Source organism: Spirosoma gilvum, assembly GCF_054776815.1.
This window is the reverse complement of the sequence record NZ_BAAHBH010000006.1, coordinates 345,431-403,101: the sequence shown is the minus strand read 5'-3', so window position 1 is coordinate 403,101 and position 57,671 is coordinate 345,431. Positions and strand designations below refer to the sequence as shown.

Here is a 57,671-nt window from a genome sequence, read left to right as displayed (position 1 = left end):
CAACTGCTCGACGATATGGATCTGGAACGAGAACGCGGCATTACCATCAAGAGCCACGCCATCCAGATGGAGTATATGCACAAGGGTGAGCTATATACCCTAAACCTGATTGATACACCAGGACACGTTGACTTTTCCTACGAGGTTTCGCGGTCCATTGCCGCCTGTGAAGGAGCCTTACTGCTGGTCGATGCGTCGCAGGGAACCGAAGCCCAGACGATTTCCAATCTGTATCTGGCTCTGAACAATGACCTGGTGATTATACCGGTCCTCAACAAGATCGACCTGCCGGGCGCTATGCCTGAAGAGATTAAGGACGAGATGGTTGACCTGCTGGGCTGCGATCGGGACGACATTATTCCAGCATCGGGAAAAGAAGGGATTGGCGTTCCTGAAATTCTGGCGGCCATTGTCGAGCGAATTCCGGCTCCAACCGGCGATCCTGATGGAGCGTTACAGGCCCTTATCTTCGATTCGCATTTTAACTCTTATCGCGGTATAGAAGTTATTTTCCGGGTTAAGAACGGACGAATTCGGAAAGGTGACCGGGTTAAGTTCATGAACACCGGCAAAGAATATATCGCCGATGAGGTAGGTACACTCGGCCTAGATCAGGTGCCTAAGCCCGTGATCGAATGTGGCGATGTAGGCTACCTGATTTCGGGCATTAAAATCGCGAAAGAAGTAAAAGTGGGTGACACCGTTACTACGGTCGAAAATCCCGCCAGTTCGGCTATTCAGGGTTTCTCGGAAGTAAAACCAATGGTGTTTGCGGGGATTTATCCGGTAGAAACCAGCGAATTCGAAGACCTCCGCGATGCGATGGAGAAACTCCAGCTCAACGATGCCGCACTGGTTTGGGAACCCGAAACATCGGCGGCTTTGGGCTTTGGTTTCCGATGCGGCTTCCTGGGCATGCTCCATATGGAAATTGTACAGGAACGCCTGGAGCGCGAATTCGACATGACGGTTATTACCACGGTGCCCTCGGTACGCTTCGAGGTGATGACCACCAAAGGCCAGGAAATTCAGGTATCGGCTCCTGCCGAAATGCCCGACCCCAACTTGATCGACTATATTGAGGAACCGTTTATCCGGGCACAGATCATCACAAAGGCTGAGTATGTCGGTGGCATCATGAGTCTGTGTATGGACAAGCGGAGTATACTGAAAAACCAGGTATATCTGACCGCCGAGCGCGTTGAACTTCAGTTTGAGATGCCATTGGCCGAAGTTGTATTCGACTTCTTCGATAAACTCAAGACGATCTCGCGCGGCTATGCCTCCCTCGACTACGAGTTTATGGACAACCGCGAATCGGACATGGTCAAGCTCGACGTTATGCTCAATGGCGATAAAGTCGATGCGCTCTCGGCCATCGTTCACCGCTCGAAATCGTATGAATGGGGTAAAAAACTGTGCGAAAAACTCAGAGAACTAATCCCTCGTCAACAGTTCGAAATCGCCATTCAGGCGGCTATCGGGCAGAAAATCATTGCCCGCGAAACCCTGAGTGCCCTGCGCAAAGACGTTTTGGCCAAGTGTTATGGTGGCGATATTTCCCGAAAACGTAAACTGCTTGAGAAGCAGAAAAAAGGGAAGAAACGCATGCGCCAGGTCGGCAACGTCGAAATCCCACAGGAAGCGTTTATGGCCGTTCTGAAGATCAACTAAACGAAAAGCCAGTTCAGTAATGAGCTGGCTTTTTCATTTGTTAGCTGTCTAAGGCATATTTTTTATATACCAATCCGCTTACATCTCATACTTGACAAAAGCGGCATTTTTTTTGTAATATAGTTACGCATAGACCATGACTAACCGTAACCCATATGCGTGCTTTAACCTTTTTAATTTGTTTTCTGGCGGTATTTTCAACAGCCTACAGCCAGAATATTGCCGTTGCCCGAACGCAGAAAACGCTGTTTACTATTTCTGCTGTCGATGACAAAACGTCACTAGAAATTCCAGCCCAGTTCACGATTCAGGCAAAAATGGCCAATAAAAAGTTTGTGGGAAAGAGTTATGCCAACGGCAAACCCTTCGCATTTGTGCTCACTCGTACCGATACACTGAATGTCATCGCCAGTTCACCCGGCTATTTTGAGGCAGAAGAACTCATGGCCGTTTCGTGCGATACCTGTGCAGATTATGGATACGTGATCCGTCTCGAAAAAGAAGAACCCAAGGCCGATACGGTGTTTCGAAACCTACAGCTCAATCAGGCATTTCGGCTCGACAATGTGTACTTCGATCAGAGTAGTTACGTGCTGCGGGCCGAGTCCTATCCGCAATTAAACAAACTCGTCAAAACCCTGGTCTCGATGCCAAAACTGGTAATTGAAATTGCCGGGCATACCGATAATGTCGGTGACCGTCGATTGAATCAGGCGCTTTCGGAGAACAGGGCTAAAATTATTACCAACTACCTCATTCGAAACGGTATTGCCGAAACCCGTCTCCGCCACAACGGGTATGGCGATACGCACCCGGCTGCTCCCAACGATACCGAAGAGAATAAACGAAAGAACCGGCGCGTCGAATTTGTTGTATTAGCTATGTAAGTAGGTCATTCATTGGTATATATTGCTACTGAATTGTGGGCAGCGATCAAAACGATCCGTACTACTGAATGACCACAAAATGGCTTTTCAATGAAATACTTCGTTAAACCCGGCTCTATTGTTCGCCAGATCTGGGGCGACGCCGATGTAATCCTGTTAGTCTTTGCCGGATCGGCGGCTGAGTTTGCCCTCAACCGAGCTGTTGACTGGTTATTTTATACGGGAAAATTACCTGCCGACCCGATTGGGCGCTTGTTTTCGACCGTTCGGTATGCGCAGGAAATAGTGTTCACCCCTGACGAGAAAGCCCGCCAGGCCATAAGCCGAATGGGAGCTATTCATCAGGGCATCGAGCAAAAGCGAGGGTACCAAATCCCCGACTGGGCTTATCGCGATGTACTTTACATGCTCATCGACTACTCGCAACGCGCTTTTGAATTGCTAAAACGTCCGCTCACCGATAGCGAGCGCAACGAGCTATTTGCTACCTTTCGTGAAGTAGGGGCTGGGATGGGGGTGCCTGACTTACCGACTACGTATACCGATTGGCAGACCGATCGGGAGCTTCATCTTAACCGCGATTTGGTCCGCAGCGAGTTCACAGACCGACTCTTTCAACGATACCGTGACGAGTTAGGCAACTGGCGATACGATCTGCTCCGACAGGTACAGGGAATGCTGGTCCCTAAACAGGTTCGTCACTTACTCGAATTACCACAGAAACCACTGCTCAACTATTCACTGGGCTTGTATGGCCTCCTGAATGCCATTGGACTACGTTCATTTGTCCAGCGGGTCCTGCTGCCAACCGAATATCTGGCGCAGATCCGAGCGTTGGATAAGTAGTTTACGGCTCCCTTAAAACCTTCATCAACAATGATTTCCTCGCCTATTACTACATCGGTTTTCGATCTGTTTAAAGTCGGGCCGGGGCCATCCAGTTCGCATACCATTGGCCCCATGAAAGCCGCGTTCGATTTCCGACAGCGACTCGCCCAACTCCCTCCCGATGCACAACAACGGGCCAGTGCCATTCAGATACACCTGTATGGTTCATTGAGTGCTACTGGTAAAGGGCACGGTACCGATCGGGCTATTGTGGCTGGCCTACTCGGCTGGCAACCCGAAACCACCGATCCCGATGCCTTGCTAAAACTGTTGCGGGATGAGTCAGTAATCTATCCGGTTCCGGTAGGCTCTCAAACGATTGGTATAGGCCCGAAGCAGATTTTCTTCCATAAAAAACGGTACGATTCGCCCTATGCCAACACGATGGTGCTGACGCTAATGGCGGACGACGAAACACTGGCCGAAGAAGAGTATTACTCCATTGGAGGTGGTTTTATCCTTCGAAAAGGTGAGGCCGAAGTGGCGGCCAGCCCACAGTCAGTTCCGTATCCATACAGTACAATGGCCGAGCTGAAAGGCCAGCTTACCGACCATAACCTTACTCTGGATGAGCTGTTGATGGCCAACGAAATGGCTATCACGGGTCGGAGCCGGGCCGAAATTAACCAGCGAATCGACCAGATTCTGGACTTTATGCATAAAGCCGTTCGGCGTGGACTACGACATAAAGGTACGCTGCCGGGTTCGATAAAACTGAGTCGAAAAGCACCGATTCTATTTCAACAGGCCAGGGAAATGAGCCATTCGTCGGATAGCTTCCTGATTTTCCTGAATGCATACTGCTTAGCGGCTTCAGAAGAAAATGCGGCTGGTGGCATCGTGGTCACAGCCCCCACTTCGGGGGCATCGGGCGTAATTCCTGGGCTTACGTACTTAGCAAAACATCATTTTCATCACGACAAAGCTACCTTGCGAGTGGGTATGCTGGCAGCAGCCGCTATTGGCTTTCTGGTCAAACACAACGCTAGTATTTCGGGAGCCGAGATGGGGTGCATGGGCGAAATCGGTACGGCTTCGGCAATGGGAGCGGCTTTTCTGACCCGCTGCGCTCAGGATCAAGTCAATATTGGCCCGATTGAAGCTGCCGCCGAAATTGCCATCGAACATCACCTCGGCATGACCTGCGATCCAATAGGTGGCTACGTACAGATTCCGTGTATCGAACGCAATGCGATGGGAGCCGTAAAAGCCTATAATGCTTATCTGCTGGCCACTTCAGGAGCCGCTTCGTTCCAGAAAATCTCGCTCGATGCCGTTATCAAAGTGATGAAAGCCACCGGCCGTGATATGTCGACCAAATACAAAGAAACCTCCGAAGCCGGATTAGCCCTCAGTGCGACGGAGTGCTAAAATGAGGAGAAAGGAGGACGGGAAGAAAGGAGAAAAGAATTGAAATATCTATCTTTTCTCCTTTCTTCCCTTCCTCCTTTTTTGCTTCCAAAACATTTCCGCACCTTTAACATGTTCTTTAATAGCATACCGTGTACGTATACGGTACCGTTTACACGATGAATTCGATTTATACCCCTCAACAACAACGCATTTTACTCATTGCAAGCCTACTCATTATTGCCGGCTTCATCCTGTTTGGCTTAAGCGGTTATATGACGGCATTTCTGGGAGCAGGCATATTGTATGTCGTCTTCCGTCCCTGGTTTACGGCGCTGGCTATTAAACGAAAATGGAATCGATCGTTGGTATCATCGCTGCTGATCGTTTTTTCGCTGGTGGTGATTATCATGCCCTTCTTAACCCTCAGCCTATTGCTGATCGACCGCATTCAATACTATAGTCAGCATACGGAAGTTATCCTGAATCTGGTTAAAAAACTGGAGGAACTAACGGGTTATAAGATCACCAGTCAGCAAAATATTCAGGCTGTACTCCGACAGGGTGGTACGTATGCGAGTCGATTATTGCCTTCCATAGCGGGTGGCGCACTGGACTTCATCGTGATCATTGGCCTGATGCTCTTCACCTTGTACTTCATGTTTGTGCAGCAGGAGTCGTTCCAGAAGGGGCTTCAAAAATACTTGCCTTTCAAACGGGACACGCAGAAAGAACTGGCTGAATCACTTAAGAATAACGTAAATGCTAACGTATTAGGGCAGGCTCTGGTGAGTCTGGTACAGGGTGTTCTGACGGGATTAACCCTCTGGATTTTTGGCGTACCCGATTCGCCGTTTTGGGGGACCGTTGCCTTTTTTCTGGCGTTTATTCCCGTTTTAGGTACACCTCTGGTTTGGGCACCAGCCGGACTCATTCAGCTCTCACAGGGCAATACCGGTGAGGGAACTGGTATTCTGTTGGTCGGAGTCATTGTCATTATCAATATCGATAACCTCCTCCGCATCATGCTGGCCAAACGCATGGGCGATATTCATCCACTCATTACGCTGGCAGGTATTGTGCTGGGTGTTCCTATCTTTGGGATTATTGGCCTGGTAATCGGCCCTTTGCTCCTCTCCTATTTCATTGTGCTGATTCACGTATTCGAACGGGAAAACAAACAGCAGGAAAAAGAAGCCGCTCTGGCAGAAGAAAAAGTTGAGGAAGCCGCCGAAAAGAAGGCTAAATGATTGAATAATAGAATTTTGAATGACTGAATAAGCGAAGTAATCTATTCAATCATTCAAAATTCTATCATTCAATCATTAAACTACTGCCGCGTCACCTTGCTGGCTCCTGAGGTTTCGGAATCGAGTGTACCCACCTGACCCAGGTCTGCATGGCTGGCTCCATTTGCATCGACTTTAGCTCGTTGTATGCTCATACTGGTTGCTTCCAGTTTGCAGGCACCGCTCAGTTCGGCATCCAGTTGGTCCGCATGGCCATGCAACACCGTATTGGAAGCGCCCGACATGTCCAAATCCAGCTTGCCGACTTCTCCGTCGAATACAGTACGGCAGGCACCACTCATACCGATGGTTAGGTGGTCGTACCGCTCGAAACCAGTCAGGCTGGCTTTAGAGGCCCCAGTTAATTGCAGTTCGTCAATGGCTTTTGGTACTGTAATGGTCAGACCTATGCGCTTCCGATTGCTCCAGTCGAAGATTCCACGACGATCAATGAATACTTTCAAGGTACCTCCTTCCACTTTCACATTGACATCGTCCAGATCTTTTTCACGTCCATCGGCCACCACTTTGTAAGTGTCGCCTTTGCGGAAGCGAACAACAAAAGCACCGCCTACATCGACTTTCGAGAAGTCAGTAGCGTTGAACTGGCGGGTATGGTCGCCAATATGATCGAAATCGTCGCCCAATTCGCTGGCAACGGCATTCTGTACATCTTCGGTAAGATCCGTTACGTCATTGTCTTCATCATCGTACCCCCGGTCTTTTTCCCGTGGATAGTTGATGCACACCAGACCATCGACCTTGGTAAATTTCCAGATACTCGATTCCATCCGGTCAAATTCTTTCTCGCCAAACTCATTCCGAATAAACCGGGCAAACTCGCGGGTCATGCGGAACGGTTTTTCGTACGGGATCATCAGATCCATATCCAAATCCTGACCTCGGAAACGAGATTTAGGCGCCAGTTCGAGCGTTTCGTCGAAGCGAACGGTCGAATCTTTGATGGTATACACATAGCGGATCTGGCGGGCGTTGGCCTGGGCATCGGCCCGAGTACGGCCCTGCGAGCGGAAATACTGAACCAGATTTAACGCACTTCCTTCGTAACCTTTCAGTTCGATCGATGGCCGCCAATTGTCGTCGTTCTCCACGTTATTCATGGCGAAGGTGGGAATGGCAGCAGGAACGTTAAGCACTTTGGTTTCTTCAACTGTACCCCGGCGCTGGAAGCTGCTGATTACGGGCGTTACTGTGCCGCCAAAAATCACCAGACTCACGAGCCAAACACCAGCCAGTGTCAGAGCAGTACGGCTACTCAACACACTCCGCATTACAATCAGCATAATACCCAGTATGGCCAGGCCAAAAGCAGGAATAAACCCAACCAAAAACGCTGACAAGACCATTGGTAACGTTAGCTCGGACCGGATAAACTCAATAGGCATGAAATCAGAACCTGGTCCAATGTGGGTGCCGATTCCAATGGATGCGCCCAGAACAGCCAGACAGGCAACCATCAGCGCAAAGGCAAGGACGAGCATCAGTACTCCGGCAAAAATCCGAATGACGGCGACCACAGCGTTCAGAAACGGCCCCAGCGCACTACCCAACCCACCGATGATGGTGGCAATGGCCCGAAACGGAAACAGCAGAACACGGGTAAGTGTGCTTTCGTTGTTCGGCGATTCGTTGATATTCAGGTTCTGCTTAATGCTGTGCTCAATATTCGACAACGTAATGGGCTGTCCCTGCATCTCCATCTTTTCGGTCAATGTGTTGGCCTGGGGAGCAATCATCCAGAGGACAATATAGAGCAGAAAACCAACGCCAAATAAGACGATACCTAACACAAACAGCAATCGAATAATACCCGTATCGACGCCAAAATAGGCTGCAATCCCGGAGGCTACTCCGCCCAGTACTTTATCTTCGGGATTCCGAAAGAATTTTTTGACTGTTTTGTCGTCCTCAATGGTGCTGACCCCTGGCAGGGCAATCCACATGGCGATGTACACAATCAGGGTAAAGCCCGAAACGCCAGCGCCAAACTCCTGCCCGAGTGGGGGTAATGCCAGGAATAAGGTCAGAAAAATTAGCCGAACCCAAACAACATCGATATTGAAGTAATGAGCCAGACCGGAACATACGCCACCCAGTGTTTTCCGACGCAGGTCGCGCACCAACCGACGAGGTTCGAAAGTAGGGTTCGGGGCATAGGGCTGAGGGTCCTGGGCTGGGTTCTGACTTCCTGTGCCCTTTGCCCCTTGCCCTATACCGTTGGCCGAGTTACGACCGCCACTGGTTACGAGGACTTCTTCTTCCTCTACGGCTTCGAAGTCGGCAACGGTACCCATGGCTGACACAAGTTCGTTCACATCTTCCATCGAAATAGCCTGCTTATCAGCAGCTTTTAGCTTCACCAGCAATTTTTCGGCAATACGGTTCTCGATGTCGGTTACAATTTCCTGGCTGTCTTCGTAGGTGGAAAAGTATTGCTGAACCGACGTCAGGTAATTTTTAAGCTTATCGTAGCCATCCTCTTCAATATGGAAGATGACGCCACTTATATTGATACTTATTGTCTTTTTCATGGCTATTGAGAAGAGAGTAGGTTAAGCGTTGGCAGATGGAGTGGTTGGATCGGATGGCAAAATGGCGGATGTTCCATTGGCTGGTTTCTTATACTGCTCTACTTTACCGACAATCGAATTGACCGATTCAGCAAGTTCCTGCCAGGTTTCGTTCAGAGCATCCAGCGAACTACGGCCAAGTTCGGTCAGGATATAATACTTACGTGGTGGCCCGGAGGTCGACTCTACCCATTTATAATCGAGCAGACCGGCATTTTTCAATCGGGTTAGCAGGGGGTACAGTGTACCTTCCACAACCATGATTCGGGCGGAGGTCAGCTCGTCGAGCATATCGGAAGCGTAAACTTCGCCCCGCGATATGATGTGCAAGATGCAGAACTCCAGGATGCCCTTCCGCATTTGCACTTGAGCGTTTTCAATATTCATTTGGTATATAGAATTTCGTTAATTTCTTAATCCAAAGGTACTAAAAGGTACTATGCGATGCAAGGTACCTTTTATCTTTTATTGGAATTTCAGTATTAATGGTAAAATTTCAGTGATGAATGGTAATTTGTCATACATCCTTCTTATCCTACTGGCTTCACTTAATCAGGTTATTGGTTTTCATAACTATAAAATTTGAGTTTACTTCGTAGCAGATTTACAGTTAGGACTTTCGCTCGGAGCCGTGCCACGGTTTAATAAAGTATCATAGAGAACCGTGGCACGGCTCCGAGCGAAAGTCCTAACTGTGTTGATTACACGACCAGCGCTACCGAGGATACGCGGTACTGAGTTCAGCCTTCGGTACGCGTGTAATGATTACCAGACGAATGATCAACAAATAGTATGGACACCCCGTTGAAGTTGCTCGTCGTGGAGGACGACATGATCATTGCCGCCAACATCGCCCTGCAACTCACTAGACTGGGTTATGAGGTGAGCGGGATTGTGCCCAGGGGCGAAGAAGCCATTCAACATGCTGAAACCAACCGGCCTGACCTGATTCTGCTCGATATCAGTCTCAAAGGCTCACTCGACGGTATCGAAACAGCCCATGCTATCCACCAGCAGTGGAACATCCCGATTATTTATGTCACGGCCAATACCGACGAGGCCACCTTTGCCCGGGCAAAAAAAACGCATCCCTACGCTTACATCGCCAAACCGATCCGGACAATTGAGCTACAACGGGCTATCGAACTGGCCGTGAGCCGCCTGGTCGACGAGCCGCCAACTTCTGCCAACCCTACCCCCGACGCACCCTTTGTTCTCAGTGACCGGATTTTTGTGCGGCACCGCGAAAAGATCGTCAAGATTTTCATCGCCGATATTCTCTACGTGGAAGCCGACCGCAACTATTGCCACCTCTATACGGCCAACAAAGAATACCTGCTGACAACGACCCTGAAGGTGATGGAAGATAAACTTCCGGCCAACTATTTTGTGCGGGTACACCGCTCCTATCTGGCCAATCTGACGCAGGTCGATGAAGTAGGCGAAGGCCATATTGTAATCGGGGGTAAAACGATTCCGCTCAGCCACCTCCTGCGCGAGGCACTACTGAAACGAATCCAGACCATTTGAGGCCGCCGGGCAAAACCAGCACTACCGTTTACACATCCGGTAAAAATATACCCCCTTTCGGACAGTAAAAGGGTACGCTCGTCCGGGCGTACTTGGTTGAGGAATACGGTAGCGATAGTTTAGATCCGTTATCAGCCAAATCGCTTTGCCGGGCTGATTAGGCCGCTCCGTTTCAGATCACACCCAAACTATGTTTAACCATGCCGTTCCCGTTTCCCACTATTCGTTCGTCGGCGTTTTTTGCTTCCTGTATATCCTGCCAGCTGCCATCTTACTGGCCTACAGAGGCCTACCGTGGCTACGATTACCGCTATACGAACCACAGTATCAGGGTAAGTTATACGCACGGTTCAAAGCGGAAACCCTCATCTGGCGAATTGAATCGAGAACTGGTCACCTCCTGCCCGATATGGCCTATTCGGCTGCCAACTAATTAGTTCTTCTTCCTCAACCAAATCTGTTCACCTCTTCATCACCGGGCTATAAACAGCTCGGTGATTTAAGCCCAAAACTTTATGCGAACGGTAGGCATCATTGGCGGAGCTGGCTTCATTGGCAGCTACGTCACCCAAAAATTTCTGAACGAGGGCTATACCGTGAAGGTATCCACGACAGACCTTGCCAAGCCCGAAAAATACCAGAATCTGCATCAGCTTTCTCACGCTGAAAACCTGACCGTCAGCGAAGTGGACGTAACCAACGAAGCGACCCTGGGAGAGTTTTTACGGGATTGCGACATTGTGGTTCATAGCGGCACTCCCTTTCAATTAGCCGCCGAGAATCCGCAGGAAGAGGTATTCGAGCCGACCGTCCGTGGCACCGAGAACTTCCTGAAGGTGGTCAGCCAAATGCCTTCGGTACAGAAGGTGGTGTTTGTAGCCTCAGTAGGTGCGCTCAACACTGCCTACCCGATGCCCGTCCCCCACTACCCCGCTGACCACCTGTATACCGAAGCTGACGAGCCGTATCTGGACCCCGAATCCATTCCCTATGCGCAGGCCAAGTACTACGCCGATCAGGCCGTGCGAACATTCGTGGCCACGCACCCCCAACCCGGTTTCGAGATCGTAAGCGTGTCGCCCACGGGCGTGATGGGTAAACCGCTGTCGTCCCGTGAGGATTCGACGTCGGTGGGTCTGCAATACCTTATCAAGCATAAAATGGCCCCCAATCCGTTCGTGCAGATGATGTTTGACCACGACGTGGAGATGGCCATTGTGTCGGTTTCCGACGTGGCCGAGGGGATTTTTCGGGCCGCAACCACCGCCGGGCTGCATGGCAGAAATTACCTGCTCAACACCGAAAGCTATAAACTATCGGATATGACGCTCATGCTGAATGGCAAAGCCCCGGTAAACGCTGCCCGAAACGTTTATAGCTATGCGTTGGCTGCTCAGGATCTGGGAATGCAGTTCCAACTCGCCCATGTGCCGCTCAACGAGTGGGCCGACGTTTGATCCTGATACAGGCTTCCAACGTTCGCCTGAACCCGTTTTTTCAGTCAATCCAAATTTTTAAACCTAATCAAACTAACCCATTGAAAACTCATCAAGTACCCCAGATGATGGCTGTTGTTATGGCCTTGTTCCTGTTTGCCGCCGGTTGTAGTTCACCCGCTAAAGAAACGCCTACCCAGACAACTGCCGTGTCGGCAATGGCACCTGAACAAAAGCAAGCGGTTGAAAAGGAAATTTCTTCCCTTGTGAAAGAATTCTTCCAACAGGTGGAAAAACTGGATATTGAAACGTGCATGACCTACTTTGAAAATACGCCTGATTTTCAGGCGGTCAATCCCGATGGTACCTTCGGAGACTACAATGCACTTAAAAAGCTGAACGCGGATGGGTTCAGCCAGATGAAAACGTTGAGTGTCGTGCCAGCAAAGGAAGCGATTCGGGTTTTGACTGACTCGCTGGTGCTTTATACGTTCTCAATGGAACAAAATGCAACGCTCAAAACCGGCCAGAAAATGAAGTTTGAACACGTAGCGGGAACGATGCTCTTCACCAAAATCAATGGCGCGTGGAAAGCGACGTTTTACCAGGAATCTGCATCGGCACCGGTAGCCGTCAAGTAGCAAAGACTGAGCGCCTATAAAACCAGTATCCTCGCAGCCTTTTCTCTATTCGATAGACCCATGAAAATTAACCAATTTCGCTCTTCGCTGTTACCGGTCACTTTTGCTGGTTTGCTCATTGGCCTGGCCGTTGTCGGCTGTGAGCCAAAACCAAATGCCGACAAGGCTAACGCACTCCAAACCTATTTTGCCCCCGCCGATACGGGTATGCAAACCGGGGGCGTAAAAATAATCCCGATCAAGACCCCGAAAGGCACATTCAACGTGTGGACGAAGCGGATTGGCAACAACCCAAAAATTAAGGTGCTGATTCTGCACGGGGGGCCCGGTGCCAACCATGACCCCTACGAGTGTTTTGAGAGTTTTCTGCCCAAAGAAGGCATTGAGTTCATTTATTACGATCAGCTCGGCGCGGGCAACAGCGACCGGCCGACTGACAAGAGCCTGTGGGTATTACCCCGTTTTGTGGAAGAAGTAGAGCAGGTTCGGATAGCGTTGGGGTTAAACAAAGACAACCTTTACCTATATGGTCAGTCGTGGGGGGGCATTTTGGGTATTGAATATGCGCTTAAATACGGACAAAACATCAAGGGTTTAATTATCTCGAACATGATGAGCAGCGCGCCCGCCTACAGCCAGTACGCCAACGACGTACTGGCCAAACAAATGGATCCGAAGGTGCTGGCCGAGATCAAAACCCTTGAAGCCAAAGGCGACTTCACCAACCCGCGCTATATGGAACTGCTGCTGCCCAATTATTACGAAAAGCATATCTGCCGGTTTCCAACGGCGCAGTGGCCCGAACCGCTGAATCGTGGGTTAGCCAAACTCAATCAGGAGCAGTATGTGACTATGCAGGGACCAAGCGAGTTTGGCATGGCGGGTGATGCTAACCTAAAGAACTGGGATCGTAGTAAAGACCTGCCAAAAATAACAGTGCCGACGCTTGTGATTGGAGCCACCTACGACACGATGGACCCTAAACACATGGCGATGATGGCCAGGCAGGTCAAAAATGGCACTTTTCTGCTCTGTACCAACGGTAGCCATCTGGCGATGTACGACGACCAGCAAACGTATTTCACCGGATTGATCTCTTTTTTGAAAAAAGGGAATTGATCTCTTCACATTAACCAACCAAATCCCAATGAAACCCAACCAATTCACTATGATGCTGGCCGCTTTTGCCGCGCTGATCCTATTTGCCGTCGGCTGCAATACCGCTCCCCAAAAAACAGATGAGAAACCAGCGGCTCAATCCGATGCACCGGAGTATTTTATGTTACGGCCCGAACTCGAAAAAGCGTATGGCTATTCCCATGCCGTTCGGATTGGCAATGAACTGAAAATATCGGGGGCGGTCAGTATGGATGAGAAAGGAAACCTGACGGCGAAAGGTGATCTGGGCCAACAAATGAAAAATTGCTACGCCGATCTGGACAAAATTCTGAAGCACTATGGCTACACCTGGGACGACGTTGTGGTGGAGAATATTCTGACCACGAACATGCCCGAATTTGTGAACCAGTCGGCTTACCGAAATACGATCTACAAAAAGCAGTTTCCGACCGGGTCGTGGTTTGGCGTGAAGGAATTAGCCTTGCCCGGCCAGCTAATTGAGATTGAGTTAGAAGCCTATAAAGTGCGCTAATTCAGGTAAGCGGATTCGGTGATGAGGCTCATCGTTTTTGACAGATTCCTGCCTGAGGTTATCTAAACCCTCCAGAACACATAAACGAGTGTTAGCCGCTATACCAAAATGACCTTTCCGCTCTCCCATACATCGGTAACCGAAGGCTCCCTCAATCCAGCGCCTTCATTCATCAAAAACCGTGTTGAGTCCATCGACGTACTGCGGGGCCTGATCATGGTCATAATGGCGCTGGATCATACGCGCGATTTCTTTCACGGCCAGGCCTATACCGACGACCCGCTCAATCTCGATACCACCACACCGATCCTGTACGCCACCCGCTGGATTACCCACTTCTGCGCCCCTACGTTTGCTTTGCTATCCGGTACGTCCATCTACCTGCAGGGGTTACGAAAATCGCGCAGCGAGTTAAGTCTGTTCCTGCTAAAACGGGGTCTATGGCTCATTGTCGCCGAGGTGCTCCTGATTGCGCCGGCGGATACGTTTACCCTGTTTAATCCCATCACGCTGGTTGTTTTCTGGTCGCTGGGCATCAGCATGGTGTTCATGGCCGGATTAACATGGCTGCCGTTCCGGGCCATACTGGGCATTGGTTTAGCGATCGTTTTAGGCCACAATCTGCTGGACGCGGTGGAACAGGCACCAGGATTTACATCTGGTTTATGGTGGGCACTGTTTCATGGTGGTAGTCACCGTGTGTTTGAATACGCTCCCGGTCGGGTCGTTGTGGTACTGTACCCGTTTCTTCCGTGGCTGGGGCTAATGATGATGGGCTACTGCCTGGGCCGTCTGTTTGAGCCAACGGTTGCGCCCCAGAAGCGTCAACAGTGGCTTGTTTATCTCGGTGCCGGAACCATTGGGTTATTTGTGGGGCTGCGTTGGCTGAATGGATACGGCGACCCTTTCCCCTGGAGCGTCCAGAAAGATGGCCTCACAACGTTGTTCTCGTTCCTGAAGGTGCATAAATATCCCCCATCGCTGCTGTACATGTGCATTACGGTAGGGCCGGGCCTGCTGGGACTGGCGTTGCTGGAGAACGTACACAATCGTGTTACAGCCGTGCTGCGCACCTACGGACGAACGGCCTTTTTTTATTACACGATCCATTGGTACGTCCTGCATACCCTGCGCATGATTGTCTTTTTTGCCGCTGGCCACACCATGACAGAGGCCGACAAATCGCTGCAAATCATACCGATGCGGTTTGTTCTACCCGGCGATGGAGGCTACAACCTTGGGGTGGTTTACCTCATTTGGATAGCCGTTGTCGCGTCCTTGTATCCCCTGTGTAGCTGGTATGATGCCTACAAGACAACGCACAAAGAGCAGTGGTGGCTGAGCTATCTGTAGAAAGTAAACAACCAAAACCCAGTCAAGAAATGAACGAAAGTGGAAGAGTAAAAACAAGAACTGTTGTCATTCCCGACGACCTGGAAGCCGTTAAAAAATTATGGTTCGACTATTTAGTTTGGGGTAACGACAAAATGCAGAAACTCTATGGCGTCCATCCTCATAATCCAACAGAAGCAGTTGACCAGGATATCCAACAGATTGGCAAGTTTCAACCCCCTTACGGACAGCTAATCCTGGCTACTTATGAAGGTGAAGTATGTGGACTTGGAAGCCTGAAACGTATCAACTCCGATATCGGTGAAATAAAACGAATGTTTGTTGATCCAGCTACTAGACGAATTGGGGCTGGACGAGCGATCCTTGACCGACTTTTACTTGAAGCAAAAAAAGTTGGTTATAAAAGAATTCGGCTTGACAGTCCGAAGTTTATGGAAGCAGCTCACGCCTTATATAGACGTGTTGGATTTCGTGATATTGACGCGTATCCAGAGATGGAAATCCCCGCAGAATTCAAAGACTATTTGTTATTCATGGAATTGGATTTAACGATGAAAATCGACTCAATATGCAAAGACGAAAATTAATTCAGTTGTTTTTTTCGATTGTACCGATGGCAACTATCACACCTTTTCTTACAAAGGCGCAAGAGAAATTCACACTACTAAAAGGAGGAGGATTTAAAGTAGAAGCTGATAAAGACCGATGGAATGAGGATACGATTTTTGGAAAGGAAAAAAATATGAAGTGTAAAATTTCAGGTAAAGACACTAACAATAGTTTATATGTTGTAGAGGAAAATGACCCCGTAGATGTTGGCCCACCTTTACATATTCATCCTAATCAAGATGAAGTGTTCTTTATCACAAAAGGAAATTACCTTGTGAAAATTGGTGATGATGTATTTAATCTTAAAAAAGGCGACACTGCGTTTGCTCCAAAAAATATTCCTCATTGTTTTCTTACAATTGGAGAAGGTCCTCACCAAATGATTCTCACCTACCAACCTGCGGGTAAAATGGAAGAGTTTTTTTACAATAGAAAAAACCCAGCATATACGGACGGGAAAACTCTTGAGCAGCAATTTAAGGAACATGACATGGAAATTGTCGGCCCTAAACTCACTAAATAGATAAGCACTAAGTAGCTTTTTTTCGATTTGAATCACTAAATAAAATAAAAGAAACTACGTTCATTTTGCCCTTTTGTCAACAATGTTGTTGACACCTGATTCATATTCGAGTAAAACAAATAAGCCCAGCCTATACTGCCGGGAATCAATCTTAAAACAGTTAAACTAATCCAATCAAACCATGAAACAACTCCTGATTTCCCTAGCTTCTCTTTGGCTGCTGGTTAGCCTCGGTACGTCATCTGCACAGGCTCAGCAAACGGCAACGACTCAACTCAAAAGTATTCACCTTTTCGATATGCCGGCGGGTGTAACGGAGGCCCAGCTGTCGGCGATGATTGGTGAGCTGAACACGATCATTAAACGTCTGGGCTACAGTAACGCCGGATATACGCTCTACAAAGTAGAGGGAGAAGGAGCCGACAAATACCGCTACTTCTTCGAGGGCAATTGGCCCAATGCCAGCGCGTACCAGAAAATCCACGACGACAAATCGTTTCAGGAAGCAGATAAAAAACTGGGTACGGTGTACGAGAAAATAAAAGCCGTTGAACTCTACCGTCGCTTAGTGAGAGTGCCTTAATCGTCTAACCATCAAAAACCCAATGAAAACCAATCCATTCACCCTACTCCTGGCCGTTGTTGCCATCACATCTGTATGCGTTACTGGCTGCAACGCCCCCGCCCAAAAACAGGAAACTGCAACCGAGCAGGTAGCTGCTAAACCCGATATGGCCGCCATCAAATCGGAAATACAAGCCATCGAAACCGAGTGGGCCAGCGCCACTACCGCTAAGGACATCGACAAAGTAATGGCACTCTACACAGACGACGCCATAGAAATGGCCGACGACGAACCTATGTCCGTGGGAAAGGCTGCGATCCGGCAGGTGTTGCTCAAAAGTATGAAAGCGCGCAAGGCCGGGACTACGGTTTCCTACGAGACGATGGACGTGTACGGCGATGGCAACGTAGTGACCGAAGTCGGGAAGACAACAGTTAAAGACGCGGCTGGCAACGTAGTGAGCACCGGCAAATACATGGGCATTTTTGAAAAACGCGACGGAAAATTTATCTGCATCCGCGATATTAACAACGAGGATCAGAAAGACAAGTGAAGTAGCTTGGGCTAACAAACAGGTCAACATGAATGGACGCGTTGTTTTTGGGTGGCTCCTCCTGCGATTGTGCCTGTCCGCGTCCGCCGGACAGGCACAATCCACGGTGCTTTACTTCGACGAACCCCCCAAAGAGACGCTAGGCCGCAACCGAAATCAACTAACCATCAATCGATTCTTTACCGACCGCGACGATTTTCTCTGGTTCGTCGGCGGCAGTGGCCTGAACAGATACGACGGCCATGAGATCGTAACGGTACGCTCTGATCCGGCGAACTTGAACTCCCTCTCCTCGGCGCGGGTGGCGGATATGATTCAGGACGAGCGAGGTACGTTCTGGATAACAACCCGCGACGGGGGCCTTAATGCCTACAATCAGCAAACGGTCAACGTGACCCATTTTCGACACCTGCCCACCAACAAAACCAGTTTGTCGTCGGATAAGCTCCGGTTTCTTCAACGCGATGAATCCGGTTATCTCTGGATCGGCAGCGATTATGGCATGAATCGGTTCGACCCCAAAACAGGTAGCACTGTCCGTTTTTTGCCCAAACCGGGCGGGGCAGGGCAGTTACAGGGCAACCCGCTGTCGCCCATTCTGGTGTCTCCTGATTACATTTACGTTTGCACGACGGCTGGGTTCGAGCAGTTTGACCGAGCCAGTAACCGTTGGCGGTGCTTTCCGACTGTAAACAAATCAGGGGTGCCCGTCATCAATGCCACCGATGGTCTCAATGTGATTAACGGCCTCTGCAAAGATCGTCGGGGTCTGATCTGGATGGGTGTTCCGGACCAAACCGGGCTGCGGGTTTTTGACCCCAAAACCGGGCAAATCAACTGGTTCGATAAGCGAACGACCGATGGCAAACCCATTCCGTTTCCAAACGTGATTCTGGAAGATCGGGCGGGGCGGCTTTGGCTTTGCTGCGATAACGACATCTTCCGCATTTCAGCCGACCGGAATGTCGTGGAGCATTGCACACCCGTAGCCATCAGCAATGGGGAACAACTCAGGGAACTGGTAACCCTCTACGAAGATGGACAGGGGTTAATCTGGCTGGAACGGGCGAGTGACAAAAACCCGCTTTTTTTTGACCCCCGCCAGGAACGTCACCCCAACATTCCTTTGCCCAAATTGAGCAACTCCGCCGGTGCCGTTCCGACCCGGCCTGGATTGGCCCGACCCGTAACGGAATCCCTCATGCCCGACTCGGAAGGCTTCCTTTGGATCAGTACCGATCTGGGCCTGATTCGCTATAATCCGGTCCAGAATGAGATGAAGGTTGTCTTGAAACAACCCCTGACCTATTTCACCCTCACGCTGCCAGGCTCGACCGGGACCGGCTACGATCCATATCTGCTGGTTGGTGCGGAAGCTGGCCTGTTCGTTTACAACAAAAAAACGAGCCGTCTCACACCAGTCCGTTTAGATAAGGCCGGGAGTAAGACGATCCCGAATGCCATCGCTTCGGTCATTGACCGGGATGGCGACCTCTGGATTTCGACCTGGGGGCAGGGACTTTTCCGCATTCCGAAGGGCAGCTTATCGGTCGAGACGGGGCTGGTGAGTACGTATGACCAGTGGAAAAATGATCCCACCAACGCCAATAGTTTACTCTCGAACACACTCCAGAAAATTGCGGTCGATGCGCAGAACACAGTGTGGGTGTGCGGAGCCGCTCATGGGCTTAGCCGGGTAAATAAACGAACCCGACAAGTGCAGCGGTTTGTACTCCGGCAAGGCGACCCCTACGGACTGGCCAGCAACTACACCTTTGCGCCCGTGATTGATAAACAGGGTGATGTATGGATAACGAGTGGATATTCGGCTCCCTTGCAGAAGCTTTCGGTCAAAACGGGAAGATTCAAAAAATATGGTGCAGCAGACGGGTTCACGGACGATTATTTTGCCCACGCCACCCTCGACCGAACTGGCAAAATCTGGTTCAACCAGAACCAGGTGGTATCCTGTATCGACCCCCTTACGGAGCGCGTAACCACGTTTCCGCAGTTTGTGGGCAACTCGGCTTACTCAACGCCCATTACCGCACTGGCCACTACCGGCGAGATTTACTTCGGTTGCCAGAACAACTTACGGCGGTTTGGGCCAAACGATACCATCCACATCATTCCTAAAGCCTCTTCACCCCTGCGGTTGGTGGGCGTTTCCTGCTTCGACACCGACGGTACGCAAACCATGCGGCCCATGCCCTCGGATCGCTGGCGAGTCAAGGAGCTGGCATTGTCGCATCGGGAAAACACCTTAGAACTAAAATTTGCGCTGCTGGATTACCGCAATACCAGCAGTCGAGCGTATGCCTATTCCCTGACCGGACCGAATGACGAGCCACAATGGGTAAGCATCGGCCCCAAAAACACCGTTGATTTTGCCCAGATGAAGCCGGGAACGTACCTGTTCCACCTGAAAGCCCGCAACAGCGACGGAATTTGGACCAATCTGACGCCCCTCCGCATACGCATCAGCCCACCCTGGTGGCAAAGCCTTTGGGCCTACGCGGCTTATGCGCTGCTGCTGCTACTCGGCTTTTGGTACTTATTGAAGGTCCGTCTGCGTGAACAAGCCCGTGAACTGGCCCTTCAGGAAGCCGTTGTCATTAAACAACAGCGCGACGAGATTGCTCAGAAAAACGCCCAGAACGAACTCCTGCTGAAAGAGATTCATCACCGGGTCAAGAATAATCTGGAAGTAGTGTCAAGTTTGCTGGCCTTACAATCGGCTAAAGTTACTGACCCTAACGTACAGGAAGCCATACAGGCCAGTCAAAACCGGGTGCAGAGTATGGGCATCATTCACCAGAAACTCTACCAGGGCAAGCAGTTAGGGGCGATTGAGATGCGCGACTATTTTCTAAACCTCAGCGAAAGCATTCTCGATTCGTTCGATGCCGCCGGTCGCATCACCATCCTCTGTTCGATGCCCGAGCTAGTACTGGATATTGACACGGCGGTTTCCATAGGACTAATCACGAATGAGTTACTAACCAACTCGCTTAAATATGCCTTTATCGGTAAGGACAACGGCACAATTCGCATCAGTCTGACGCGGATGGACGACGATTCATTGCTGTTGATGGTAGCTGACAATGGTATCGGTAAACAGCCTGTGGAAGCCGTCAATGAAACCGGCTTCGGCACCCAGTTGGTGGAACTACTTACCCGCCAGCTCGATGGTATACTAACCTACGAAAACCAGCATGGGACGTTGGTCAAACTCCGCTTCAACCGGCCAGCCATTGCCTAAGGCCAGTCAAAATCAGAAACCTGTATTCAATCGTTCGCTTAGCTAATAATCAATTTACGGCTTACAAAAGAGGTAGTTTTTGTTGTGTAACGAACCTGTTGATCTCCGTACCTTTTCGTCTCCTCCTTCTGGCCGTTTTCGACTACTAAAAAGGTCATTTATTTGACCAAATTGACCAACAAACTACTAATAATAAACTATTTACGTTTTCTTCTCGATTGCTTAAAACGACGCTTGATAATAGTTGTTCGTCAACCACCGTTCGCCAATTCGGATGATACCATTACAATTTATGAACAGTAGTATCCGAATCGACGAACGGCTAACAGATGACTAGTTTTTAGACCGTTAATTTACCCTCAATCGAGTCATCTAACGTTTTACCCATAATCGCACCGGCAGCCATTTTGACAAAGGCTACCGCATTCCCGTGTTTATTGTCCCAATAATAGCCCTCACGCGTGTCTACTTTGATCACGGTAATGCGCGGATCGTCCTCCCCTTCGGTAAACCACGTTTTTAACAGCGGCTCCCAAAGTTCTTTGATAAGCTGTTTATCTTTCGATATGGTGGCCTCGCCATAGACACTCAGAAAATCGGAATGAGCCGAGCCCTGAAACAACAGGTGAACTCGATGGTCAAGCTGTATCTCCGCATTTTTATGACTGTCGTCGGCACTCAGGAACCAGAAATTGCCGGCTTCATCTACCTTTTGCACCGACATAGGCCTTGTTGTCAAGGGCTGGCCTGACGTGATTTTCGTACAGAAATAACAGGTCTTGTTCTGGTCTACCAATTCCTTAATTTTTTTCCCGGCTTCGATCCCACTCAGATCTTCGTGATTGGCTTCGGGTTGCTCTTGATTAATACTATCCATAACGTTGTTAATTCATGTATACTTGTTTCCACTGCTAACAACCTGTTGAACCAACCGTCTTTGGAAAAACCCGTACTACTAATTTTCTTTATTTTATGGTCTTAGATTAACAAGCAGTCTCTAACAGATACTACCCGAATTGGGAATTAATCATCTGTTAATCAGCATTTAGTTTTGAGATACCGATTCGACTTACATGATCACCATTTGTTTATTTTAAGTCAACAAGACGCTGCGACAACGTCTGATGCGGTATTTCTACTGGGGACTTACAAAGATGCCAACGAGGCTGTTGCCAAAATCTGTAAACACCGACCTGTCGTTGTATTGGCGTTTTCGAGAGAACGTAGCTTGGCCCATAGCGAATTGGCTTCTGCCTCATTTAATTGTAGAGAGCGCTGGCTTAACGCTCTCTTTCGAGAAGGTGGCAGATCCGCATTTGGTGCATGACGGATTTAGGCTCATTAGCCGCAGTGGTTATGTCCAGTACAGTATTGGAGCATCAGGGAAACGCTGCGCCCACTCCCGGTAAAAGAACGACTTCATCTGGTTCATCTCCACAGGACGATAAACGTACTTGGTGCCACCAAACTTATTACGCTTCGGAGCCCGCGTTGCTTCATTCATCTCCAGCGAGGTGTTTGGGTACCACGCCTGGAGCAATGCCTTGGAGCCCGCCGTGAAGCGGTGGCTGATAAACTCAACAGTCAGGTCACAGGGGAAATCAAGAACCTCAGCGATCCGATCCAGCAGCGCCCTGTAATGGTCTTGCCAATCCGTAACAGGCATGACGGGGGCAATAACTAAGCCAATGGGGTATCCACCACCGCCTACCTCTCTGGGTAAAGCCAGCTTGCGAAGAGCCTGCAACCGGGCTTCTACCGAAGCGGTTCCACCTTCCAGGCGACTGGCCAGGATGTCAGCATTCAAACTGATCCGAGCACGGGTCTGCCCATTGTGGGCCAGATCGAGCAGATTGTCTACCTGATCGTACTTTGAGACAAAGCGTAACTGCCCCATCGATCGATTACCAAAATATTGGATGCATTCCGCCAGACTACCCGTCAGGTGCTCAATACCCAGCACATCAGTATAGCAGCTAACCTCAAAGGTGGTCGGTCGGTTGGGTTCGTTTCCCTGCCAACTCCGGTTAGGCGGATACGTGCCTTCGTAATTAGCCGTGTGGGCAAGCATCTTTGGCAGGTTGGCATACGCTCGCACAACTGGTGGACCTGCCAGACTACCCGCTAAGTAACAATACTGGCAATGGGCCGGACAGCCTTCGGCCAGGTTCATCTGCCAATCGGCGGAAGGAGGAATGGGCTGAAGTCTGAACGCACTCGGTGGCGCATTAACAACGGCTAGTGTCGATTTAGCCAGGCGATATGTCTCCCGCTCATCGACTCCGCGCAGACCCGTGATGCGGTTATTTGTTGCAATATCAATCGGTAGATTAAAGGCCGATACCCGTTCATAGATGGCCTGTCCAAAAGGTTCCTTTAGGGCGTCAGCGGTAAAAACAACCCGTTTGGGCATCCATAAACGAGGTGACTTATTTAATGATTGGATAGCAGGCTTGTCCTGCAAAACAGGTTTTACAGTAAGAGTCATAACGGAGCAGAAAAGCGGGCAAATGTTGACGTTAGGAAAGCGGTTACCCTACCAACTAATAACATTTTTTTAACCCGGATAGCTCCCGAACCCGGCAAATAATTACCTAATTAACACGCTGATATACAGAAAGTTGACTATTTTTCTCAACTACAGTAAACAGTTTATTATATATGAATATTTCGAGTTAAATGCCTGGCCAGTTAGCTTCTGGATTCAGAAGCTCTGTTAGCCACAACTGGATTTTATTATTGAGATCCCACAGCTTACCTGGTTTCCTTGTAGCGGTTATCGGTCAGTCAACTTTCAGAGGAGGGCCAACTACTTGCATATCATGATCGGCAAAAATTTTGGCTATTTCCTGTGGGGTTGGCTCCTTTGTCAGGCTTGACATGACCACAAAAAACTCCTCCAGCTTACCTGCTGGCTGAAGAATGACCGTCATACGCCCTTTTTCACTAACTTGAGTCCAGGCATGCGGCACTTTGCGAGGTAAAAATATACTGTCACCTGCCTGAAGTTCAAAACGATCCTTACCAACTAAGAAAGCATACTGGCCTTCTTGTACATGAAAGATTTCATCCTGGTTGGGATGGACATGTAAAGGGGTGCCTCGCTTAGGTGACAGAGAAGTTTGTTCAAAGACCGCCAAATCCCCATTGGTATCTTTTCCTGATACTTTCACGTCCAGAATATTAGCATTAACGCCTTTAAGCTGGATATGTCCATGATAGCGGCCTTCCCCTTTCTGAATTTTAAAGCCTTTCGAGTCCCGGTCAGCCAGGGTTTGGGCAGGGTCAATCGTTACAAGCGGAGTCCCTGCCAAAGTCGTTTGAATAAATTTTCTTCGTTTCACGCTTGTTGGTTTGATGTTTACCCGTACAATCACCCATAGTTTGAGTGGTCTATCAATTAAATATACAGGCCAGTACTGCTCAGCAAACGAAGCTTTTATTAAACGGACGCAAAACCCATTACACAACTAGAATTACTATGGAATAACCCAACGTACGATAATAATCTACCTGAATTTAGTATTCTAGCAAAAATCTCCTCCTTGTGATGAAGAGTCTTTCGCTTATTCTGATATGGGGCATTCAGAAGCGCCAGCAACGACAATTCAGCTCCCACTACTGACGGCGAAGCCGTCTCTGTCTTTAAGAAGTTTACGTTCGGCCGATAAATCTTTATAGTGGCGTAAGACCAAAAAGATGCTGACCATGGCTACGGCCGCTAAACCACCTGCGACTAAACCAAGAGTTGGCGCCTGAATATAAGCTAACGCCTGACCTGCCAGGTAGGATCCGGCAATATCCGATAAATTCACAAAAGCCATATAGGTCGTAAATTGTGAGCCTTCTATTCCGGTGCGACAGATCGACATCAGCATCGGCATGGCGGCTGCACTTATAATCGGGTCCATAAAATACAACGCTACCAAACCAGCCTGGGCAACTGTCCGGTTAGTCCAGGCGGCTTCTAACAGATTGAAACCAAGCAGATAGGTGGTCACAACAGCCAACACCATCACCAGTAATCGGGGAGCCCCGATTTGGTCAGACACATACCCTCCAATAAGGGCTGCGGCCGTAGCAACCAGCATTCCATACGTACCCGTCAATAGCGAGATAGTCGTGTCAGCCCAGCCTAGTTGTTGAATCAGGTGATAATTATAGCTTCTTAAAAATAAGCTGACACTGACGTAGGCAGTTATGATTGCGCTGGCAATTAACAGATTCCGAGTGGCCAGAATGCCTTTTCCTAATTCGACAAACAGCCATCTGAAAGTGGGAGCTGGAAAAGGTTGTTCATCAGTTGTTGCCGTCAGGATTGGAGTCCGACGCTTCAAAAAAGGGAATAGCCGATCTTCAGGACGCTCTCGGATAAAGCCGGTGAGCAGGGTGAGGGCAAACAGACAAAAGCTTTGGGTAAGAGCCGCATCGAAAAAACTATACGTACGGAGAATTTGGGAAAGTACTGCTGCACCTACTGCGGTCCCAATCAAAAAGCCTGCCCGCATAAAGGCGTTGACCCTACCCCGCTCGTCTTGAGGAATGATCGATATGGCCATAGCATCAACGCTCGCGTCTTGGATGGCAGCAAAAAGACTATGGACAAGAAAGAAAAAACCAAGTGTACGCAGTTCTTTGACGGGATCATCAACGAGGAGCATAGCCAGGGAAGCGCCAAATGCCAATAGCTGGGCACCAAGCACCCAGGGCTTTCGGCGGCCCATGGGTGACTGCTGATAGCGGTCAATCAGGGGACCCCATATAAACTGAAACGCCCAGGGTAGCCCAACCAAAGCCGCAAACGACCCCGTTATCGCAGGACTTACGTTTTCTGCGGTTAAATAATTAGCTAGAGCAGTCAGTGAAAAGCCAGCTGGTATGCCCTGCATCCCGTACAAATAAAAGAAGACAACGTACCGCAGTGGACGACTTTCGGAGAGAACCAGCCGGAATTTAGCGGCTGTCGGCGTAGTAGACATACATAAAGTCGATAACACAAGCGAAACTTGGCTGGTATGACACTATGTATAAGTCGAATGTTTTCAACTATCAAATCTGGTTATAAGTGGCGGTATTGGTATTGCCGGAAATTCTCCTTTGGACTGTCAATTGCCTGTCGGTTATGGCCAAGCTGAAACCCTGTTCCACGTTTCGTGTAGCAGACTAAAATGTAGTCGGTTCTTTAGGTTAAAGTAACACGGGCGACTTCTTTTATCGACGGAGACAAATACGTGTTACTTTTTACAATTTTCTAAGTCAAAGTAGTATGATAGAGCGGGAAGGCTTTATCATTAGGAGAGCGAACAAAACCCGGTCAGATTGGCCGGGCTTTTTTTTGGTTATGCATTAACCCAGAAAACCGAGCATCATTCCCAGTTAGTGAACCGTGTCTAAGTTAGTCTGGGGCTAAGTCAAAATCAGCCGGTTCGGTCAGTGTAGCCGATGAGCTTCTTCAATTAAAACAACTCCTGGATGCGGGTGCACTGACGCAGAAAGAGTTTGACGATCAGAAAAAGAAACTGTAGAATCAATAAGGCTTTAACAGTGGAAAGGCTATGTAATTTCTATTGGCCGCTCCCTTATTCGGCCCCCGAAGGAAGTTTTTGAGGAGTGGTGGTAGGACCTACGATCTTAATCACTCCATTTTCTACCTGCATCCGGTCAAAACAAACGACCCGTTCATCGCCGGTTTTAGCCGTTCTGGCGTGGTAAACACAGAACATCTCTTTACCATCGGGTGAGTAAGCGATGCTGTTATGTCCAGTTCCGGTAACCGAGCCGCCCTGTAGCGTGTTTTTCTGTAAGATCGGGTTATTAGCCGCTTTTTTATAGGGACCTAAAGGCGAGCTGGAGGTAGCGTATCCAATGGCGTAGTGTTTTCCCCCAAAATAATTGGCCGAATACATCATATAATACGTTTTCCCTTTCTTGAAGGTAACCGAGCCCTCCGTCCAGCGCCGATTTACTTCCCGAGTCGTAACCGATTGACTTTCCCAGTCAGACTGCCTGTCGCCTAGCTTGACGGGGGGCCGTAATAAAAGAACGGGTTGGCCAACGACGCCGGAAAAATCGGGTTTCAGTTCGACGCCGTAAACCCAGCTTTCTTCGATCTCCTGAAACCACCCTTTTTGTTGGGCTAAATCGGCTATTTCACTTTCGACCGCATGTTTGTAACAGCAGCGTGAATAGTATAAATACGCTTTGCCATTGGTATCGAAGAAGACATTGGCGTCGATGATGGGATAGCAAGGATCAAAAACAGGCTGTTGGGCCAGATCAATAAACGGGCCGGTTGGCTTGTCAGCCACGGCTACACCTATCCGGAAATTTTCCTCTTCATGCGTCGGATTGACTTTCCATTGAGCGCTATAAAACAGGTAGAATTTGCCCTTCACTTCATAGACTTCCGGTGCCCAGTAAGCGCCACCCCACTTCGCTTTCGGATCACTCCAGCCATTCGGATTATTATGAAAATAAACCTGGCCTTCCCGCTTCCAATTCACCATATCTTTGGAAGAATAAGCAACAAATCCCTTATCAGCTCCTGCACCTGTACCATACATGTAGTAAGTCCCCTTTGTTAACAATACAAACGGATCACCAAATTGGACTGGTAATGGATTCGTGTAGGTGGCTTTGGTTTTATGCTGGGATTGAGCCGTTTGGGCTGACGAATAACGTAGAGACAGTAGGATGAAAAAGAAAAACAATAGTGATTTTATTCGCATGGTATAATCGTTTCAGACTTGATTCAGCAATCCAATACCAATAAATGACGATTGGTCTATTTTGAAAAGGCATTATCTGGCATAGGCTACTGAGTCGGAGCAAACCCGGTTGCTTCACAAGATCGTTTTAGAAAGTTGACGATCATGGTATCCATTAACCAGATCTAATCCGGTCATCGACAATTTTTGATTAAATCCAAAAATGTAACATAGCCAATTAATCATGTAACACGATCTTGCTGTGTTTTGGATTATGCCAATATACTTTTGCCCTTAATTACTATCTATCAAGTTCACTCATTCAAAAAGTTACCCCCTATAACAAAACGTTACAGAGAATTCATAGAAACGAATAGTTGTTTGATGATTCTTACACAAGGGTCATACCAAAACAGACCTTACCAAGTAGGATACAGTAGTTACCTTACTAACGCTAACTTAGTTGCTAAACCAGTATGTCGGTATAGAGGTATCGGTGGCAAAGCAAAAAGTACAGTACATGAATTCCAGAGTTGTATTCCTGATTTTTTGGTTGTGGTGCCCATTTACCACACTAGCCCAATCCGGTAAACTGTTTACAGTCGAAAACGGTCTATCGGGTAGCGTCGTTAGCGACATCCACCAGGACCGAAGCGGTTTTTTATGGATTGCTACCGAAGATGGCTTAAACCGGTTTGATGGCATAAAATTCACCGTATACAGGCATGATAAAAAGAACGATACGGGAATTTTGAGTAATCTACTACAGACCCTGTTCGAAGATAAGTCGGGTAGAATGTATGTAGGTTCAATTGACGGATTGCAGTACTACGACCCAACCAGCGATTCCTTCCACAGAATCCCCCTCAAACTGAATGATCAGAGTATGGTAAGTACACGCGTGGTGAGCCTATGTGAACGGAAAAATGGGGATATTCTGGTTGGCACTTCAGGACGTGGTCTATTTAAACTTACCCGGAAGGGCGATCAACTTTGGGGGCAAAAGATGCACCTCGATGTTCATACCGATCTGATTGTCAAGCTTTTTGAAGATACGGAGCAAAACTTATGGGTATCCACAGAAGATAAAGGGTTATATCGATTTGATGGGCGCTCTGTCCGATCATTTTTTGTCTCCAAAAAAGTACAGAACAATGTAGTGAGGAGTATCTGCCAGGATCGATATGGGCGGCTGTTTGTCGGCAATATGAGCAGTGGATTATACCGATACGATCCGGCCAGTCAGACCTTCGTTGCCATTCCTTACAATGGGCGTACCGACTTGCCAATTGATGAGTTACTGGTTAATCGGAACAACCAAATCGTAATGGCCACCAGTGGAAAAGGGCTGAAGTATTTCGATCCGGCTACCAACAAAATTCTAGATTTGACTACGAATGTTACAAGCTTCGATTTTTCGAAATCCAAGGTGCATTCTATCCTCGAAGACAAAGCTGGCAATATATGGATCGGAATTTTCCAGAAGGGATTATTACTACTTTCAGGTAACCCCAATCGGTTCGGTTATATAGGCTACAAATCCGTAAGCAATAACACGATCGGCTCAAGCACGGTCATGGCTTTATTTGAGGATAGCGAAAAAACGATTTGGGTAGGCACCGATAATGACGGCTTATATGCGTTGTTACCGGGCTCTAACGCCAGCATACACTACCGAGCCGATACGGAGAGTGGACCAGTACCATCCAATATTATGGCCATTTATGAGGATTCAAGGAAAAATCTCTGGCTCGGCTCCTATCTAAATGGACTGGTACAATTTGACCGAAAAACAGGGAAAAGCCGCAACATCGGTAAGATTGTTGATAAAAACGGAGATAATGTCCAGCGAATCTTTAGTATCAAAGAAGATTCTCAACAGAGGCTGTGGGTGGCCACAATGGGGTCAGGCTTATTCTGCCTGGACCTTCGCTCTGGTAGCGTAAAAAGCTTTGATGCACTACCCAGCAAACTATACCAACCGACCTATAACCAAATCCCGAATAACTGGATCAACTGCCTGCTCGTTTCCAAAGACAATAAGTTATTTATTGGCACCTTCGATGGCCTGGCCTGTCTGGATCTGGATACAGAAAATTTTGTCTCCACCTTTGGTTCTAACAACCTGCTAAGAAGTGTCGTAATCTATTCGCTGTTTGACGACAATAAGGGCAATTTGTGGTTAGGTACATCCCAGGGATTGAAACGACTCACCCGTTCAACCAGGGAGATTACCTCGTTTGATATAGACAACGGCTTACCAAGCAGCCTGATCTCCGCCATCCGGGGCGACAACGACGGGCATTTATGGCTAAGTACCAACCGGGGGTTGTCGAGGATGGATCTGGAAACCAATACGTTTGTCAATTTTTACTCAGCCGACGGACTACAAGGAAATGAATTCAGCCAGGGAGCGTCTATAGAAACGGATAATGGAGAGCTTTATTTGGGCGGAGTAAACGGCATTACCCATTTTAAACCCGATAAGATACGAATTGCCACGAAACGCCCGTCGGTCCAGATTGTTGATCTCTACATTCACGATAAGCCAGTACGTAAAGGGACAATGTCAGGTGGCTATCAAGTCGTCGATACGACCGTCAATAGTGCCAGCGAATTCAACTTATCCCATCAGGACAACTCATTCACGCTGGAGTTTTCAACGATGGATTTTATTGATGCCGAACGGGTATCCTACTTATATTCCATCAATAACAATGGTTGGGTAGAATTGCGCTCAGGCTCCAGTCGGCTGACTTTCGATAACTTATCCCCCGGCACATACGAATTTCGGTTCAAGGCCAAAGCCAATAAAGCCACGTCTGCCCAGCATCAGGTAACAATCTTTATTCATCCGGCCTGGTATTTATCGGTCTGGGCAAAGCTTGCCTATGGTTTACTGATCCTGATCCTGTCGGGGCTGGCGTATCGGATGATCCGAAACCGGCGTCGGATCAGGGAAGAACGACTGGCTCATCAACGGCAGGAAGAGGTCAATGAAGCCAAGCTCCAGTTTTTCATCAACATTGCCCACGAAATACGTACACCACTGACACTGGTTGTCAGTCCTCTACAAAAACTGATTACCCACGATCAGGACAGGGAGCGCAGGTACCTGTACGATATTATGGGTCGGAACACAAAACGGTTACTGGATCTGGTGAACCAGTTAATGGACATCCGCAAGATTGAAAAAGGGCAAATGACCTTACAGGAGGCTCGTGTGGATATGGTTCAGTTTACGAGCGAAATCTGTCAGTTATTCGAGGAACAGACACAGGCCAAACAAATTCACTTTGTTACGGATTTTCCGACAGATAAGGTTTTTGCCCGCATTGACCCACAGAATTTTGATAAGGTGCTCATCAATATCCTGTCGAATGCATTCAAATTTACCCCTGTCGACGGAACAATTCGGGTAGCCCTGGCCGTAAAGCGATCTGTGCAGAAACCAGACCAGAATCAACAGGATTTAGTCATAATGATCGAAGACTCCGGCCTGTTTATCAATGAGAACGAGAAGGAACGGATATTCGAATGCTTCTACCAATCGGCAGATCACCGCGATTATAATCAATACGGTACGGGCATAGGGCTTCATTTAGTCAAACAACTCGTTGAACTGCATGGCGGAACCATTAAGGTCGAAAACAAGACGTCCATCGGCTGCTGTTTTTCCATAACCTTACCTGCCGTCGAAGTTGTTGCCCCTGAACTCCTACCCGCGTTGCCATTAGCGCCAGGCTCCGAAAGCCTGTATGAATCCAAAGCAGAAGAACCATCAGGAGCGAGGGTTAAACGAAAATCGAAACGCGTGGTCATTGCCGACGACGACAGCGAAATATGTGAGTATCTCTTTGACGAATTATCTGGTGAGTACAGCGTGTTTGCCTATGCCAATGGTGAGGAAGCTTATAAAGGCATCCTGAAAGAAAAACCGGATCTGGTTGTCAGTGACGTTATGATGCCCGTGATGGATGGCATGGCGCTTTGCCGTAAAATGAGAGCCAATCCCTTGATCAATCACATACCGATTGTGTTGTTAACGGCCAAAACGGAGGAGTCGAGTAATGTTCAGGGGCTTGAGCTGGGCGCCGACGCTTACATTACCAAACCGTTCAATATTGACATATTATTGAAAACCGTTCAGGGTTTGATCAAAAACAGGCAACTCCTGAAAAATAATGAAAATGAGCAGCAATATCAGGACGAGTTTATTTCTAAGATCAGCATTAAGGCTGCGGAGGAAAAGTTGCTGGAGAAGGTCCATCTCGTGATCAATAAAAACCTGGCCAATCCTGAGTTGAGTGTCGAAATGATTGCGGGTGAAATAGGCATTAGCCGGGTGCATTTGCACCGTAAACTGAAAGAACTGACCAATCTAACAACCCGGGATCTAATACGAAACATTCGATTAAAACAGGCAGCTAACTTACTAACAACTAAAGGATTAAGCATTTCAGAAGTCTCTTTTGCTGTAGGTTACTCGAACGTAAACAATTTTTCGGTTGCGTTTAAAGAGCTATTTGGCGTATCGCCAACCGGATACTCAGCCCAACACTTGTCATGATCTCATACCCTTTGTAAGTATTATGAAATTTTTCATTGATACGGCTAACCTGACCGAGATTCAGGAAGCGGTCGAACTCGGCATACTGGATGGAGTCACTACGAACCCATCGCTACTGGCTAAAGAAGGCATACATGCTACGGAGCACCTTGTTACCCATTACGCAACAATCTGTAAACTCGTAAATGGGCCAATTTCAGCGGAACTGACGGCCACCGATTTTATGGGAATGATTCGGGAAGGGGAAGCCTTAGCCGATATTCACCCCAATATTATCGTAAAAGTGCCAATGACTAAAGAGGGCATTAAGGCCATCAACTATTTCAGCCAGATTGGGATACAAACCAACTGTACATTAGTATTCTCCGCTGGTCAGGCCATCGTAGCGGCTAAAGTTGGGGCTACTTATGTATCACCATTCATAGGCCGATTGGACACCATATCGATGGATGGACTGGAGCTAATTGCTGAGATCAACCAGATTTATCGCAACTACTTTAGTTTCAATACACAAATCCTGGCGGCTTCTGTCCGGCATCCTACCCATGTTGTTCAATGTGCTAAACTGGGTGCCGATGTAGTTACCTGTCCTTTGCATGTATTAACGGGACTGTTGAAATACCCCTTGACCAATACTGGACAGGAAAAATTCTCAAATGATTTTATCAACGTGAATGCCGGACAAGGATTGAATTAGATAATCTTCCTATATTATATCGAGCTTTACGATTCACCTAAACCGATGAGAATTCCTCTTAGTTTATTTTTCTTACTTTCCTTAACCGTTGTTAGTTTTTCACAAAATAAGCCAGCGCTAAAACTCTGGTACGACAAACCCTCTGGCCAGACCTGGGAGAATGCCTTACCCATTGGCAATGGCCGACTGGGCGCAATGATCTATGGCAACGTAGGCAAAGAAACCATCCAGCTCAATGAACATACCGTCTGGTCGGGTAGTCCCAACCGGAACGACAACCCCGACGCGTTGGCCGCCCTGCCCGAAATCCGGCAGTTGATTTTTGATGGGAAGCAGAAGGAAGCCGAGAAACTGGCTAATAAATCGATCATCACCAAAAAATCGCATGGGCAGATGTTTCAGCCGGTCGGTAGCTTTCATCTGACATTCGACGGACATGAGAAGTACAGTAATTATTACCGGGAACTGGATATTGAGCGAGCCATTGCAAAAACCTCGTACACCGTCGATGGGGTAACCTATACGCGTGAAGTACTGGCTTCTTTTCCAGATCGCGTTCTTGTGATGCAACTGACGGCCAGTAAGCCGGGTAAGCTGTCGTTTTCCGCTTCCTATTCCACACCACAACTCAACCCTGTTATTAAAGCATCGGGCAATGAAGTAACCATCGCTGGTACTACCTCCGACCACGAAGGCGTAAAAGGACTGGTCCGGTTCAAGGGGATTGCCCGAATCAAAACGCAGGGGGGCACTCTTTCCGCCAACGACTCCACACTGACCGTAAAAGGGGCCAGTACAGCTACAATTTATATCTCCATTGCCACTAATTTCAACAACTACAAAGATCTTGGAGGGGACGAAAACGCCCGCGCAAAAGCCTATCTGGATAAAGCGTATCCTAAAAGCTACGCGGCTATCCTGACTCCCCACGTGGCTGCTTATCAACACTATTTTAACCGTGTTAAACTCGACTTGGGCACGACCGAAGCGGCCAAGCTGCCGACCGATGAGCGACTGAAAAATTTCCGTTCGGTCAACGATCCTCAGTTAGTGACGATATACTACCAATACGGTCGATACCTACTGATTTCGTCTTCACAACCTGCCCGCGACGGCGAACTGGGGCAACCGGCTAACTTACAGGGGATCTGGAACAACAAAATGCGCCCACCCTGGGATAGCAAATACACCATCAATATCAACGCCCAGATGAACTACTGGCCAGCCGAGAAAACAGCCCTGGCTGAGCTGCATGAACCGTTTTTGCGGATGGTCCGGGAGTTGTCGGAAACGGGACAGGAAACCGCTAAGGTCATGTATGGCGCTGGTGGCTGGATGGCGCATCACAATACCGACATCTGGCGCATCAACGGGCCTGTCGATGGTGCATTCTGGGGTATGTGGACAGCCGGTGGTGGCTGGACCAGCCAGCATCTGTGGGAGCATTATCTGTACAATGGCGATAAGGCTTATCTGGCTTCAGTGTACCCAGTCTTAAGAGGAGCCGCCCAGTTTTACGCTGACTTTCTGGTTGAGCATCCGAAGTATCATTGGCTGGTCGTGAACCCCGGCACGTCGCCCGAGAACGCGCCGAAAGCCCACGAAGGCTCATCGCTGGATGCCGGTACGACGATGGACAATCAGATTGTATTCGACGTGTTCAGTACCGCGATCCGTGCGGCCGAGCTGCTAAAAAAAGATGCTGATTTTGTGGCCATGCTGAAACAAAAGCGGAGCAAACTGCCGCCCATGCACATCGGGCAACATGGTCAGTTGCAGGAATGGCTCGACGATGTCGACGATCCGAACGACAAGCATCGGCACGTTTCGCATTTATACGGCCTGTTTCCTTCCAATCAAATCTCGGCGTACCGTACGCCCGACTTATTCGGTGCCGCCAGAACGACACTGATCCACCGGGGCGACGTATCGACAGGCTGGAGTATGGGCTGGAAAGTGAACTGGTGGGCCAAGCTCCAGGATGGTAACCACGCTTATACGCTGATTCAGAATCAACTGACGCCGTTGGGCGTAACGAAAGAAGGAGGTGGTACGTATAATAACCTGTTTGATGCTCACCCACCATTCCAGATCGACGGAAATTTCGGCTGTACGTCGGGCATTACCGAAATGCTCATGCAAAGCAGCGATGGGAGCCTTCATCTGTTGCCTGCCCTACCCGATGTGTGGCCTACGGGTAGTATCAGCGGGTTACGGGCACGTGGCGGTTTTGAGGTGGTAAGCATGGAGTGGAAAGACGGTAAACTCACGAAGCTAGCTGTTAAGTCGAACCTGGGTGGTAACCTCCGCTTACGGGTGCCAAACACCATGAACGTTACTGGCGGAACATTGACGAAAGCAGCCGGCCCGAATGCCAACCCATTCTACACTCTCGAAGAGATACCCGCAGCCATCAAATCGCCCCAGGCAAACCTAACTTCCACATCATTGAAAGAAACGCAGCTTTACGATCTGGCTACCCAACCGGGTAAGGTTTACACGCTGGTGGGGCAGTAGGTTTTTGTCATCCCGTTTTTGTCATCCCGACGCAGGAGGGATCTTCGGGACGGATATTGTCAGTAGCTACCGAAGATCCCTCCTGCGTCGGGATGACAAAAACACTCAAATACAAAATGAGAAAATTAATTTTTGCTGTAGCCTTAATCACAGTTCTTACCGGCCAGAGCCAAACGACTTCCGCCCAAACCACCCTGGTCAACCCAATTCTGACCGGATTTTATCCCGACCCCAGCATTGTGAAGGTCGGCCCTGACTATTACTTGATTAACTCGACGTTTTCGTACTTCCCTGGCATTCCGGTCATGCATAGCAAAGACCTGAAAAACTGGAAGCAGATTGGCAACGTGATCGACCGCCCCGAACAAATGGATTTCATGGGTGAGCGCCTGACACGCGGGCTATTTGCACCGGGCATCAGCTATTACAAGGGTACATTCTACGTCACCTGCACCGACATCGACCACGACGGCAACTTTGTTGTTACGGCCAAAAATCCGGCTGGGCCATGGAGCAACCCTGTTAAACTGCCGCAGGTTCGGGGTATCGATCCATCCATCTACTTCGACGAAGGCACCGACAAAGCGTACATCCTCTATAACAGCGACGCTCCCGACCGTAAGCCACTCTACTCCGGCCACCGAACCATTCGGATGTATGAGTTCGATTACCAGAATCTGAAAGTGGTTGGCGAAGAAAAGCAGTTGGTCAATGGTGGGGTGGATCTGTCGAAAAAGCCTGTCTGGATTGAAGGGCCGCACATTCTGAAGCACAACGGTTGGTACTACCTCTACGCAGCCGAAGGCGGCACGTCGGTTAATCACTCCGAAGTCGTATTACGGAGCAAAGACGTCTGGGGACCATACGTACCGTTTGAAGGGAATCCGATCCTGACGCAGCGTGAGTTGCCCGCCGACCGGAAAGATGCCATTACATCGGCCGGTCACGCCCAATTTGTGGAAGGCCCCGACGGCAAATGGTATTCGATCTTCCTGGCCGTCCGACCCTACGAAGGCGACTTCTACAACACAGGTCGTGAAACCTTCATTGCCCCCCTCACCTGGACAAACGACTGGCCCATGATTGAGCATGGCGAAAAGGCCATTTCATATAGCTACCCGGTTAATTTCAAAGAAGTTAAACAGAAAGGAGCGTTGCCGCAATCGGGCAATTTCGCCTACACCATCAACTTTGATAAAGGACTGGACCCCTCGTTTTTGTTCATGCGTACCATCGACAAAAGCTCATTTTCGGTTTCGCCAAAGCAGGGCTTAACGCTAAAGCTGAAACCCGAAACGGTAATGGACCTGGGCAATCCGTCCTTCGTCGGCAAGCGCCAGCAGCATCTGTATAGCACAGCCGAAACCGAGCTTACCTTTGCGCCCAAATCGGATAAAGAGAAAGCCGGTTTCATGATCTTACAGGACGAAGGGCATTTTTATTTCCTGTGTAAATCGAAAGCGCAGGATAAAGACGTGCTGCAACTCTATCAAAGTAAGCCCCGATCAAAGGAGATGGAACTGCTGACCGAAGTACCGCTGGACGACAAGACGGGCAAAGTGGGCCTACGGATTGCATCGCAGGGCGATAGCTACAGTTTTTACTATGCCACCGACGCTAAAAACTGGCAGCTTCTGAAAGATAAGGTAGATGGCAAACTCCTGAGTACCAAAGTAGCGGGTGGGTTTATCGGCTGTTTGTATGGTCTGTATGCTACATCATCGGGGGAGCAAACGACCAATACAGCTTCATTCCAGTATCTGAAATATCAGGGTGATGACCCAATGTTAAAGAGGTAAGTTACCTTCTAAAAGATTAGCCAATTAACTACCTCAAGTCAAACTTGTAAAAAATGAAAATCATGTTAGCTAAAGCACTGGAAATGAAGATCGACCGAAATTGTGTCAAATTTACACTACTCAAAATTAGTATTTTTCTCATTGGCCTTGGTTTATCAATTGATGGATCGGCCCAATCCAACTTCACTAGCAAAGTCATTGGCGTAGGCGTCGTTGTCGCCGACATCGACCGCTCGCTGGACTTCTACGTTAATGGCATCGGCATGGTCAAAACGGGTAGCTTCACCATCAATGAAGATTTTGGGAAACGTTCCGGCCTGACCAACGGTGTAGCCACGAACGTGACCATTCTGAAACTCGAAAACAGTTCCGAAGCCACCGACTGGAAACTGATGAGTTTTGGCAGTAAACCCTCGCATCCCAAACCAAAGCATATTCAGGACGACACAGGTATGCAGTACATCACCATTCAGGTAAAAGCGCTGAAACCCATCATTGAACGACTGACGCAAATGAAGGTACCGTTTCTGGGGAGTACCCCGACGCCGTTGAATGCGAAAGCGCACTTTGTCTTCGTGCAGGACCCCGACGGCAATTTTATTGAACTGATTGGTCCAATAGAATAAGCCATTTTCTGCCATCCCTTTTTTGTCATCCCGACGCAGGAGGGATCTTCGGAATAGACATAGTGAATAGCTACCGAAGATCCCTCCTGCGTCGGGATGACAAAAAAGGAACAACAGAAGTATCTCACAATAAAGTGCTTATATGAAAACCCTCCTTTTTCGTTCTGGTTTACTGGCCGTTTGGCTTCTACTGATGCAGTTCTCAGTAAGAGCGCAAACGGCACGTAACCCGATCATTTTTGCCGATGTGCCGGATATGGCCATGATTCGGGTGGGCAACACGTACTACATGAGTAGCACGACCATGCACCTGAGTCCGGGCTTGCCGATCATGAAATCGAAGGACCTGGTTAACTGGCAGATGGTCGGGTATGCCTACGACACGCTGGCCAGTGTTGATGCGCTAAACCTGACCAATGGCAAGAGTACCTACGGGCGGGGTTCGTGGGCCAGCAGTTTGCGGTATCACAAAGGCATGTATTACGTGACCACCTTCGCGCAAACCACGGGCAAGACCTATATCTACACGACTAAGGACATCGAAAAAGGCCCCTGGAAAGAAGTCTCCTTTAAGCCATCTTACCACGACCACAGCCTGTTTTTTGATGACGACGGTCGAACGTATCTGATCTATGGAGCGGGCAAACTCAAAATACTGGAACTCAATGCCGATGCGTCGGGCGTGAAACCTGGCACCACCGAGCAGGTTTTGATCGAAAACGCCAGCGCTCCATCAGGTACAGGCGGTGGCTTGCCTGCCGAAGGATCGCAGCTTTTTAAAGTCAACGGTAAGTATTATCTGTTCAACATCACCTGGCCCAAAGGCGGAATGCGAACGGTGGTCATTCACCGCGCCGATGGCCTTAGGGGGCCGTGGGAAGGGCGAGTGGCCTTGCAGGATATGGGCGTGGCTCAGGGCGGTTTAATCGATACGCCCGATGGAAAATGGTACGCCTATCTCTTCCGCGATTTCGGCGGTGTAGGGCGTATTCCGTATCTGGTTCCGGTCAAGTGGGAAGACGGCTGGCCAGTGCTGGGTGAAAACGGTAAAGTCCCCGAAACGCTTGACCTTCCGGTCAGTAAGGGCCTGATCCCCGGCATTGTGCATTCCGACGAATTTACGCGTAAAAAGGGAGAAGCGGCCCTACCGCTGGTCTGGCAGTGGAACCACAACCCCGACAACCGCCTATGGTCGGTGACGGAACGGAACGGCTTCCTTCGTCTGAAAACCGGGCGGATTGATACCTCATTTGTACTGGCACGCAACACACTCACGCAGCGCACCATCGGCCCGGAATGTTCAGGCTCTACCTTGCTCGAAGTGTCGAACCTGAAAGACGGCGATTTGGCAGGATTGAGTCTGTTGCAGAAAAATTACGGTCTGGTCGGCGTAAAGCGGGAAAATGGACAAAACGCCATAGTGATGGTTAGTGCGGCTACCGGAAAGCCCGTCGAGGTGCAGCGAGTGCCGTTAGGCCAGAAAACGATCTATCTGAAAGCTGAATGCAACTTCCGGAATCGCAAAGACACGGCTCACTTCTTTTACAGCCTCGATGGTAAGTCCTGGACGCCGATTGGCGAACCGCTGAAAATGCCTTACACCATCCCGCATTTTATGGGCTATCGGTTCGGGTTGTTCGCCTACGCTACCCAGCAAATGGGCGGTTTCGCCGATTTCGATTATTTCCGAATTACGGACCAAATCGTTGAGAAAGAATGAAGACAATGATGGGAGTGCGCCGTTTTTGTCATGCTGAGGAAGGAATCGGACCGCCGAAGCGGCATCTTCGGATTAAGACTGATTTGTTATTAGCGAAGATGCTTCGTTCCTCAGCATGACAAAAACTAGCCTTTACAAAATGACAATGAACAAAATCTGTTTAATCGTACTCTTCGCTGTTACCGGTTTTAAGGGATACGCACAGGACAAAAACTTTTACATCTTCCTTTGCTTCGGCCAGTCGAACATGGAAGGCAATGCCAAAATAGAGCCGCAGGATACGGTCGATGTGAACAGCCGATTTCAGGTACTGGAAGCCGTCGACTGTCCTGCCCTGAACCGGAAAATGGGCCAGTGGTATACCGCCGTTCCACCCTTGTGCCGCTGCCGAACTGGCCTTACGCCCGCCGATTACTTTGGCCGTGAGCTGGTTGCGAATTTGCCCGAAAAGGTCCGGGTGGGCGTCATCAATGTGGCGGTGGGCGGCTGTAAAATCGAGCTGTTCGATAAAGACCATTACGAGTCGTACACGACCAATGTGCCGGGCTGGATGAAAAACTTTATCAAGGAATACGGCGGAAATCCATACGCCCGACTCGTTGAAATGGCGAAGCTGGCCCAGAAAGATGGCGTCATCAAAGGGGTTCTGCTACATCAGGGCGAATCGAACACCAACGATACGTTGTGGACGAAAAAAGTGAAAGTCGTGTACGACAATCTGATGAACGACCTGGATCTGAAGCCCAGAAAAGTGCCGTTGCTGGCTGGCGAAACGGTCAATGCCGATCAAGGTGGCATCTGTGCAAGCATGAACAGGATCATTGCCACGCTTCCGCAAACCATCAAAAACGCACACGTGATCTCCTCGGCGGGCTGTACCGACGCGGCCGACAACCTGCATTTCAATGCCGCCGGATACCGGGAGTTAGGCAAACGATACGCTGCGGAAATGCTGACATTGCTGGGTCACAAACCGATTGTCACGAATTAGAAGAATGTTAGCTACGCGACTAATATACGCTTGTCTTTGTCATCCCGAAGAACGAGGGATCTTCGGATGCCTTATTTAGCCTCTCTCGAAGATCCCTCGTTCCTCGGGATGACAAAGACTCTGAATTGCATAAACCCTATTGATATGAAACGCTTTAATTTGGGAGATAAAGTAAGAAAAGTAACCCCGCTGGCCGCGTTAGTTGGCTGGCTGTTGGGTTCTCCTTTGGCGGCAACTGCTCAGGAAATTATCCCGTTGTACCCAGCCGAGATTCCTAATTCAAAAGTATCAGATGTACAGGAATCAGGGGCAGCAACGGGTGTCTTGAAGGGCATTACCAAACCCACGCTTGAGTACTACAAACCCGCAGCCGATAAAGCGTCTGGTACGGCTGTCGTCATCATTCCGGGCGGGGGCTATGGGGTCGTAGTGTATCAGGGCGAAGGCATAAACATTGCCAAAGCTTTCGCTGAAAAAGGGGTGGCAGCTTTCATCCTGAAATACCGTCTACCCAGCGATGTTATCATGCCCGATAAGAAAATTGGTCCGTTGCAGGATGCCCAGCAAGCCATAAAACTGGTTCGCGAGAATGCTGAAAAATGGGGTGTCGATAAGGCCAGAATTGGCGTCATAGGTTTTTCGGCGGGTGGGCATCTGGCCTCAACGGTGGCTACGCATTTTGAAAAATCGTATGTCGAAAACAGCCAAAACACTAGCCTGCGTCCCGATTTCCAGATTCTGGTTTATCCGGTCATTAGCATGCAGGATAGCCTGACACACGGGGGCTCGCACGATAATCTGCTGGGGAAAAATCCGTCGCGACAGGACGTCGAACTTTTCTCCAATGAGTTGCAGATTCGGGCCAATACACCACCCACCTACCTAACCCACGCGGCCGACGACAAACTGGTCGATGTAGATAACAGCATTGTCTATTTCGAAAAACTCCGGCACCAGAACGTACCGGTCGAAATGCACATCTATCCGAAAGGCGATCACGGGTTTATTTTCCGGCATCCCGGCTGGATGGAACCGCTGTTTGCCTGGATGAAACAGAATAACTGGATCAATAAAGAATAGTCTGTTGACTGCGCACAAGCAAATTACATAATGTGCTTAATCTTTTGTTTCATTAACTGTTTTTGTCATGGCTCCGGCCACCTGGCCCGACGCAGGAGGGATGGCAGAAAAATGATAAATGATTTACTTCTAAACCTTGATGAACGATGACTAAACAACTAATCCGTCGAATAGGGCTTTTCTGGACCCTGTTTGGCCTGTATCTGGGGGCACTCGGCCAGCCGCCCCGTGGCCCGCTGGTGGTATCGCCCCAGGTGAACGCCGACAAGTCCGTTACGTTCCGGTATCTGGCTCCGCAGGCCAAAGATGTGCAACTCAGCGCACAGTTTGAAAAAGCACCCGTTCCTATGACCAAAGATGCGCAGGGAATCTGGAGCGTGACAGTAGGCCCGGTGAAGCCTGATATTTACCCCTACAGTTTTCGGGTCGATGGCGTCACGGTCATGGACCCGGCCAATGTCGCTTTTTTCCCCAACGAGCGATTTAAAGCCAGCCTGGTCGATGTGCCGGGCGATACACCCCTGATCCACGCCATGCGTGACGTGCCCCATGGCTCGGTCAATTACGAATACTACCCGTCAATGGAAGGCACGACTGGCTCGCTGGTTGTGTATACGCCACCGGGTTATGACCAGAATCCAACCAAAAAATATCCCGTGTATTACCTCATCAGTGGCACGACGGATACCGAAGAAACCTTTTTCAAAGTCGGCAAAACTAACCTAATTCTGGACAATCTGATTGCGGAAGGTAAAGCCAAACCGATGATCATCGTGATGCCCTATGGCAATATTGCTGCGCGGGTAGCCGAGCAAAAGGGCGGCTCAAAACCTGCCGATCCGACCGTTCGGGATGGGGCCGATGCCGTAAAGCGGGCTAATGACTTCGCCACCGATCTGGTGACCAACGTGATTCCCTACACGGAGAAAGCGTACCGGGCCATCCCCAACCGGGAGAGCCGGGCTATTGGCGGGTTTTCGCGTGGGGGCGGACAAACACTCCGAACCGCCTTCAACAACATGGACAAATTTGCGTGGGTATGTGCGTACAGTTCGTACCTGTCGCCCCAGGAGATGGACGGCAATTTCAGCCAGATCGTGGCCAAGCCCGAACAGACCAACAAACAACTGAAACTGCTGTGGGTGAGCGTAGGAAGCGACGATTTTCTGTACAAGGGTACGGTGGAGTTTATGGATTACCTGAAAGCGAAACAGGTGAATTTCAAAAGCCTGATTACCGACGGTGGCCATACCTGGATGAATGTGAAAACGTACGTAGCTGCCACTACTCCGCTGCTGTTCCAACAATAACCCCTTACGCCCATGAAACGCATTCTATCTATACTGAAAGTCGTTCTTATTTCGGGGATTACGGCGTTGGCTCAGCAACGTCCACCTGCCATCAGTTCGCCTGATGTACACCCCGACCACAGCATTACGTTCCGGTATTTTTCCCGTAATGCCAAAAAAGTCATGTTGTCCGGCGAATTTCTGAAAGCTCCGGTCGCCCTGACCAAAGACACGTCGGGTATCTGGAGTGTAACGGTGCCGCCCGTCAAACCCGACATTTATCCGTATAGCTTTACGGTCGATAGCGTTCAACTGGCCGACCCGAGCAACACCTACATTTTTGCCAACGAACGTTTCAAGCGGAGCATCGTCGATGTGCCGGGCGATCAGCCGCTGGTCCATTCGCTCCAGAATGGACCCCACGGCAAAATCAACTACCGCTACTACAAGTCGGGTACACTGGGAACGACCCGTCAATTGCTGGTGTACACACCACCCGGATTTAACCCGAACGGCAAGATAAAATACCCAGTGCTATACCTGATTCATGGCGGCTCCGACACCGAAGAAACCTGGACCAAAGTAGGCCGCGCTAATCTGATTGCCGATAACCTGATCGCCCAGGGCAAAGCCAAACCCATGCTGATTGTGATGCCTTATGGTAATGTTCGACCGGCTCCGATGCCCGATTTTACGAAAGATATGGTAGCTGACATCGTTCCATTTGTCGAAGCCAACTATCCGGTGATCAAAGAGAGCAAAGGGCGGGCGGTGGCTGGTTTCTCCGTCGGTGGTGGGCAAACACTGAACATTGGACTGACCAACCCCTCTACGTTTGCCTACATCTGCTCGTATGCGCCGTATACGGCTACCGAGGAGTTTCAGAAGAACTTCACCAACTGGTCGCCGGATGCCAACAAGATCAATAGCCAACTGAAATTATTTACGATCAGTGTGGGTACCGAAGATTTTCTATACGAACCGGTGAAAAAGAACATCGCCATGTTCGAAGAGAAGAAAATCAAGACAAAAAGCTACATCGTTCCCGGCGGCCATACCTGGATGAACTGCAAGCAGTATCTGGCAACCACGTTACAAGAGCTATTCAAGTGATGATTTTTTTATCATCCTCTTTGTCAGCGCGATTTTGTCATCCCGACCGGTCCGCCGGTGCGGCAGGAGGGGTCTTCGGGTGAGTTTGAAAAATCTCCGGCTACCGAAGATGCCGCTTCGGCGGTCCGATTCGTTCCTCAGCATGACAAAGAATCGTAATAATTCTAACCAGTTTCAATCTCATTCCCCTTAAACCAATAATTCCATGATTGCTAAACCATTAGCTGTACTCTTCGCAGCAGCATTGACAGGCGCTACCTGCCTTGCGCAGACAAGCCAGCCAACCATCGTTGAAGATTTCAAACCGTCCTCGCTGAATCAGCCGGGGCAGGAATACCCGCAGGTAAACTCGCAGGGCTATGCCCGATTCCGCATCAATGCGCCCAAAGCCGATAGTGTCCGGGTAAGCCTGGGGCTGGGCGGACGAGGTGGAACCATCCTTACCAAAGGGACTGACGGTTTCTGGACCGGTACCACAGCCGGGCCGATGGATGAAGGCTTTCATTACTACAACGTAACCATCGACGGTGGCAAGTTCAATGACCCCGGCACGTTGAATTTCTACGGTTCTGTTCGCTGGGAAAGCGGCATTGAGATTCCGGCGCACGACCAGGATTTTTATGCGTTGAAGGATGTTCCGCACGGAATGGTGCAGCAAGTGCTGTTCCCCTCAAAAAGCACCAATACATCCCGTCGGGCTTTTGTGTATACACCACCGGGCTACGAGAAAGAAAAATCGAAAAAGTATCCAGTGCTGTATCTGCAACACGGCTGGGGCGAAGACGAGACGGCCTGGAGCAACCAGGGACACGCCAACCTGATCATGGACAACCTGATTGCCGAAGGAAAGATCAAGCCGTTTATCATCGTAATGACCTACGGCATGACCAACGAGGTGAAGTTTGGCAAAATCAGAGAATTTAAAATCGACCCGTTCCAAACGGTGCTGCTCGACGAATTGATCCCGTACGTTGACGCGAACTTTCGCACGCTGACCAACCGCGATAATCGGGCGATGGCGGGTCTGTCGATGGGTGGTATGGAAACCAAAATGATCACCCTCAATAAGCCAGATAAGTTTGGGTATTACGGTCTGCTTAGCGGTGGCGTCTACGCGCCCGATGACTTCAAGGACAAGGCAAAACCGAAGCTCGTTTTCATTAGCTGCGGCAGCAAAGAACGGCCCGACGGTGTACAGAAATCGATTACCGACCTGAAAGCGGCTGGCTACAACGCCGTTTCATACATTTCCGACAAAACCGCCCACGAATTCCAGACCTGGCGTCGAAGCCTGCACGAGCTGGCACCGTTGCTGTTCAACTAAAACGATTTCTTTTTCGATGGCATTTCTGTCATCCCGACCGGGACGTGTAGTTGCAGGAGGGATCTTCGCTGACGGACAGTTCTTTCGACTAACCCGAAGATCCCTCCTATCGTCGGGATGACAAAAAATCCTGTAAATCCTGTCGAAAAAAACCTTTAAAACCATGATGAAAAGTTTATCCATAAAAAGGTCGTATCTGGCCATTGCCCTGCTGATGGGATCGGCAGCCTATGCACAGCCCATCGACAAAGAAATGCCGAAAGGCTTTGATCAGGCACAAACGGGCATTGCTACCGGCAAGCTCGATACCATCCGGTACGAATCGAAAACGGTAGGAACTACCCGTAAAGCATTGGTGTACACCCCACCGGGTTTCAATAAAAAGACCAAATATCCGGTCCTGTACCTCTTACACGGCATTGGGGGCGACGAGAAGGAATGGCTGAACGGCGGGAAGCCGCAGGTGATTCTCGACAACCTGTATGCCCAGAAGAAAATACAGCCAATGATTGTGGTCATGCCGAACGGTCGGGCCATGAAAGACGACCGCGCTGTAGGCAATGTTTTCGACCGGGAGAAAGTAGAAGCCTTTGCCACCTTTGAAAAAGACCTGCTCAACGACCTGATTCCGTTCATTGAAAAGAAATACCCAACCCTGACCGACCGCGAGCACCGCGCCATTGCCGGGCTGTCGATGGGTGGCGGGCAGTCGCTGAATTTTGGGCTGGGCAATCTGGACAAGTTTGCCTGGGTAGGTGGTTTCTCATCGGCGCCCAACACGAAGCCCCCACAGGAACTGATGCCCAATCCGGCAGAGACCAAAAAGAAGCTGAAACTGCTCTGGATTTCTTGCGGTGATGCCGATGGCCTGATTACGTTCAGCAAGCGAACCCACGATTATCTGTACCAGAACGATGTGCTGCATATCTATTATATCGAGCCGGGCGTGCACGATTTCAAAGTCTGGAAAAACGGGCTGTACATGTTCTCCCAGTTTCTGTTTAAGCCAGTCGATAATACCACGTTGACCAAATACACCTTACTGGGTTCACCTGCAGCTACGAACATACGCAATGCCAAATACCCGCAGATTCTGCCCGACAACCGGGTCATGTTTCGGGTAAAAGCACCCGATGCGCAGAAAGTCCAGATTGATTTAGGCAAAAAATACGATATGGTTAAAGATACGGCCGGGTTCTGGAACGTAACCACCGATTCCGTTAGTCGCGGCTTTCATTACTACTCAGTCCTGATAGACGGTGTTGCCGTTGTCGACCCGGCCAGCGAAACGTTCTACGGCATGGGTCGCATGGCCAGCGGCATCGAAATACCGGACAAAGACGAAGGATATTATGCCCTGAAAGACGTTCCCCACGGCGACATCCGCATCAAACGCTACCTCTCGAAAGCCTCAAATTCCTGGCGCGAAATGTACGTCTACACGCCACCGGGCTACGATAAGTCAACCGAGAAGTATCCAGTACTCTACCTGTTGCACGGCGGGGGCGAAGATCAACGAGGCTGGGCCACGCAGGGACGAACCAATCTCATTCTGGATAACCTGATCGCTGAAAACAAGGCCAAACCCATGCTGATCGTCATGCTTGATGGCAACATGAACATGCAGGGTGGCCTGGCAGGTTTCAATGAAAACGTACTGCGGATGTTTGAGAACGAGCTGAAACAGGGTGCCATTCCGTTTGTGGAAAGCAATTTCCGGGTCGAAACCGATGCGAAAAGTCGGGCGTTGGCGGGTCTGTCGATGGGCGGTTTGCAGACGCTGTATGCCGGTATCAAAAACACCACTCTGTTTTCAAGCCTGGGTGTGTTCAGTTCGGGCTGGTTTGCCAACAATCCCAAGCTTTCCGATCCGCAGTATGCTTTCATGAAAGAGAATGCCAGCACCATCAATAACAACCTGAAACAGTTCTGGATTTCGATGGGTGGTAAGGAAGACATTGCCTATCAGAATTGCCAGGTCATGATGAAGAAATTTGACGAGATAGGTGTAAAGTACCAGTACAGCGAATACGCGGGTGGTCATACCTGGCCCGTCTGGCGACACGATCTGTACATGTACAGCCAGTTGCTGTTTAAGTAAAAGGCAAAGATGCCGTCTGTTTTTGTCATCCGTTTTTTGTCATCCCGACGAAGGAGGGATCTTTGGAATAAACAGTGTCAGTAGCTACCGAAGATCCCTCCTGCGTCGGGATGACAAAGACGATACATCAAAAAACAACTCCTACTACGTATGCTATCAAATAAATCCATCAAGGCCCTAATTGCGGCTGTTTTTCTACTGGCCAGTATGACCATAGAGAACGGCATCGCCTTGGCGCAAACCATCCCATCGTTGAAGGACGCATTCAAAAACGATTTTGGGATCGGGACGGCGCTTAATAACGCGCAGATTGACGAACGCGATCCAAAAATGACGGAGTTTATTGTGCGTCAGTTCAACATGGCCACGCCCGAAAATATTATGAAATCGGCGTTGATCCATCCGGGTTGGGATACGTACAATTTTGAGATGGCCGATAAACTGGTTGAGTTTGGGAAAAAACATAACATCAGGATTAACGGGCATACCCTGATCTGGCACAGCCAGTTGCCGTCGTTCATCCGGGGCATTCACAGCGCCGACTCCATCCGAACGTTTTTTACCAATCATATCAAAACGGTTGCTGGGCGCTACAACGGAAAAGTTCTTTCGTGGGATGTCGTGAACGAAGCACTCAATGAAGATGGCACCATGCGAAAATCGGTTTTCCTGCAATACCTCGGTGATGATTTCGTCACGGAAGCCTTCCGACTGGCCCAGCAGGCAGCCCCCAGAACCGAGCTGTATTATAATGATTACAACAACGAACAACCCGCCAAGCGGGCAGGCTGTATGGCACTTATCAAAAAGATACAGGCGGCTAAGGTGCGTATCGACGGGGTGGGCATTCAGGGGCACTGGCACGTTGGGAAAGTACCCTTGAAAGACATTGAAGAAAGCATCCTTCAGTATGCGGCTCTAGGCCTGAAAGTGATGTTCACCGAACTGGATATTGAAGTACTACCGCGTAATTTTCAGGGCGCCGATGTAGGCCAGCGCATGACCGCCAACGTCCAGTCGAACCCCTATCCTGATGCCTTGCCCGACAGCGTACAACAGCAACTGGCAGCTGACTACGAAGCCCTGTTCAAACTGTTCCTCAAGCATAAAGACAAAGTTACCCGTGTGACATTCTGGGGTGTCAATGATGGGAATAGCTGGCTTAATAACTGGCCCATACGCGGCCGTACCAGCTACCCACTATTATTCGACCGAAATAGTCAGCCGAAGCCAGCTTTTTACAAAGTAATAGCCTTAAAACAGTAGGCTATCAGCGCTAATGCATACTCCAGATGGTACGATCACAGCAATCGACACCAATACGTGAGTCCTTCTAAACCTTTTTAGTCATGCGTAAACTAAGTGCCTATATTCTGATTTCCTTGTCAATCGGTTTTGTAGCGCCCGAAAAAGGGCTGAAAGATTATTACAAGGCCTATTTCCCGATTGGCGTAGCTGTAAACCCACGAATGGTACAACCCGGCCCGGACGCCGAAATGATAAAAACCCATTTTAATAGCATGACCCCCGAAAATGCCATGAAAATGGGGCCAATCCATCCCGAAGAGAACCGGTATAACTGGAAAGACGCCGACGCCATTGCCGATTTTGCTCAACAGAATAACATCAAATTGCGGGGCCATACGCTTTGCTGGCACAATCAGACACCCCGCTGGTTTTTCACTGATTCAACGGGAAAAACCGTGAGCCGGGAGGTACTGTTGGCTCGCTTAAAGCGGCATATTACCGATGTGATGGGGCGTTACAAAGGCCGGATTTATGCATGGGATGTGGTAAACGAAGCCGTTCCCGATACGGGTAAGAGTATTTACCGCCAGTCGAAATTTTACGAAATCATCGGCGAAGACTATATCGAGAAAGCATTTCAGTACGCCCATGAAGCGGACCCCTCTGCGCAACTGTTTTACAACGATTACAATACCGAAAATGCGTCGAAACGGGAACGGATCTATCAGTTGTTGAAGAAACTAAAGGCTAAGAAAGTCCCGATTAACGGCGTTGGTTTACAGGCTCATTGGTCTATTTACGAGCCATCTGCCCAGGAACTGGAAGAGTCCATCACTAAATTTGCCAGTCTAGGCCTAAAGGTCCAATTCACGGAAGTAGACATCTCGGTGTATCCCAAAGAGCACGAGCGCCGGGTCCGTCGAGATACCGACAAAAGTGAGTTTACATCGGAGATGAATGACAAACAGGCGGCTCAGTATAAGATGGTGTTCGATATATTCCGGAAGCATCGCGACAAAATCACCGGCGTGACGTTCTGGAATCTCAGTGACAAAAATTCCTGGCTTGACAATTTCCCCGTTCCCGGCCGTAAGGATTACCCGCTACTATTCGATCAGAATGGTCAGCCAAAGAAGGCTTATGAAAGCGTCGTAAATTTTTAACGGGCGGATAACACTACAGTTTTCTGTCATTCCGACGAAGGAGGAATCTTCGGATAAGTATCGTATTTCTTCCTCACCCGAAGATTCCTCCTTCGTCGGAATGACAGAAAGCTTACATTACACTGTACGTATTACAGTGTAATGTAAGTTTTGCCGTATTTTAAACGAGAGCCTCTTCCGCGTTCTGTGAGGACACAGAACGTGAGTAGGTAGTAAAGTGACTGCGTACGGCTAAATTACGTGTAATGCATACCTCATAGTCACATCCCAACTTCTATTGCCAATACTCCCAACTTTTCCCCATATTCAGATGTAGGGCAAAGCTGGGAGTATTGATTTAAGACCGTATGCAATGAAGAGCTTGTTATGGCACTGGCCCGATGAGTTCAAAAAAACGGACGTTTTACCATCTGTACTGAATCTGCTACGTGTACCAATCCTGCTAGTAATATACTCTCCTATCTACTAGTGAGCCGCCCTGAGGTTGTAATATTATTGGGTTCAGATTGAAGAAATAACAACACCAAAACGTTATATCATACAGGAGTATACAGCCAGAAATAGGCTTTCCAAAACGTCAGTATAGATTCATAGGCGATATTTCCTCTCTAGGGTTTTCCCTAAATTTAAATGAAGTTGGGTTTTCACTATTCCCTAAGCTGTGCACTTAATCCTAATTTTGCTAAACAAAGTTCTATTTAACTGCATTGTTCAACTGAATGATTGAATGGTCAAATTAAGATAGAACATTAACCAGTTTCTCGTTGGCAGAAGCAAGCGTCAACAGTGTGATTGCATGATACGGGTATTGATAGCGGATGATCACAATGTGTTTGTCGAAGGGATTGAGTCACTGATTTCCGGCTCACCGGAGATCGAAGTGGCAAAGCGGTGTTACAGTGTGTCGTCGGTTGTCGAACAGTTAGCTGACACCAATATTGACGTCGTATTACTGGACATTTCATTTCCGCACATTGAGGACGGGCTTGGGTTGTGTGAGTACATCACGCGTACGTATTCCCAAACGAGTGTAGTGGCGCTAACCATGCATGATGATGCCAGCCTGATCAAGCGGGTGGTGAAAAAAGGGGCAAAAGGGTATTTGTTGAAGAATACAACCAAGACAGAGCTTTTACAGGCAATTCGTGCGGTATATACGGGAAAACACTACTTCAATGAGACCATCACGTCGATTCTGTTGCATGAAGGCCCGCGCGCCCGAAAATCGTCGGCCGGGATAAAGCCAAACCTAACCCCCCGCGAGTCGGAAGTCCTGACCCTTATTGCTCAAGGACTCACCACTCAGCAAATGGCGGCTCAACTGTTCGTCAGTGCCAAAGCCGTCGAATTTCACCGGAGCAGTCTGCTCATGAAATTCAGTGTTCCGAATACGGCCCTGTTGATTAAGACGGCTATGGAAATGCAATACATCGATTAAAAGCTGAGTCACTGATCGTCAATGACCCTGACCACTATCTTCTTTCTACTGAAAAAAACAGGCCTGAGTGCTACGATGCTCCTGGTATTATCTGTTTTGTGCCAGTCGGTAAGTGCCGTAGCGCAGACGCCGGGCATTGACAGCCTTAAGAAAGAAATCAAACAACTAGTCACGACCAGAAAATATGTTCCGGCGGCTAAAGCCTATGAGCAACTAAGCGGGCTTTATCACCAGTTGTATGGCTACAACAAATACACACTGGACTCGTATTTCAATAGCCTGAAATATTACAGTCTAGAGGGCGATTCGGTGGGGTATTACAACGCACAGATTGCCATCGGTGATTATTATTTATATGATTACTTCATGCAGCCTTCGGCCGAGAAGTACCTAAAAAAGGCACGTCAGTTTTTTGAGCGAACGAACAACATTCCCAAAGTCATTGAGTGTCGACTGGGGCTGGCCAATATCGCTCAGCAAAAGAACCCTATCCCGGCTCATTTGCTGACGGATTTGCGCGAAACCGAACGAATGAGTGCCCAGCATAATCAGGAGTTCTCACAAACTTACGCACTGAACCTTCTGGCTAATACCTACTTACGCATAAAGCGACCGGATTCTGCCCAGTATTTCGCCAGCCGTAGTCTGGTGATGGCGAAACGCCTGAACGTCAATTGGCTGATCAGTTTGAATTACTTCTACCTGGGTATTGTCGAGCAATTCAGCAATCGGTCAAAAGAGGCCATCGAAGCATATCAGCGAAGTTATAAGCTGGCTGAAGTTGAAAAAAATGTAGCCATGCTACGAGAGTTGTCTAAGCATTCTGCCGATGCCTATTCGCACATGGGCGATTACAAACGAGCCTATGAATCATCGCTACAGACGCTGGACTTTGCCAATCAGTTTTACGAGTCGGCGCATACAAAAAGTATACGACTACAGGAGCTGGATAGCCAAATCAAGACCCTGGCCGTTGAGAAACAACTGGCCGAAGAGCAAAACCAGAGCGAACGTTTTTTGAATTCTGTACTGGTTGGCATTCTGGTTATCAGCATCATCGGCGTAGCGGCTCTGGTATTCTTACGGCGGCAGCAAAAGCTGATTGCGCGGCAGCAGGCTGTCATTGCCCAGCAGCAGATCCGGCAACTCGAACTGAAGTCATTACGTGCGATGATCGAAGGTCAGGAAAGCGAACGGAGCCGGATTGCCCGCGACCTGCACGATGGCCTGGGTATTCAGCTTTCACGTATCAAGCTGTTTGTGGAAGCGCATCAGGAGCAGTTGCCGTTGTCCGTAAAAGAGCCGCTGAACCAGTTTCTGGACGAAGCCTGCACCGAAACGCGGTTAATTTCAAATGATTTACGTCCCTATGCGCTATCGACGTTTGGGCTAATTCCGGCGTTGGAGGACCTAGTACAAAAACTGAATCTGGTAAATGAAACCACGCTAGTACTGGAGCATTACGGCGAACTACCTCCGCTGGGTGAAGAGGCCTCAGCGATGCTCTACCGGGTAATACAGGAGTTGCTCAATAATGCACTGAAACATGCGCAGGCTCAGACGATTATGGTACAGATCATGACCAACGACGAAACGGCACTGATCAGCGTCGACGACGATGGGCGTGGTAGCAATTTTACAGAAGAACCAGCCAGCGGTAACGGGCTCGCCAACATCAAATCCCGAATAGCGTATCTGGGCGGGCAGGTGATGTGGCAGAGTGAAGCGGGGAAAGGAACGTCGGTCATGATTTCGCTACCGATGCAGAAACTAATCAAAACAACTCCGGTCGTGGTGTAACAAAACGGTTGACAACTAGCCTGGCCGGGAGTCTATAATCAGACTATCCTACTAAATCTATAATTTAAATTCACAATTAATTTTAGTATTACATGATAAAACATGTGCTTTCGGGGGCTTTCATCCTAAGCAGTTGGCTAAGTGCCCAGGCGCAGGAGCGAGCCATTACCAGCGTAGCTGTGGGCAATAATCCACCTGCTCTGGCGAGCATAAAAGCGGCCAAGGTTGCCACAAACAGGCCATTGGATACCAAAGGGCCCGTGAAAGGGACCATATCCGACGAGAAAGGAAACGCCCTTCCCGGCGCAACCGTATCCGTAAAAGGAACGACGCTTGGAACGACGACCAACGTGAATGGTGAATTCTCGATCAACCTACCCGCCGGGTCGAAAACCTTAGTCATCTCGTTCATCGGGATGAAAACGCAGGAAGTTGAGGTCGGTTCGCGGACAACGTTGAACATTACCCTACAAACCGCCGACCAGTCTCTGGACGAAGTGGTGGTTCGGATTGGCTACGGTACAGTGAAGCGCTCGGATGTTACCTCTTCGATCACGACGGTCAAAGCCACCGAATTAAAGGATATTCCGGCGGCTGGTATTGACCAGCTTTTGCAGGGTAAAGCGGCTGGGGTGACCGTTACCAGCAATGGTGGTCAGCCCGGCGGTGGCGTATCGGTTCAGGTTCGGGGCGTTACGTCGATCAACAGCAACGACCCGTTGTTTGTGATTGATGGCGTACCGTTTGTGCGAGGCAATACGTCGAACAGCACGGGTTATGCCGGTCTGGGTGGTGGCGATGGCCAAACCGGCAACAGCGTCATGGCCATGCTTAATCCCAATGACATTGAAAGCATCGACGTGCTGAAAGATGCCTCGGCGCAGGCTATTTACGGCTCTCAGGCTGCCAACGGGGTTATTCTGGTAACCACCAAAAAGGGCAAGCAGGGCGAAGGCAAGATTAACTACGAGACGTACACGGGCGTTCAGGAAGTGGCCCGGCGACTGGATCTGATGGATTTGCGGGATTTTGCCCGGTATCAGAACGAGGTCCTGCCCATTATCGGCAATCCGGTGTCGGATGAGTTCAAAAATCCAGATTTACTGGGTAAGGGGACTGACTGGCAGGAAGCCATGTTCCAGCACGGGAAAATTAACAATCACCAGTTGAGCTTCTCGGGTGGACGGGACAAAACGACCTACTACCTTTCCCTGAATTATTTCGACAACAAAGGGATTCTGCTGGGCTCGGATTTCAAACGGTACGCCAGCCGGTTTAGCCTCGACACACAGTTAAAAAACTGGGTGAAGGTGGGGTTAAGTGCCAACGTATCGCGTAGTATTCAGAACGTATCACTGGCCGATGCCGCTGAAGGAACCATCTGGTGGGGCGCTTCGACCAGTCCGCTCACGCCCGTTAAAAACCTGGACGGTAGCTGGGGTGGTGGCCAAACGGTAGGTGGCGTTCAGTATTACGGCTCCAACCTGGTTGGTAACAGCGAGTTCCGGGGGAATACCAAAACGTCGAACAACGTTTTCGGAAGCCTGTACGCCGAATTACAACTGACCAAAGACCTGTCGTTACGTAATGAACTGTCCTATTCGCTGGGCCAGGACAACAACGTTGCGTACCAGAAAGCCGGGAATGTGGGCAGTACATCCTTCCGTAGCAAACTGATCGATTCCCGCTCCGACAGCTACTACTGGTCATTGACGAATTACCTGACCTACAACAAAAACCTGCAAAAGCATGGCATTCAGGCTACAGTCGGTCATCAGGTGCAGAACTCCTACTACCAGTCGATTTCGGGTACGAAAGTAGATTTGCAGGCCAATATCTTCGACCTCAACACCGGTAGCGCTGATCAGACAACCTGGGGATTGAGCGGTGGAAAAGGCCAATGGGCGATGGAATCGTATTTTGCCCGCGCCAACTATACCTACGATGATCGGTACTCGTTATCAGCCAGTTTCCGGGCCGATGGGTCGTCAAACTTTGGCCCCAACAACCGATGGGGGTATTTCCCTGGGGTATCGGCAGGCTGGACGATCTCCAACGAGAAGTTCATGAAAGGGTCCGTCTCGAATGTACTGAGCTACGCAAAATTACGGGTTGGCTACGGAACGGTTGGTAACCAGAATTTCCCCGGTGGTGCGCCTAACCCCGCCTACGTTGGTGCGGTACAGTTCTTTTCGGGTCCGGTCGGTTTCGGCTCATCGAACATGATCAACGGCATTCCTAACCCCAATCTGAAATGGGAATCGGTTAAAACGACCAACGCCGGGGTTGACCTGGGCTTCCTGAACGGCCGAATCGATGCCACGATCGATGTGTATAAAAAAGTGACGTCGGACATGATCATCTTCCTGACCGGCCCGAACCTGATCGGCGTGGGCGACCAGTGGGACGACCTCAAAGCGCCCTTGGGTAATGCGGGTCAGATGACGAACACGGGGATCGATATTGGCCTAACATCGACCAACATTAAAACGGATAAGTTTAGCTGGAAGACCAACGTCGTGTTTACGCAGTTTACCAACAGCTATGATAAAGCGGCCAGTGCGGCTTCGGCGCTGGATGGGAAAGTGTATTACAACAACTACCTCGTTACGCACACCACACCGGGTCGGCCTGTCGGTTCATTCTGGGGATTGGTAACGGATGGTCTCTTCCGTACGCAGGCTGAGTTGGACGCGAGCCTTCCACAGTTTGGCTACAAGGTGAATCAAACGGAAACCTGGCTGGGCGACATCCGCTTCAAGGACATCAACGGCGACAAGAAAATCGATGCGCAGGATTACACCTTCATTGGTAGCCCACTACCCAAATTTACCTGGGGCTTTACTAATACCTTGAACTACGGCGATTTCGACTTCTCGCTGTTTCTGCAGGGTAGCCAGGGGGGCAAAGCATTTAACTTCCTGCGCTGGCAACTGGAAGGGCTGAACAATGCCTACACCAACCAGATGAAAACGGTCAATGATCGGTACACGGAAGCCAACCCGAACGGTGCGCTGCCCCGGTTTACAAACACGAACAAGAACAACACGGCCATGTCGGACCGCTACGTCGAAGACGCTTCGTACGCTCGTATTCAGAACATTACGTTGGGCTATCGACTACCAAAAACGCTACTGAACAAGGTAAAGATTCAAAACCTGCGGATCTACGGCTCGATTCAGAACCTGAAAACCTTCACGAACTACTCCGGCTATGATCCTGAAATCGGTGCGTTCAACAACAGCATCAAACTGATGAACGTCGACACTGGCCACTATCCGAACCCTCGCACGTTCACGGTAGGCGCTAATCTGCAATTTTAAATTAAAGAGCGAAAGAGTGAATGAGTGAAAGAGCGAATGGCTAGTCCAGCTCTCTGAAACTTAACTCCCTCTCCTCGGAAGGCGATAATCGCTCTTTCGCTCATTCACTCTTTCACTCTTTAAAAAGATGAAACTCAAGCCACTATATGCCCTGATACTGCCGGCGGTGCTGTTGTCTTCCTGTTCGAAAGACTTCATTGAACGGCCTTCGCTATCGGGCACCACAACCGGAAACTATTATAATAATGCGGATGAAGTCCGGGCCGCAACGAGTACACTATACAGCGGGTTGCCCTGGCGCAACTACGAAAGCCGGGCGCAGGATGCCATCGGCGATGTTATGGGGGGCAATATGTTTACCTATACCGACGTCGAGTACCTGAACTTTACAGTATCATCGGCTTCTGACCGGATTGGTGCAGCCTGGGGCGCGTTCTATAAAATCATCGGCTATGCGAATGTGATGATCAAAACATTCGAAGAGAAGAAAGCGGCCGGGGGCGGTGCGGCCTACCTGGACCCCGCCATTGCCGAGTGCCATTTTATTCGAGGGATGATCTATTTCTACATTGCCCGGACGTGGGGAGCCGCACCAATCATCACCGATCCCGGTGCAACGGCCCTCTCGGGTAATTTCAACATTCCGCGCTATCTGCAAAAGGACGTGTTGCGGTTTGCCCTCGACGAATTGAAAATGGCCGAAGCGAGTTTGCCCGAATCCGACGTACCGGGCCGGGTAACCAAGTTCGCGGCCAAGGCTATGATGGCGAAAATGTACCTGTACAGCAAAGATTACGCAAATGCCAAAGCCAAGGCCGAAGAGGTGATCAACTCAGGGAAATATAGCCTGGTTGACGATTATACCGGCATGTTTACCAAGATGAGCATGAACAACAACGCTGAAGCCATCTTTTCTATCCAGCACCAGTTTGCGCAGGACCCATGGGGAACGGGCAACATCAAAAACCCGGATCGCGGAGCTGGAGCACTTCGTACTGCCGAAGCTGATGCCTGGGAAATGTACGTACCCTCGCTGGACATACTGAAAGAATATGAATTTGGTGATATGCGCCGGAAATGGTCGGTGATGGAACAGGGCTGGACGAACCCAAACTGGAAACCTCAACGGGCGAATATGCCTAAGTATAACGCCTTCATGGCCAATGGGTTCAAATACGATACGCTGCAACCAACGGCTGACGGTGGAAGCTTAAGTCCAACCCGTGCCAATCTGGTAAAGTACTTCGCGGGTCCAGGAAAAAGCTTCGGGGGCGAACCGGTACTGGGCCAGAATTCGGGCAATAACGTTGTATTGCTTCGCTATGCCGATGTTCTGCTGATCTATGCTGAAGCAGTGCTGGCT

General features: G+C 49.4%; 42 protein-coding genes and 1 pseudogene (2 of these 43 running past the window's edge). 36 read left to right on the top strand and 7 right to left on the bottom strand.

Annotated elements, in window-relative coordinates; genetic code table 11:
- The 5 genes from lepA to ACYVFD_RS18135 form a co-directional block, all read left to right on the top strand.
- Window positions 1-1,674: the 3' portion of a translation elongation factor 4 gene (lepA, locus tag ACYVFD_RS18155; protein ID WP_461091809.1), read on the top strand. It extends 114 nt beyond the left edge of the window; 1,674 of the gene's 1,788 nt are visible here — the last part of the coding sequence; its start codon lies beyond the left edge, outside the window; the stop codon is at window positions 1,672-1,674.
- A 155-nt stretch (window positions 1,675-1,829) separates the two neighbouring features.
- Window positions 1,830-2,561, top strand: a complete 732-nt coding sequence (locus tag ACYVFD_RS18150) for an OmpA family protein (protein WP_461091807.1) — start codon at window positions 1,830-1,832, stop codon at window positions 2,559-2,561.
- Window positions 2,562-2,651: 90 nt separating this feature from the next.
- Window positions 2,652-3,407: an oxygenase MpaB family protein gene (locus tag ACYVFD_RS18145; RefSeq protein ID WP_461091805.1), complete on the top strand. Its 756-nt coding sequence runs from the start codon at window positions 2,652-2,654 to the stop codon at window positions 3,405-3,407.
- A gap of 30 nt (window positions 3,408-3,437) precedes the next feature.
- Window positions 3,438-4,820, top strand: coding sequence for an L-serine ammonia-lyase (locus ACYVFD_RS18140; RefSeq protein ID WP_461091803.1), 1,383 nt, complete (start codon window positions 3,438-3,440; stop codon window positions 4,818-4,820).
- A gap of 158 nt (window positions 4,821-4,978) precedes the next feature.
- A complete protein-coding gene (locus ACYVFD_RS18135; RefSeq protein ID WP_461091801.1) occupies window positions 4,979-6,049 on the top strand; it encodes an AI-2E family transporter in 1,071 nt (356 codons plus the stop codon).
- 80 nt (window positions 6,050-6,129) lie between these two features.
- Here the strand turns inward: ACYVFD_RS18135 and ACYVFD_RS18130 are convergent, their stop codons facing one another.
- Together ACYVFD_RS18130 and ACYVFD_RS18125 are read right to left on the bottom strand one after the other, a co-directional pair.
- Window positions 6,130-8,640: a PspC domain-containing protein gene (locus tag ACYVFD_RS18130; protein WP_461091799.1), complete on the bottom strand. Its 2,511-nt coding sequence runs from the start codon at window positions 8,638-8,640 to the stop codon at window positions 6,130-6,132.
- A gap of 21 nt (window positions 8,641-8,661) precedes the next feature.
- A complete protein-coding gene (locus ACYVFD_RS18125; protein ID WP_461091797.1) occupies window positions 8,662-9,066 on the bottom strand; it encodes a PadR family transcriptional regulator in 405 nt (134 codons plus the stop codon).
- 405 nt (window positions 9,067-9,471) lie between these two features.
- Here ACYVFD_RS18125 and ACYVFD_RS18120 point away from each other — a divergent pair, with 405 nt between their 5' ends.
- From ACYVFD_RS18120 to ACYVFD_RS18065, 12 genes are all read left to right on the top strand, one after another.
- A complete protein-coding gene (locus tag ACYVFD_RS18120; RefSeq protein ID WP_461091795.1) occupies window positions 9,472-10,209 on the top strand; it encodes a LytR/AlgR family response regulator transcription factor in 738 nt (245 codons plus the stop codon).
- A gap of 190 nt (window positions 10,210-10,399) precedes the next feature.
- Window positions 10,400-10,642 (top strand): hypothetical protein, encoded by a 243-nt coding sequence (locus ACYVFD_RS18115; RefSeq protein WP_461091793.1) that lies wholly within the window; start codon window positions 10,400-10,402, stop codon window positions 10,640-10,642.
- Window positions 10,643-10,724: 82 nt separating this feature from the next.
- Window positions 10,725-11,666: an NAD-dependent epimerase/dehydratase family protein gene (locus ACYVFD_RS18110; protein ID WP_461091791.1), complete on the top strand. Its 942-nt coding sequence runs from the start codon at window positions 10,725-10,727 to the stop codon at window positions 11,664-11,666.
- An 80-nt stretch (window positions 11,667-11,746) separates the two neighbouring features.
- Window positions 11,747-12,286, top strand: coding sequence for a nuclear transport factor 2 family protein (locus tag ACYVFD_RS18105; protein WP_461091789.1), 540 nt, complete (start codon window positions 11,747-11,749; stop codon window positions 12,284-12,286).
- Between the two features lie 60 nt (window positions 12,287-12,346).
- Entirely contained in the window at window positions 12,347-13,405 is a 1,059-nt protein-coding gene (locus tag ACYVFD_RS18100) for a proline iminopeptidase-family hydrolase (protein WP_461091787.1), read from the top strand.
- A gap of 28 nt (window positions 13,406-13,433) precedes the next feature.
- The gene (locus ACYVFD_RS18095; protein ID WP_461091785.1) at window positions 13,434-13,937 is read left to right on the top strand and encodes a RidA family protein; all 504 of its coding nucleotides are present in this window, start codon (window positions 13,434-13,436) and stop codon (window positions 13,935-13,937) included.
- A gap of 108 nt (window positions 13,938-14,045) precedes the next feature.
- The gene (locus tag ACYVFD_RS18090) at window positions 14,046-15,290 is read left to right on the top strand and encodes a DUF1624 domain-containing protein (protein ID WP_461091783.1); all 1,245 of its coding nucleotides are present in this window, start codon (window positions 14,046-14,048) and stop codon (window positions 15,288-15,290) included.
- A gap of 29 nt (window positions 15,291-15,319) precedes the next feature.
- Window positions 15,320-15,877, top strand: coding sequence for a GNAT family N-acetyltransferase (locus ACYVFD_RS18085; RefSeq protein WP_461091781.1), 558 nt, complete (start codon window positions 15,320-15,322; stop codon window positions 15,875-15,877).
- 26 nt (window positions 15,878-15,903) lie between these two features.
- Complete coding sequence (locus ACYVFD_RS18080; RefSeq protein ID WP_461091779.1) at window positions 15,904-16,422, top strand: cupin domain-containing protein; 519 nt, start codon at window positions 15,904-15,906, stop codon at window positions 16,420-16,422.
- Window positions 16,423-16,603: 181 nt separating this feature from the next.
- Window positions 16,604-17,005 carry a hypothetical protein gene (locus ACYVFD_RS18075; protein ID WP_461091777.1) on the top strand — a complete coding sequence of 134 codons (402 nt, stop codon included), beginning with the start codon at window positions 16,604-16,606 and terminating at the stop codon, window positions 17,003-17,005.
- 22 nt (window positions 17,006-17,027) lie between these two features.
- Window positions 17,028-17,540, top strand: coding sequence for a YybH family protein (locus ACYVFD_RS18070; protein ID WP_461091775.1), 513 nt, complete (start codon window positions 17,028-17,030; stop codon window positions 17,538-17,540).
- 28 nt (window positions 17,541-17,568) lie between these two features.
- Window positions 17,569-20,802 carry a histidine kinase dimerization/phosphoacceptor domain -containing protein gene (locus tag ACYVFD_RS18065; protein WP_461091773.1) on the top strand — a complete coding sequence of 1,078 codons (3,234 nt, stop codon included), beginning with the start codon at window positions 17,569-17,571 and terminating at the stop codon, window positions 20,800-20,802.
- A 340-nt stretch (window positions 20,803-21,142) separates the two neighbouring features.
- Here the strand turns inward: ACYVFD_RS18065 and ACYVFD_RS18060 are convergent, their stop codons facing one another.
- The 4 genes from ACYVFD_RS18060 to ACYVFD_RS18045 all read right to left on the bottom strand — a co-directional run bounded on the left by ACYVFD_RS18060 (window position 21,143) and on the right by ACYVFD_RS18045 (window position 25,781).
- The gene (locus ACYVFD_RS18060; RefSeq protein WP_461091771.1) at window positions 21,143-21,679 is read right to left on the bottom strand and encodes a pyridoxamine 5'-phosphate oxidase family protein; all 537 of its coding nucleotides are present in this window, start codon (window positions 21,677-21,679) and stop codon (window positions 21,143-21,145) included.
- A gap of 477 nt (window positions 21,680-22,156) precedes the next feature.
- Window positions 22,157-23,290, bottom strand: coding sequence for a spore photoproduct lyase family protein (locus ACYVFD_RS18055; RefSeq protein WP_461091769.1), 1,134 nt, complete (start codon window positions 23,288-23,290; stop codon window positions 22,157-22,159).
- 295 nt (window positions 23,291-23,585) lie between these two features.
- The gene (locus ACYVFD_RS18050; protein ID WP_461091767.1) at window positions 23,586-24,146 is read right to left on the bottom strand and encodes a cupin domain-containing protein; all 561 of its coding nucleotides are present in this window, start codon (window positions 24,144-24,146) and stop codon (window positions 23,586-23,588) included.
- A gap of 264 nt (window positions 24,147-24,410) precedes the next feature.
- Window positions 24,411-25,781, bottom strand: a complete 1,371-nt coding sequence (locus tag ACYVFD_RS18045; RefSeq protein WP_461091766.1) for an MFS transporter — start codon at window positions 25,779-25,781, stop codon at window positions 24,411-24,413.
- A 474-nt stretch (window positions 25,782-26,255) separates the two neighbouring features.
- Between ACYVFD_RS18045 and ACYVFD_RS18040 the strand changes: the two are divergent.
- Window positions 26,256-26,327: pseudogene (locus ACYVFD_RS18040) on the top strand (SHOCT domain-containing protein); the annotation flags it as partial.
- A 54-nt stretch (window positions 26,328-26,381) separates the two neighbouring features.
- On the opposite strand, the gene ACYVFD_RS18035 reads toward ACYVFD_RS18040, so the two are convergent.
- Window positions 26,382-27,530, bottom strand: coding sequence for a glycoside hydrolase family 43 protein (locus tag ACYVFD_RS18035; protein ID WP_461091764.1), 1,149 nt, complete (start codon window positions 27,528-27,530; stop codon window positions 26,382-26,384).
- Between the two features lie 499 nt (window positions 27,531-28,029).
- Between ACYVFD_RS18035 and ACYVFD_RS18030 the strand changes: the two genes are divergently transcribed.
- The 18 genes from ACYVFD_RS18030 to ACYVFD_RS17945 all read left to right on the top strand — a co-directional run.
- Entirely contained in the window at window positions 28,030-32,079 is a 4,050-nt protein-coding gene (locus ACYVFD_RS18030) for a hybrid sensor histidine kinase/response regulator (RefSeq protein WP_461091762.1), read from the top strand.
- Window positions 32,080-32,101: 22 nt separating this feature from the next.
- The gene (fsa, locus tag ACYVFD_RS18025; protein WP_461091760.1) at window positions 32,102-32,776 is read left to right on the top strand and encodes a fructose-6-phosphate aldolase; all 675 of its coding nucleotides are present in this window, start codon (window positions 32,102-32,104) and stop codon (window positions 32,774-32,776) included.
- A 45-nt stretch (window positions 32,777-32,821) separates the two neighbouring features.
- Complete coding sequence (locus tag ACYVFD_RS18020; protein WP_461091758.1) at window positions 32,822-35,293, top strand: glycoside hydrolase family 95 protein; 2,472 nt, start codon at window positions 32,822-32,824, stop codon at window positions 35,291-35,293.
- Window positions 35,294-35,409: 116 nt separating this feature from the next.
- A complete protein-coding gene (locus ACYVFD_RS18015) occupies window positions 35,410-37,092 on the top strand; it encodes a glycoside hydrolase family 43 protein (protein WP_461091756.1) in 1,683 nt (560 codons plus the stop codon).
- 53 nt (window positions 37,093-37,145) lie between these two features.
- Entirely contained in the window at window positions 37,146-37,718 is a 573-nt protein-coding gene (locus ACYVFD_RS18010; protein WP_461091754.1) for a VOC family protein, read from the top strand.
- Between the two features lie 142 nt (window positions 37,719-37,860).
- Window positions 37,861-39,438: a glycoside hydrolase family 43 protein gene (locus ACYVFD_RS18005; protein ID WP_461091752.1), complete on the top strand. Its 1,578-nt coding sequence runs from the start codon at window positions 37,861-37,863 to the stop codon at window positions 39,436-39,438.
- Window positions 39,439-39,577: 139 nt separating this feature from the next.
- Window positions 39,578-40,429: a sialate O-acetylesterase gene (locus ACYVFD_RS18000; protein ID WP_461091750.1), complete on the top strand. Its 852-nt coding sequence runs from the start codon at window positions 39,578-39,580 to the stop codon at window positions 40,427-40,429.
- A gap of 144 nt (window positions 40,430-40,573) precedes the next feature.
- The gene (locus tag ACYVFD_RS17995; RefSeq protein ID WP_461091748.1) at window positions 40,574-41,509 is read left to right on the top strand and encodes an alpha/beta hydrolase; all 936 of its coding nucleotides are present in this window, start codon (window positions 40,574-40,576) and stop codon (window positions 41,507-41,509) included.
- Window positions 41,510-41,655: 146 nt separating this feature from the next.
- Complete coding sequence (locus tag ACYVFD_RS17990; RefSeq protein ID WP_461091746.1) at window positions 41,656-42,819, top strand: alpha/beta hydrolase-fold protein; 1,164 nt, start codon at window positions 41,656-41,658, stop codon at window positions 42,817-42,819.
- A gap of 12 nt (window positions 42,820-42,831) precedes the next feature.
- Complete coding sequence (locus ACYVFD_RS17985; protein ID WP_461091745.1) at window positions 42,832-43,911, top strand: alpha/beta hydrolase; 1,080 nt, start codon at window positions 42,832-42,834, stop codon at window positions 43,909-43,911.
- A gap of 205 nt (window positions 43,912-44,116) precedes the next feature.
- Window positions 44,117-45,235 (top strand): alpha/beta hydrolase-fold protein, encoded by a 1,119-nt coding sequence (locus tag ACYVFD_RS17980; RefSeq protein ID WP_461091743.1) that lies wholly within the window; start codon window positions 44,117-44,119, stop codon window positions 45,233-45,235.
- 214 nt (window positions 45,236-45,449) lie between these two features.
- Complete coding sequence (locus ACYVFD_RS17975) at window positions 45,450-47,336, top strand: alpha/beta hydrolase-fold protein (RefSeq protein WP_461091948.1); 1,887 nt, start codon at window positions 45,450-45,452, stop codon at window positions 47,334-47,336.
- A 207-nt stretch (window positions 47,337-47,543) separates the two neighbouring features.
- On the top strand, window positions 47,544-48,602 hold the full coding sequence (locus ACYVFD_RS17970) for an endo-1,4-beta-xylanase (protein ID WP_461091947.1): 1,059 nt from the start codon (window positions 47,544-47,546) through the stop codon (window positions 48,600-48,602).
- Between the two features lie 83 nt (window positions 48,603-48,685).
- The gene (locus tag ACYVFD_RS17965) at window positions 48,686-49,747 is read left to right on the top strand and encodes an endo-1,4-beta-xylanase (protein WP_461091741.1); all 1,062 of its coding nucleotides are present in this window, start codon (window positions 48,686-48,688) and stop codon (window positions 49,745-49,747) included.
- A 796-nt stretch (window positions 49,748-50,543) separates the two neighbouring features.
- Window positions 50,544-51,185 carry a response regulator gene (locus tag ACYVFD_RS17960; protein WP_461091739.1) on the top strand — a complete coding sequence of 214 codons (642 nt, stop codon included), beginning with the start codon at window positions 50,544-50,546 and terminating at the stop codon, window positions 51,183-51,185.
- 21 nt (window positions 51,186-51,206) lie between these two features.
- Window positions 51,207-52,985 carry a tetratricopeptide repeat-containing sensor histidine kinase gene (locus ACYVFD_RS17955; protein ID WP_461091737.1) on the top strand — a complete coding sequence of 593 codons (1,779 nt, stop codon included), beginning with the start codon at window positions 51,207-51,209 and terminating at the stop codon, window positions 52,983-52,985.
- A gap of 92 nt (window positions 52,986-53,077) precedes the next feature.
- A complete protein-coding gene (locus ACYVFD_RS17950; RefSeq protein WP_461091735.1) occupies window positions 53,078-56,308 on the top strand; it encodes a SusC/RagA family TonB-linked outer membrane protein in 3,231 nt (1,076 codons plus the stop codon).
- A gap of 127 nt (window positions 56,309-56,435) precedes the next feature.
- Window positions 56,436-57,671 carry the 5' portion of a RagB/SusD family nutrient uptake outer membrane protein gene (locus ACYVFD_RS17945; protein ID WP_461091733.1) on the top strand. It continues 333 nt past the right edge of the window, so 1,236 of the gene's 1,569 nt are visible here — the first part of the coding sequence; its start codon is at window positions 56,436-56,438; the stop codon falls past the right edge of the window.

Excerpts from the sequence above, each read along its gene's own strand:
- ACYVFD_RS18035 (WP_461091764.1), bottom strand. The coding sequence starts at position 27,530 with ATGCGAATAAAATCACTATTGTTTTTCTTTTTCATCCTACTGTCTCTA.
- ACYVFD_RS18060 (WP_461091771.1), bottom strand. The coding sequence starts at position 21,679 with ATGGATAGTATTAATCAAGAGCAACCCGAAGCCAATCACGAAGATCTG.
- ACYVFD_RS18115 (WP_461091793.1), top strand. The coding sequence starts at position 10,400 with ATGTTTAACCATGCCGTTCCCGTTTCCCACTATTCGTTCGTCGGCGTT.
- ACYVFD_RS18100 (WP_461091787.1), top strand. The coding sequence starts at position 12,347 with ATGAAAATTAACCAATTTCGCTCTTCGCTGTTACCGGTCACTTTTGCT.
- ACYVFD_RS18125 (WP_461091797.1), bottom strand. The coding sequence starts at position 9,066 with ATGAATATTGAAAACGCTCAAGTGCAAATGCGGAAGGGCATCCTGGAG.
- ACYVFD_RS18120 (WP_461091795.1), top strand. The coding sequence starts at position 9,472 with ATGGACACCCCGTTGAAGTTGCTCGTCGTGGAGGACGACATGATCATT.
- ACYVFD_RS18045 (WP_461091766.1), bottom strand. The coding sequence starts at position 25,781 with ATGTCTACTACGCCGACAGCCGCTAAATTCCGGCTGGTTCTCTCCGAA.
- ACYVFD_RS18130 (WP_461091799.1), bottom strand. The coding sequence starts at position 8,640 with ATGAAAAAGACAATAAGTATCAATATAAGTGGCGTCATCTTCCATATT.
- ACYVFD_RS17990 (WP_461091746.1), top strand. The coding sequence starts at position 41,656 with ATGACTAAACAACTAATCCGTCGAATAGGGCTTTTCTGGACCCTGTTT.
- ACYVFD_RS17955 (WP_461091737.1), top strand. The coding sequence starts at position 51,207 with ATGACCCTGACCACTATCTTCTTTCTACTGAAAAAAACAGGCCTGAGT.
- ACYVFD_RS18065 (WP_461091773.1), top strand. The coding sequence starts at position 17,569 with ATGAATGGACGCGTTGTTTTTGGGTGGCTCCTCCTGCGATTGTGCCTG.
- ACYVFD_RS18015 (WP_461091756.1), top strand. The coding sequence starts at position 35,410 with ATGAGAAAATTAATTTTTGCTGTAGCCTTAATCACAGTTCTTACCGGC.
- ACYVFD_RS17970 (WP_461091947.1), top strand. The coding sequence starts at position 47,544 with ATGACCATAGAGAACGGCATCGCCTTGGCGCAAACCATCCCATCGTTG.
- ACYVFD_RS17995 (WP_461091748.1), top strand. The coding sequence starts at position 40,574 with ATGAAACGCTTTAATTTGGGAGATAAAGTAAGAAAAGTAACCCCGCTG.
- ACYVFD_RS18000 (WP_461091750.1), top strand. The coding sequence starts at position 39,578 with ATGACAATGAACAAAATCTGTTTAATCGTACTCTTCGCTGTTACCGGT.
- ACYVFD_RS18010 (WP_461091754.1), top strand. The coding sequence starts at position 37,146 with ATGAAAATCATGTTAGCTAAAGCACTGGAAATGAAGATCGACCGAAAT.
- ACYVFD_RS17950 (WP_461091735.1), top strand. The coding sequence starts at position 53,078 with ATGATAAAACATGTGCTTTCGGGGGCTTTCATCCTAAGCAGTTGGCTA.
- ACYVFD_RS18095 (WP_461091785.1), top strand. The coding sequence starts at position 13,434 with ATGAAACCCAACCAATTCACTATGATGCTGGCCGCTTTTGCCGCGCTG.
- ACYVFD_RS18070 (WP_461091775.1), top strand. The coding sequence starts at position 17,028 with ATGAAAACCAATCCATTCACCCTACTCCTGGCCGTTGTTGCCATCACA.
- ACYVFD_RS18145 (WP_461091805.1), top strand. The coding sequence starts at position 2,652 with ATGAAATACTTCGTTAAACCCGGCTCTATTGTTCGCCAGATCTGGGGC.
- ACYVFD_RS17965 (WP_461091741.1), top strand. The coding sequence starts at position 48,686 with ATGCGTAAACTAAGTGCCTATATTCTGATTTCCTTGTCAATCGGTTTT.
- ACYVFD_RS17985 (WP_461091745.1), top strand. The coding sequence starts at position 42,832 with ATGAAACGCATTCTATCTATACTGAAAGTCGTTCTTATTTCGGGGATT.
- ACYVFD_RS17960 (WP_461091739.1), top strand. The coding sequence starts at position 50,544 with ATGATACGGGTATTGATAGCGGATGATCACAATGTGTTTGTCGAAGGG.
- ACYVFD_RS18110 (WP_461091791.1), top strand. The coding sequence starts at position 10,725 with ATGCGAACGGTAGGCATCATTGGCGGAGCTGGCTTCATTGGCAGCTAC.
- ACYVFD_RS18150 (WP_461091807.1), top strand. The coding sequence starts at position 1,830 with ATGCGTGCTTTAACCTTTTTAATTTGTTTTCTGGCGGTATTTTCAACA.
- ACYVFD_RS18055 (WP_461091769.1), bottom strand. The coding sequence starts at position 23,290 with ATGACTCTTACTGTAAAACCTGTTTTGCAGGACAAGCCTGCTATCCAA.
- ACYVFD_RS18030 (WP_461091762.1), top strand. The coding sequence starts at position 28,030 with ATGAATTCCAGAGTTGTATTCCTGATTTTTTGGTTGTGGTGCCCATTT.
- ACYVFD_RS17980 (WP_461091743.1), top strand. The coding sequence starts at position 44,117 with ATGATTGCTAAACCATTAGCTGTACTCTTCGCAGCAGCATTGACAGGC.
- ACYVFD_RS18075 (WP_461091777.1), top strand. The coding sequence starts at position 16,604 with ATGAAACAACTCCTGATTTCCCTAGCTTCTCTTTGGCTGCTGGTTAGC.
- ACYVFD_RS18085 (WP_461091781.1), top strand. The coding sequence starts at position 15,320 with ATGAACGAAAGTGGAAGAGTAAAAACAAGAACTGTTGTCATTCCCGAC.
- fsa (WP_461091760.1), top strand. The coding sequence starts at position 32,102 with ATGAAATTTTTCATTGATACGGCTAACCTGACCGAGATTCAGGAAGCG.
- ACYVFD_RS18140 (WP_461091803.1), top strand. The coding sequence starts at position 3,438 with ATGATTTCCTCGCCTATTACTACATCGGTTTTCGATCTGTTTAAAGTC.
- ACYVFD_RS18020 (WP_461091758.1), top strand. The coding sequence starts at position 32,822 with ATGAGAATTCCTCTTAGTTTATTTTTCTTACTTTCCTTAACCGTTGTT.
- ACYVFD_RS18005 (WP_461091752.1), top strand. The coding sequence starts at position 37,861 with ATGAAAACCCTCCTTTTTCGTTCTGGTTTACTGGCCGTTTGGCTTCTA.
- ACYVFD_RS18135 (WP_461091801.1), top strand. The coding sequence starts at position 4,979 with ATGAATTCGATTTATACCCCTCAACAACAACGCATTTTACTCATTGCA.
- ACYVFD_RS18080 (WP_461091779.1), top strand. The coding sequence starts at position 15,904 with ATGGCAACTATCACACCTTTTCTTACAAAGGCGCAAGAGAAATTCACA.
- ACYVFD_RS17975 (WP_461091948.1), top strand. The coding sequence starts at position 45,450 with ATGGGATCGGCAGCCTATGCACAGCCCATCGACAAAGAAATGCCGAAA.
- ACYVFD_RS18090 (WP_461091783.1), top strand. The coding sequence starts at position 14,046 with ATGACCTTTCCGCTCTCCCATACATCGGTAACCGAAGGCTCCCTCAAT.